Consider the following 56,627-nt stretch of genomic DNA (forward strand, 5'->3'; position numbering starts at 1 on the left):
CCGGGGGGGCGGGGGGGGGGCCGCCGCGCCCCCCCCCCCCGGGGGGGGGGGGGGGGGGGGGGGGGGGGCCGCCCCCGGGGGGGGGGGGGGGGCCCGGGGCCCCCCCCCCCCGGCCCCCCCCGCCCCCCTTCCCCCACGACCAGGGCGCGGGCCCGGCGCGCGGTCACCCCGGCCAGGACTCCCACGACCACGACCCGCCTGCGCGCCGGTGGTAGGCGAGCCGGTTGCTCGCCGCGTCCGTCGCCCCGCGCCAGAACACCATCCGCACCGGTGTGAGGGCGAACCCCGCCCACGTGCTCGGCGGCCCGAGGTCCGTGCCCGCCCGTTCGCGGACGAACGCCGACCAGGCCTCGCGGCGCCGAGCCGGTGTGTCCGCGGCGGACGCGTGGTCGTTGACCCACGCGAGGGCCTGCAGGTACGGCGTCCTGGCCGCGTAGGCCGAACGCGCCTCCTGGTCGGAGACGGGCGCCACGTCGCCGACCACGACGAGCTGGCGGGCGGCCTCCGGCCAGTGCAGGGTCACCGCGGCACGGGGCACCGCCGCGAGTTCGGCTGCCTTCCGGCTCCGCGAGTCGGTGTGGAAGTGCAGGCGTTCCCCGTCGAACAGGGAGAGCAGGACCGTCCGGGCGTCGGGGTAGCCGTCGAGCCCGACGGTCGAGAGGGTCATGGTCGGACCCGGAGCGTCGGCCGCGGCGGGGAGCCACGACGCCGCGAGGGCCAACGGGTCCGTCGGCACGGGCGCATCGTCCACGCCGTCGGACGCCGGGGCGGGCGTGCCCGGGTCGGACACGCCCGCCCCGCGCGGCACGGTCACGAGACCGCAGCGTCGGCGGGGCGGGCCACCGCCGGACGGCTCACCGCCGGGTCGAACCGTGCGATCTCGTGCAGCGACGTCACGGCCTCGGCGACGGAGTGCTCCCACAGGACGGCACCGTACGACGCCGTCGCCCGGCTGGCGTCGCCGACGACCCCGGGAGTCCCGAAGTCGTCGGACAACCACCCGAACGACACCGGTCCGCCGTTGAACGCGATCTTCTCGAAGCCGGCGATGTGCTCCGGCACCCAGCGTTCCGCGAGCGACATGTCGACCAGGTCGGGGCGCAGGTGCAGGATCATCGACGTCTCCGCCGCGCCGCCGTGGATCCCCAGCCCGAGCTCGTCCGCGTCCTCGCCGTCCGGGCCGGGGACGCGAGCGAGGGTCGGCATGAGGAAGGTCTTCAACCCGTAGCGCTTCCGGATCTCACGCAGGGCGACCTGCAGCAGGGCGACGTTGCCGCCGTGCCCGTTGGCGAACACCAGGGTGCCGGCACCGGTGAGGGCGACCGCGCGACCGATCTGCACGGCGGTGTCGAACATCGTGTCGCTGTCGAGCCACACCGTGCCGGGCGCCCAGCTGTGCTCGTCGGACTTCGTGAACGACAGTGTCGGGAGCTGCCAGACGTCCAGCCCCTCGGCGGCGGCCTGCTCGACCGCCGCCCCGCCGATGTGCTCGGCGAGCAGGTGGTCGGTCAGGAGCGGCAGGTGCGGGCCGTGGTGCTCGACGGCTCCGGTGGGCTGCACGACGATCGTGTCCGGCCCGAAGCCCGCAGCGACGGCCGGACCGGACAGTTCCGCGAGCCGACGCGAGCGGACCGTGCCGACCCCGGCGCTCACTTGCCGAACCCCGGGACGACGGGCTGCGCGGACGCGGTGGAGCCACCGCTGACCACGAGCGACGGGTCGATGACGTGCCCGGGGTTGAGCAGGCCCGCGGGATCGGTGCGCTGCTTCAGCGCCACGAGCTCCTCGACGCCGTGGTCGACGTAGTACTGGTGCGGGCTGTGCACCCGGACGCCGAGTTCGCGGAGCACCGGGTAGCCGGCGTAGACGTCCTCGGCCCCGGTGTACGGCGCGGTGAGCATCCCGATCGGTCCGACGTGCGCGGCCTCGATGTGGAGCATGCCGCCGGGGTAGACGGCCTCGACCTCGGCGATCCGGTCGATGAGCGCCTCACCGCCGACCTCGACGTGGAAGTACTCGGTGTCGCTCGTGTTCCGCTTCAGCCACCAGATCGGGTGGTTGTACGACAGCATCGACACCTTCGTGGTCTGCTGCAGGCCCTCGCGGACGTCCAGGACCTCACCGCCGGCGGCTTCGATGCGCGCCCTGGCCTCGTCGAGCACGACGTCGTCGATGATCGCTCGCAGGCTCGCACGGTCGTCGGGGACGGCCAGGTCGGACGGCAGCGTCGCGGCGATCTCGGCGCGGTCGGCGCTCACGAGCCGCGGCACCGGGTCGAGTCCGCGCAGCGTGCGGACGGCGACGAGCGCGTCCTCGAAGGTGGGGAACGCCGCGTAGACGGCACGCCACTCCTGCAGCGGCTCGAGCCGGACGGTGGCGCGGGCGATGACGCCCGCGGTGCCGTAGGTGTGCACGAACGGCTGCGCCTCGTCGCCCTCGACGTGCAGCAGTTCGTCGGCGCCGGGGAGCGCGACGTCGAGCGCCGTGACGAAGCCCTGCCAGTTCGACCCGTGCGCGATCGACCCGGTGCCGCCGGAACCGCCGGACAGGAAGCCGCCGATGGTCGACTGCGCGGTGGACGGGTACATCCAGAGCTGCTGGCCCGTGGCGGCGGCCGCCTGCTCCAGGGCGACCATGGACGCGCCGGCCTCGGCGGTGATCCAGCCGTCGCCGACCTCGACGACGGCGCGTGCCCGCGACGTGTCGAGGACCAGGCCGCCGTGCAGTGGGATGCCCTGGCCGTAGTTGCCGGTGCCCTTCCCGCGGGTGGTGACGGGGACGCCGTGTCGGACCGCGGCCTGCAGGGTCGCGGCGATGTCGTCGGCGCTGGCCGGCGACGCGACGAGGTCGGCGAGGCCGAGGGGCAGCTGCTCGCTGAGGATGGGGCTCATGGTGGCCTCGTCGACGGAGGCGCGGGCCCGCGTGCGCTCGTCGGTGCTCACGCCGCGCTCGCCGAGCAGTGCGACGAGCTCGGCGCGCAGCGCCTCGACGGAGGTGGGGGTGACGGTGGTCATGCTCACTCCTGGTGGGTGGGTGGTGCGGGGACGACGGACTGGGCCCACGCCGCCGGTTCCGGTGCGACGCGCCAGCGGCGGACCGGCCGTGCCGGTGGGGAGAGGCGCGGGGCGGCGTGGCACCGCGCCTCCCGTCCGCTTGTTGGCCCGCTCCCGTTCGACGGGAGCCGACCGGTGTCAGGAACCCAGACCGATGGACTCGTCGAGGAACTCGTTCGTGTACAGGTCGGAGGGCTTCAGGCCGCTCTTGACGTCACCGGTGTCGGCGAAGACGGGCGTCGCCTTCGCGATGAAGTCCTCCATGCGCTGCTCGTCCATCGACCCGATGTAGCCGTCGGTGTCCTTCGCGAGGCCGAGCTGCACCATCTGCGCCGCGGCGAACGCGCCGACCTTCGAGTCGTAGGTCCAGCCGTTGTTGTACTGCTGCACGAGCTTCGTGATGAGGTCGTTCGTGGCCCCCGGGGACTTGAGGTAGTCCACGTCGGCCTGCTGCATGACCGGCACGAGCTTCTGCAGGCACGGCTCGAGCTTCTCCAGGTCACCGGTGCGGACCGACATCGCCTCGGGGTAGGGGTTCCATCCCGTGCTCGAGACGAGCGCGTAGTCGACCTTCTTGCCCCAGGCCGCGACCTGGTTCTGGTAGATGTACGGCTCGGCGGTCGCGAAGCCCTGCTGCGCGTCCTTGCCGCCCGCGGACACGAACTTCGACGGGGTGCCGTCGTAGCTGCCGTCGAGGACCTTCTTCGGCAGGATGCCGGACTGCTCGAGGTAGGTCATGTACGCGGCACCGCTGAAGTAGCGGACGACGCCGCCGTCCTTCTCGAGGGCCGTGCCGAGACTCTTGATGCTGTCGACCTCCGGGTACGTCTTCGGGTCCCACATGATCGACATCGGGGACTGGTCGTTCTCGGCGAACACCGCCGTGGTGGGCAGCTTGCCGGAGAACTGCACCTGCTCGTCCGTGGACATGTACCCGAGGGTGATGTCCTTGTCCTGGTACATCTGCGACGCGACCTTGGTGTACCCGATCGCCGGGCCGCCGGCACGGATCTCGAGCTTGACGCCGGTGCTCTTGCCGTTGGCGTAGAGGTCGCCGGTGACGGTCTTGCCGGAGGAGTCGATCACCGGGTCCGGGCCGAGCATCTGGTAGAGGTGGCCGTGCTCGCCCTCGGGGTTCCAGTCGGTCTGGACGACGACGGTCGCGGGGCACGTGCCGGAGAGGTCGACCTTCGGCCCGGAGGCGGTCGACGAGGTCGCGGCGGTCGTCCCGGTGCTGCCGGACGACCCCGCCGCACAGCCGGTGAGGGCGATGGCGGTGGCGGCGAGGGCGGCGGTGGCGACGCCGAGGCGGGAGGTGGTGCGCATGGAGGCTCCGTTCGTGGTGCGGGTCTCGTGGTGCTGTGGTGGGAAGGGGTGGTGTGGTGGGAAGGGGTGGTGTGGTTCGTCGGGGCGCGTCAGCTGAAGTCGTGCCAGCGGCCGACGGCCAGCCGGCCGATCAGGCCGAACACGAGGAAGACGGCGACGCCGTAGAGCGAGGCGATCAGGATGGTCGCGTACAGCTCGGGGCCCATCAGGCGCGATGCGGTCACCTGGATGAGGACGCCGAGACCGGGGTTGCCGCGCTGGAAGAACTGGTCGCCGACGATCGCCCCGATGACGCTCAGCCCGGCGGAGGTGCGCAGGCCGACGAAGATCGACGGCAGCGCGGCGGGGAACTGCAGCTTGACGAGCTGGGCGAACCGGCCGGCGCGCTGCAGCTGGAACAGCTCACGCTGCGCGCGGTCGGCGGACTGCAGCCCGAACAGCGTGTTCGACACCATCGGGAACAGCGCGATCATCACGGTGACGATCACGCGGCTGACGAACTCGTAGCCGAACAGGGCGCCGATGAGCGGCACGAGGGCGAGGATCGGCACGCACTGCAGCACCACGGCGTACGGGTAGAGCGAGTTCTCGAGCCACTTCGCCTGCGCCATCGCCATCGCCCAAACGACGCCGATCACGATCGCGAAGCCGAGGCCGGTGAGCGAGACGACGGTGGTGCGTCCGAGGGCGGACCAGAGGTCGGAGCCGAACGTGGACGGCGATCCGTCCGGCAGGGTCGGCGCGACGATCGCCTTCGCCACGAGGTGCGGGTACGGCACGAGGAAGGCCAGGCCGCGGACGTGGTCGTAGTACGCGGCTGCCGCGTACCAGATGCCGACGAGCACGGCGAGGACGACGACGGGCTGCCACCAGGCGATGCCGCGGCGAGCCCGAGGAGCGGCACGACGGGCGGCGGCCCGGACCGCGCGGGTCTCGGCGGCCTCCTGCAGGGTGACCATCAGCGGTGTCCTTCCCGGAGCGCGTGCGAGACCTCGCCGACCAGTTCGGCGAACTCGGGTGTGAAGCGGATGTCGGGGTCGCGGGGCATCGGGAACGGCACGTCGAACCGGCCGACGATGGTGCCGGGGCGTCCGGACATCACGATCACCTCGGTGGAGAGGTACACGGCCTCGGACACGGAGTGCGTGATGAAGAGTCCGGCGAACTGCTGTTCGACGAACAGCCGGAGGAGCTCGTCGTTGAGGCGTTCGCGGGTGATCTCGTCGAGGGCGCCGAACGGCTCGTCGAACAGGAAGAGCTCCGGGTCGAGGGTGAGCGACCGGGCGAGCGAGACCCGCATCCGCATGCCGCCGGACAGCTGCTTCGGCAGGTTCGTCTCGAAGCCGTTCAGGCCGACGAGGTCGATGGCGTGGGCGGCCTTGGCGGCCCGCTCGGCCTTCGACACGTGTCCGAGCTCGGCGAGCAGTTCGACGTTGCCCTGCACGGTGCGCCAGGGCAGGAGCGTGGCGTCCTGGAAGACGTAGCCGATGCGGTCGGCCGCGACACCGGCCGACCCGTCCGACGCCGTCTCGAGGCCGGAGGCGATGCGGAGCAGCGTGGACTTGCCGCAGCCGGACGGGCCGACGACCGAGACGAACTGACCACGGTCCACGGTGAGGTCGACGCCCTGCAGGGCGATGGTGCCGTTCGGGAAGGTCATCTCGACGTTGCGGAAGTCGAGCAGCGTGTCCGTCGTGGCGACGGGTGGCGGGGCGGTGGTGGTCACGATCACCTCGGGTTCTCGGTGCGGGCGGGAAGTGGGGTCAGGCGGGGACGGCGGCCGCGGCCGGTGCGGCGACGATCCGTCGCACCTCGGTGCGGGCGACGAGTCGCCCGCGGGACAGGACGATGCGGTCGGCGGGGGCGTTCGCGACGGCGTCGGTGACGCTCGTCGCGGCCACGGCGAGCAGGTCGGCGCGCCGCCCGGGGACGGGACCGGCGGCCGGGAGGCCCATCACGCTCCGGGCGGTGTCGCTCACCATCGCGTACGCCTGGTCCGGCGTGACGTGGCCGGCGGAGACGAGCAGCGATGCGGTCTCGAAGGCATCGCTCCGGCCGACCGGGTTGAAGGGGTCGCGGACGTTGTCCGCGCCTGCGGCGACGCGCACGCCGGCGTCGAGGAGCGCGTGGATGGCGGTCAGTCCCCGCGGCGTGGCGACCGGGTGCTGCCAGCCCTGCAGGTACAGGTTCGTGATCGGGAGCGTGATCACCCCGAGGTCGGCTGCGGCCACGTCGGCGACGACCTCGGCGAGTCGCTCCGGCCCCAGGGTGCCGAGCCGGACGCAGTGCCCGGCGGAGTACTGCCGGTCCCGCCGCAGCGAGCGGGACGCCCGGGCGTAGTGGTCGAGGGTCACCGGACCGTCGAGGCTCTCGTCGGCGTGCAGGTCGACCCCGATGCCCCGTCGGCGGGCGATGGCGAGGAGTCGGTCGACGTCGGCGAGGGGGTCCTCGGCGAGGTGCGGTGCGCCGCCGACCAGGTCCACGCCGAGGTCGAGCACCGCCTCGACGTGCTCGTCGGGGGCGAGCGGGCCGGCGAGGGCGACGAGCTCGATGTCCATCAGGCCGGCGAGTTCGTCGCGGACCTGCACGAGGGCACGGGCGCCGCGCAGAGCCTGCTCCGTGGTGGCGGGCCGGTCGGCCGCGCTGTGCCGGCCGCTGAGCACGTCGACGTGGCTCCGGACGGCCGTGGTGCCGGCGGCGAGCAGCGTGAGGGCGGCGGTCCGGGCACGGTCGGCGATGTCCTCGACGGTCATGGTCGTCGCGTGCGCGGTCCACGAGGCGATCGCGGCGCCGAGGTCCCCGAGCGGCGGCCGGATGGCGTCGGCGCTGAGGGCCTTGTCGAGGTGGGCGTGCGGTTCTGCCGGTGCGGTCAGGAGCAGCCGGCCGCCGAGGTCGATCGTCTCCTCCGCCGGGGCCGCGAGGGTGCCGGCCGGTGCCACGGTCGAGACGGTCGCGCCGTCGATCGCGACGTCGACCGAGCGGCCGTCCGGCAGCAGCGCGGAGCGCAGGAGGGCGATCGGGCGGGGCACTGACGAGTCCATCCGGAGCCTCTCGATCGTGTGTGAGAATGTTGATCGCATCAACATCTCCGATGCTAGGGCTGCGGTGTTTCCCTCTCGTTTCGAGGCGGTTGCCGTGTGTGACGCCCGACCCGACGTCACCGGGAGCGGGAACGAGCGTTCCGTCCGACCGGTCGGGATGGCCCAACCGAGGACGAGAGGAGTCCGCGTGAGCACCGGCACCACCACCGAGACCGACCGCGTCGTCGACGATCAGACCCAGCGGATCGGTGCGCACATCCGTGCCCGCCGACGCGCCGCACGACTGACGCTCGTCCAGGTCGCCGAGCTGACCGGTCTGTCGCACCCGTTCCTCAGCCAGGTCGAGCGCGGGCACTCCCGCGCCAGCATGGTGTCCCTGGAGAAGATCGCCACGGCGCTCGGGACGACCCAGGTCGAACTGCTCGCCGCCGGTGCCCCCGAGCGCCCGGGGCACGACGTCCGCCTGCCCGAGGTGATCCGTGCCGGCGAGGGCGCCCGCGGACCGTTCTCGAGCGGCGAGGCCCGGCTGCTCGTGCACGCGGGCCCGCACGCGTTCGAGCCGCTGGAGTGGGTCGGCGACAACACGGACCTCGGCGAGTACTTCGAGCACCACGAGGACGAGTTCCTCACCGTGCTCGCCGGCCGCGTGCACCTCGACCTGCGCGGACGGGAACCACTCGACCTCGGACCCGGCGACTCGGCGTACTACCGCGGCGGCACCGGCCACCGGTGGTGCAGCGCGGACGGCACCCGCTTCCACATGATCGTGGTCAAGGAGACCCCGCGCGCCGGAGCGATCGCGTGAGCGCCGTGCCGGAGCGGCGGCGGGTGCGCGTCGCCGCCCGCCACGAGGTCGCCACGGACGTCGTCGCACTCGACCTGGCCCCGGTCGACGGTCCGGCGTTGCCGGACTGGGAACCCGGAGCGCACGTCGACCTCGAGGTCTCCCCCGGGACCGAGCGGCAGTACTCGCTCGTCACGACGACGGTCGACGGGCACTGGCGCATCGCCGTGCTCCGCGAGCCAGACGGCCGCGGCGGATCGGTCGCCGTGCACGAGGGCCTGGCGGTCGGCGACGAGGTCACGGTGGCCGGACCGCGGAACCACTTCGGCCACGACCCGGCACGCCCCGCGGTCTTCGTCGCCGGGGGCATCGGGATCACGCCGATCCGGTCGATGATCGCCGCCGCCGAACGCGCCGGAACCCCGTGGGAGCTCCACTACGCGGGGCGGTCCCGCGACCGCATGGCGTTCGTGCACGAGCTCGTCGCGGCGCACCCCGACCGGGTCGTCGTGGCCGCGGCCGACGAGGGCGTCCGGCTCGACGTCGACGCGCTCCTCGCCGCACCGCGCGACGCGGTCGTGTACTGCTGCGGGCCGCGCGGGCTCATGGACGCGGTCGAGGCCGCTGCCGCGCACTGGCCGGCGGGCAGCGTCCGCGTCGAGCGCTTCGAGGCCGCCGCGGACGTCGACGCCCCCGGCGAGGCCTTCGAGGTCGAGCTCACGGTCACCGGCGTCACCGTGACGGTCCCCGCCGACCGGACCCTGCTCGAGGTCGCGGAGGACGCCGGCGCATTCGTGCTCTCGTCCTGCCGGGAGGGCACGTGCGGCACCTGCGAGACCCCCGTGCTCGAGGGCGCGGTCGAGCACCGGGACACCGTGCTCAGCCCGGAGGAGCAGGCCGACGACCGCACCATGATGGTCTGCGTGTCCCGCGCCCGGCGCGGCTGCCCGCGACTGGTGCTGGAACTCTGACCGGACGGACTACGGACGCTCCGTGCCGTCGAGTGTGCCGCCGGTGAGCGCGGACAGGCGCTCCAGCCCCGCTTCGGCCACGAGCTGCCGAGCGAGCGGACGCGCCCGTTCGACCGCCTCACGCACGTCCACCCGGGTGACGTCGCCGTCCGCGACGCTCAGCTCCCCGTCCACCCAGACGTCGCGGACCTCGCGACTGCCGGCGACGAAGACCACCGCCTGGTAGGGGTCGTGGACGTTGGCGAGGGTCGGGGAGTCGCCGTCGAGGACGACCAGGTCCGCGCGCTTGCCCGGCTCCAGCGAGCCGATCTCGTCCTCCATGCGCAGGGCACGGGCACCGCCGATCGTGCCCATCTCGAAGGCCTCGCGGGCGCTCATCGCGGTGGCCTGCAGGTCCCGCACCCGGGCGAGCAGCGCGGCCGTCTTCATCGCCTGCAGGAAGTCCTGGGAGTCGTTCGACGCCGGGCCGTCGACCCCGATGCCCACCGGGACCCCCAGCGCACGGAGTTCCGCGATCGGGGCGATGCCGCTGGCGAGGATCCCGTTCGCGACCGGGTTGTGGGCCACGCCGACGCCGTTGGCCGCGTACCGTTCCCGGTCCTCGCGGTCCACCCAGACGCTGTGTGCGGCGATCACCGGGACCTGGAACATGCCCGTCGCCTCGGCGTGCCCGATGGCCGTCCGTCCGGTGCGCTGCCGGGCCGCGGTGACCTCCTCGCGCACCTCGTGGAAGTGCACGTGCACGCCGTGGCCGCCGGCGACCGCGTAGTCGACGTGCTCCTGCCAGGTGTCGTCCGTGTACCGCCCGATCGACGAGACACCGACCCGGAACGTGCTGTACCGGCTGGCGGCAGCGGCCTCGCGCAGGGCCTCGAACTCCTCCAGGATGGGCGTCGCGCCGAAGTCGCGGTCGACGTCGCCGGAACCGAACGACACGACCCCGCGCAGCCCGAGTTCCTCGAGCGCCTGCACCACACCGGGCGTCGCCGGTTCGTCCGGCACCGGGTCGGCGCAGAACATGTCGTTCGCCGTCGTCACCCCGCTGCGGAGCAGCTGGATGCCCTGCAGCACCGTGCCCGCGTGGGCCTTGTCCCGGGTCATCACCGGGTTGACGCGCCCGATCAACGCCGTGAGCCACTCCCACAACGTGTACTGCGAACCGATCCCGGTGATGAGCCCCTCGCTGAAGTGGCCGTGGGTGTTCACGAAGCCGGGCGTGACGACGTCGTACGCACCGCCGCGGACCGGTGCGTCCGGGTGGGCCGCGGCGAGGTCGGCGTACGTGCCGACGGCGGCGATCCGGTCGCCGTCGAGGAGTACGGCTCCGTCGCGGATCGCGGCGGGCGTGGCGGCGCCGTCGGGTGCTGCGGTCAGCACCCAGCCGGCGCGGATCAGGGTCTGCGTCATGGGGCGAACCTACGGTCCGCGTGTTCCCCGGGTGTTTCCGCCCGGTCACGGGCCGGAAACAGGGGACTGCTAGAAACACCACCATGCTGACCGTCACCGGTGCCCTCCGCGTCCTCGTCGACCCCCGGACCGAACGGGAGGGCGACGTCGTCGTCGACGACGACAGCCGCCGCGCCACCACCCTCGACGCATCCGGGTGCGTCGTCACGGCCGGCCTCGTCAACGCGCACCACCACCTCCTCCAGACCGCGTTCCGCACCCTGCCCGGGACCCGCGGCGTGCCGATGGCGGACTGGCTCCCGACCATGGCCGCGGCGTACGGACGGGTGGGGCACGATCCCGAGCTGTACGCACTGGCGGCGTCCGCCGGAGCCGCGGAGGGCCTCCTGTCCGGCGTCACGACGATCGCCGACCACCACCTGAACTGGCCCGCCGAGGCGACCACGGACGACACCGTCGCGCTCGCCGCGGCCACCGTGGGCGCGGTCCGCGGGCTCGGCGGGCGACTCGTCTTCGTCCGCGGCTCGGCGCGGGACGACCCGGACCGCGCGGCGGCATCGGCGGACGCGATCGCGTCGCGGCTGCTGCACGACGACGCCGTCGGCGGCGTGGACCCGGACGGTGGGTTCCAGGTCGCCGTCGGCCCGGCGGGCGTGCACTCCGACGGCGAGGCGACCTTCCGGGCGCTCGGCGAGGTGGCGGCGCGGCACGGACTCCGCCGGCGGACCCAGGCCAACGAACAGGTCGACACCGCGATCGCGCTCGATCGCTACGGCCGTCGTCCGCTCGACCTGCTCGAGGAGTGGGGGTGGCTCGCACCGGACGTCACGATCGCGCACCTCTGCGACGTCACCGACGACGAGATCGCCCGGCTCGCGGCAGCAGGCGTCACCGCCACGCACGCCCCCGGGTGCGACGTGCCGATGGGGTGGGGCATCGCTCCCGTCGCACGGCTCGCCGCGGCGGGGGTCCCGGTCGGCCTCGGCACGAGCGGCGGCGGCAGCAACGACGCCGGACACCTGCTCGCGGACGCCCGGCTGGCCATGCAGGTGTCGGCACTCGTCGGGCCACAGCTGCCGGCGCGGCAGGTGCTCGGCGCGGCGACCGAGGGTTCCGCGGCGGGGCTCGGACGCCCGGAGCTCGGGCACCTCGGCGACGGGAGCGCGGGCGACCTGTGCGTGTGGGACGTCTCCGGGGTGGCGGACGCGGGCGTCGCCGACCCCGTCGCGGGACTGCTCTGGGCCGCTCCCGGGCGGCGGCCCCGACACGTCGTCGTGGGTGGACGCGTGGTGGTCCGCGACGGGGAGCTCGTCGCGGCGGACGAGCGGGAGATCGCGGCGCGACTGGCCGAGCGGTTGGCCCGGACACCCGCCGTCGTCTGACCGGATCGCGCGCCGCCGGCTCAGCTCGTGGACACCGCCCGGCGGTGGATGGGACCGGCACCGTCGACGAGCGCGCCGCCGCCGGCACCGGTCCGGACCGCGATCACCTCGGCCATGATCGCGACCGCCATCTCGGCCGGCGTCGTCGCACCGATGTCGAGCCCGATCGGGGACCGCAGCCGGTCGGTGTCCGGTGTCCCGAGCGCGCGCAGCTCCGCCATCCGGCGTGCGTTCGTCGTGCGGGAGCCCATCGCCCCGACGTACCCGGCACCACGTCGAAGGGCCGAGTCGACCACGGCGGCGTCGAACCGGTCGTCGTGCGAGAGCACCACGACGGCGGTGGTCGCGTCCACCGGCAACGCCTCGACCACACGCGTCGGCCAGCCCACGATGCGTTCGTCGGCGGCCGGGAAGCGCTCGTCGGTCAGGAACACCGGCCGCGGGTCGACGACCGTCACGGCGTAGCCGAGCACCGCGGCCGCGTTCGTGAGGGCCACGGCGAACTCGACGGCGCCCACCACGATGCACCGCGGCCGGACGTCGGCGCGCTCCACGAAGAGCCGGCCGCCGCAGCCGTCGGGGACGTGCACGACCGCGCCGAGCGTCGACGGGTCGAGCGAGAGGCCGAGCGACGTCGGCACCCCGGACGCCGCGCGCCGGAGCGCGTCCACGACGTCGGCGTCGTCGGGACGGACGCGACGGACCAGGACCTCGACGCGACCACCGCAGCGGAGCGCCGGTGCCCACATCGCGTCGACGTCGTCCGGGTCGTCGTCGAACCCGAAGCGTTCGAGCACCGCCTCGCCGGTCTCGAGGACCTGTTCCGCCGTGTCGAACAGCGCCCCCTCGACGCACCCGCCGGAGATCGTGCCGACGACCTGACCGCCGGGCAGGACGGCCATCGACGAGCCGACGCCGGTCGGCGCGCTGCCCGTCATCGCGACGGCCGTCGCGACGGCCACGGGGTCCCCCGCGTCGAGGGCGGCCAGGAGGCGCGGTGCCAGTTCGAACATCACGCACCCCCGGCGTCGGTCGCGTCCTGGAGCATCGCCCAGACCCGGTCGCGCGTCATCGGCAACCGGTGGGGGCGCACGCCGACGGCGTCGCGCACCGCGTTCGCGACGGCGGGCGCGACCGGGTTGTACGGCGCCTCGCTCATCGACTTCGCGCCGAGGGGGCCGAGCGGGTCGTGCGTGTCGGCGAAGCGCACCTCGGTGCGGGGCACGTCGGAGATCTTCGGCACCCGGTACGCCCGGAACGCGTCGGTCGTCACCCGACCGGTCTCGTCCAGCACGACCTCCTCGTACAGCGCCGAGCCGATCGCCTGCGCGGCGCCGCCCTCCACCTGGCCGCGGAGCTGCTCCGGGTTCAGGACGGTGCCGGCGTCCACCGCCTGCACGCTGTGCAGCACGCGGACCTCGCCCGTCGGCCGGTGCACCGCCACCCGGGCGCCGTGCACGGTGAACGCAAGCGACCGTGGCGTGCCATCGTGGCTGCCGTGCGCGACGAGCGGGCCGTCGGCGAGCAACTCGGCGTGCCCGACGAGCTCCTCGCCGACGCGGACGCCGTCCGGCCCGACCGAGACCGCCGGCCCGAGCGGCCCCGAGGCGGTCCGGGGCGTCCGGGCGGCGACGATCCCGAGGGCGCGCCCGGTCATGTCCTCCCGGAGCGCCTGTGCCGCGGCGTACAGCGCCTTGCCGGCGACGACGACCCCCGCGGACCCGAACGCCCCCGTGTCGTGCCGCGCCGCGTCGGTGTCCGACTGGTGCACGTCGACCCGGTCCGTGGTGGTGCCGAGGGCGGTGGCGACGAGCTGCGTGTGCACCGTCGTGGTCCCGTTGCCGAACTCGGCCGTGCCGACGCCGATGCGGTACCGGCCCGCCGCGGTGGCCTCGACCGACACGTGCGCGTGGTGCCCGCGCGGCGGCATCGTGGCGATCGCCGCGAGGGCGACCCCGGTGCCGAACGCCCAGTCCCCGGAGTCGTCCAGCGGCGGCCCGTCCATGCGTGGGACCTCGGGTACCGGCGCGCGGAGGGCGTCCTCCACCAGGTCGATGCACTGGTCGAGTCCGTAGCTGCCCTCCCAGCGCAGGTCGTCCTGCTCGTCCGGGTCCGTGACCACGAGGGGGTCTCCGGGGACCACGACGTTCCGCCGCCGCAGGTCGAGCGGGTCGATGCCGAGCTCCCGGGCGAGCTCGTCCATGGCGGACTCGATCGCGAACACGACCTGGCCGAGCCCGTACCCGCGGAACGCCCCGGACGGCAGGTTGTTCGTGTACACGGACTCCGCGTCCACGCGCTTCGACGGGCACCGGTAGACGGCGACGGACTCGCTGACGGAGTGGAACATGACCCCGATCCCGTGGTTGCCGTACGCGCCGGTGTCCATGGTCTGGTCGACGTGCAGTGCCGTCAGGTGTCCCGCGGCGTCGGCACCGAGCCGGACCCGCACGCGCATCGGGTGCCGGGTCGGGGCGATCGTGAACTCGTCACGCCGGCTGAACTCGTACTGCACCGCGCGACCGGTCCGCAGCACCGCGAGGGTGACCAGGTCCTCGGTCAGCAACTCCTGCTTCCCGCCGAACCCACCGCCGACGCGCTTCGCGACCACGCGGACACGGCTCGGGTCGAGGCCGAACACGTGCGCGATCTCGTCCCGCACCAGGAACGGGACCTGGGTCGCGGTCCGGAGCACGAGCCGCCCGTCCCGGTCGACGGACCCGCGGGTCGCGTGGGTCTCGAGCGCGGCGTGCGAGACGCGGCCCGTCGTCCAGGTGCCCTCGACGGTGGCCGCGGCCGTCGCCAGGGCCCCGTCGACGTCGCCCGTCTCGCCGTGCAGGGCGGCGACCACGTTGCGGCCCGGCTCGGCGATCCGGTGCTCCTCCGTCGTCTTGTCGGCGTGCAGGAGCGGAGCGCCGACGGCACGGGCCGCGTCCGGGTCGTGCACGCTCGGCAGCACCTCGTAGCGCACCCGCACGAGGGCGCAGGCCTGCTCGGCGACCCGGACGCTGTCGGCGACGACGGCGGCCACGCGCTGCCCACGGAAACGGAGCACCCGGTCGAGCACCCGGGTGTCGTCCGGGTCGTCCAGGCGGGACTCGTGCCGACCCGTGGAGAACAGCACGCCGGGGTCGTCGTGGTGGGTGAGGACGGCGTGCACGCCCGGCAGGGCTTCGGCCTCCGTCGTGTCGATCGACACGATGCGGGCGTGCGGGTGCGGGCTGCCGAGGACCGCGAGGTGCAGCAGCCCCTCCGTCCGCCGCACGTCGAGCGTGTACTCCTCGCGTCCGGTCACGATCGCCATCGCGGCCGGGGCGGCGACCGACGTGCCGATCGCCTGACCGGCCGCCGCGCAGGCCGTGTTCGCGACCCCGTCCAGGGCGTCCTCGATCGCCCGGTACCCGGTGCACCGGCAGAGGTTGCCCTTCAACGCACGGTGCCGGTCGGCCAGGGCGTCCTCGTCGAGCGTGGACGCCGTGACGACGTACCCGGCGGTGCAGAAGCCGCACTGGAAGCCCGGGGCCTCGGCGAACGCGCGCTGCACGGGGTGCGGGTCCTCCGGCGTGCCGAGCCCGGCTGCCGTGGTGACGGCACGACCCGCCATCCGGTGCGCCGGCGTGATGCAGGAGTGGACCGGCACACCGTCGACGAGCACCGAGCACGCACCGCAGTCGCCCGCGTCGCAGCCCTTCTTCACGGACGTCACACCGTGCTCGCGGAGCAGGGTGCGGAGGACCTGACCGGGCTGCGGTTCGGCGTCCACCGTCGCGCCGTCGACCTCGAACCTCATGCCGCACCGCCCGTCGTCCCGAGCGCCTCGGCGACGAGCTCCGCCGCGAACCGCCGGGTCACCGCGCGCCGCCAGTCGGGGGAACCGTGCGGGTCGTCGTACCAGGCGTCGTGGGCCGCCAGCCGCGCATCGACCTCCGCGGCGGTCGGGACCCCTGGGTGACGGAGCACGAGCGGCCGCGGGGTCGCCCCGGTCACGACGAGGACGAATCCCGACGCCGACCACCGCGCCGTGACCAGCGCGCCGGTCCGGCCGTGCGGGCTGAGGGACACCCGGCGGAACCCGGTGTGTGCCACGAGGGCCGCTCGTGGCACGTCGAACGCCCGGATGACCTCACCCGGCGCGAGGTCGGTCGTCCGCGGCCCGGTGACCAGGTCCGCCACCGGGATCCGGCGCTCCCCGCCGTCCGGCGTCCAGACCTCCGCGATCGCGTCGAGCGTCACGAGCAGCGCGGTGATCGCCCCCGCCGGCAGGGCGACTGCGACGTTGCCGCCGACCGTCGCCTGGTTCCACACCTTGAACGACGCCAGCAACGCGTTGGCGCACCGGTCGACGAGGGGCCAGGCACGCCAGTCGTCCTCGGGCGCCACACGCAGCAGCGACGCGATCGTGCACGTCGCGGCGATCCGGAGCCCTCCGGCGCTGCGCTCGGTGTCGCGCCACCCCAGTGCCGTGAGGTCGACGAGCCCGGTCAGACCCCGCTGCTCCTCCGAGTACAGCCAGGTGCCGCCGGCGAGGGGGTGCTCACCGGGACCGAAGGAGAGGTCGTCGCGGTGCGACGGTGTCCGCACGGTGCGGACGGAGACGAGGTCCATTGCAGGGTCCGATCGGGATGGGGGAACGGGTGGCGGTGGCGCCGTCGGACCGTCGTCCGTGCGCGATCATCCCGCGGTTCCACGCCGAGGACCGCCGGGGTGCGGATGTGTGCGCCACGGGGCCCTCCTCGATCGGGTGCGTCGTGGCGGCAACGCTATGGAACGGGTGTTTCCGTGTGGTTACGGGCGTTCGACGGCTGCGTCACGACCGGGCCGTGGCCGCTGGCGGAGGTCGTGACGTGTTCGACCCACCGCCGAAACACGCGGATGTCATCGTCGCCTCCATGGAGATCACCGACGTCCAGCCAGTCCCCACCACCACGACCGTCCGCCTCGGTGCGAACCAGTACGGCAAGGCCGAGGTCCGGCTCGTCCGGGTGACGCGCGACACCGACCGGCACGAGATCGAGGACCTCACCGTCACGACGCAGTTGCGCGGCGCGGCGCTCGCCGACTCGTACACCGAGGGCGACAACGCGAAGGTCGTCGCGACGGACACGCAGAAGAACACGGTCTACGCCTTCGCGAAGGAGCACGGGGTGGGGACGCCGGAGGAGTTCCTGCTGCGACTCGGCCGGCACTTCAGCACCGCCTTCGACTGGTACGACGGCTCCACCCTGTCCGCCGAGCAGCACACGTGGGAGCGGATCGTCGTCGACGGTCGGGAGCACGACCACTCGTTCGTCCGGGCAGGCCGCGGCACCCGCACGGCCGTGGTGCAGGTCGACGGCGACGACGTGCACGTGCTCGCCGGGGTCACCGACCTGACGGTCCTGAAGTCGACGGGCAGCGAGTTCCACGGGTTCCCGCGTGACGGGTACACGACGCTCGCTGAGACCGACGATCGGATCCTCGCGACCTCGGTGACGGCCCGCTGGCGGTACACGCCCGAGGCGGTGGCGGCGGGCATCGACTACGACGCCGTGTACGCCGGTGTCCTCGACCGCATGCTCGCGACCTTCGCCGAGCTGCACTCCCTGGCGCTGCAGCAGACCCTGTTCGCGATGGGCCGCTCGGCGATCGAGGCGTTCCCGGAGATCGCCGAGGTGCGGTTCTCGATGCCGAACAAGCACCACTTCCTGGTCGACCTCGCACCGTTCGGCCTGGACAACCCCGGCGAGGTGTTCTTCGCCGCCGACCGGCCCTACGGCCTGATCTCCGGCACCGTCGTGCGCGACGGCGTCGCCGAGGCCCCTGCCGCGTGGACATCGGTGCCGGCGTTCGTGTGACCGACGTGGTGGGCGTGCTGCTCGCCGCCGGTGCGGGGACGCGGATGGGGCGGCCGAAGGCGCTGGTCGCCGAACCGGACGGCACCCCGTGGCTGCACCTCGGCGTCGACGCGCTCCTGCTCGGCGGCTGCGACCGGGTCGTCGTCGTCCTCGGCGCCGCCGCCGACCGGGCGCGGGCCCTCGTGCCCGCAGTGGACGGGGTCACCGTCGTCGTCGCGGACGACTGGGCAGCGGGGCCGGGCGCGTCGCTCGCCGTCGGGCTCGCGGCCGTCACCGGTCCGGCGACGGCGTGCGTCTCCCTCGTCGACCTGCCCGGCCTCCCCGCGACGGCCGTCCGGCGGGTGATCGGCGACGGCGACCACCCGACGGCCCTCCGCCGCGCGGTCCACCGCGGCGTACCGGGACACCCGGTGGTCGTCGGCTCGGAGCACCGAGCCGCGCTGGTCGCCGCGCTGTCCCGCGACCCCGCGCACGGCGCCGGCCCGTGGCTCGCGTCGTCGGGCGCGGAGCCCGTCGAGTGCGGCGACCTGTGGGACGGTCACGACCAGGACCACCCGGTCGTCCCGCACTGAACCCACAGCGCGTCAGCGCGGGATCACCGAGAACAGGAACTTCTTGCGGACCATGTACCAGGCCAGCAGGATCAACGCCGAGTGCACCACGAAGCCGATCCAGAAGTCGCCCCACGGCACACCCGGGATCGACGCGATCGCCAGCGCGAAGAACACCTGCCACACGAAGACGTAGAGGCTCGCCTGCCCGATCGGGATCCAGAGCCACCCGATCGCCGCCGAGATCGGCTTCCAGAACACCGTCAGGATCGCGTACGACACGATCGCGAAGAACGCGATGTCGACCAGTCGGCCCCACTGCAGGTCCACCCGCTGGTACGCCGTGTTGTACAGGTCCTCGTACATCGACGCCGGGAACGGGACCGGCGTGAACCCGGCGTGGTTCGCCGCCCAGACGTACACCAGGAACGCCGCGTAGCCGCCGACACCGATGCCGACCAGGACCTTGCCGAGCCGCCCGGTGAGCGCACCGATGATCTGCCGTCGGTAGTACCCGAGCACGAGTCCGTGGGTGAACACGACCTGCCAGGTGAGCAGCGGGAACACCGCCTCGAACTGCGAGTTCAGCGGGCGGAACTCCGGGTGGAGCGCCTGGAACACGTACAGCGCCCAGCTCACGACGAGCACCACCCACCAGAAGCCGCGGCGGATCAGCCAGAGCAGCGGCGGGATGAACAGGCTCAGCACCACGAACAGGCCCATGATGTTGAACGGCCAGGGGCCCATCTCGAGCAGCAGGAACTGCCGGATGGCGTACCACGGCGGCGGGTAGCCGAGCAGCTGCATGGCGTTCGGGTACAGGTCGTAGACCCGACCCTCGGCACCGACGCCGCCGGTGCCGGTGCCCCGGTCGGTGAACGTCGTGATCGCGTCGGTGTTCAGGAACGGGACGAAGCTCAGCGCGAAGACCACCGCGATCACCACGAGCGTGACCAGGTACTGCTTGCGGGCACGCTTCCACGCCCCGATCGCGGCCGCCCACTCGCCGAACTTCTTGATGGCGAACGGGTAGGTCATGCCGAGGACCATGCCGGACAGGAACACGAACATCTCGGCACCGGTGATCGCACCCACCGCGTGCAGGGTGAGGTACGAGTACGGTCCGCCGATCTCGATGTGGGTGATCACCACCGCCAGGATGATGAACCCGCGGAACAGGTCGAGCCGCAGGTCGCGCCCGGGCTTGCCGTCGTCGGGGTACCGCCACCCCGGCAGCAACCGTCCGAACAGGCCGCTCAGCAGGAACACCGCCGCCAGGCCCACGGCGAGCCAGACGATCCACGCCATCTGGTCGCCGCCGGTGTCGTACTGCTGGTCGGTCGCGGCGTTGCCCTGCTGCGTGGTGACGCGGTCGGTGACCGGCCCGAAGGCGAAGTGGTCACTGCGCTCGAGATCGGTGCGGAACGAACCGGCGATGCCGGGCACGGCCGTGTCGCGCCAGTCGGCGACACGGTTGCTGGCCTCGGGCTCGCGACGGTTCGTCTCGACGAAGGTCACGCCCCGGATCAACGGGCGGTCCTGGACCGACGCGATCACCTGCCGCCACCAGCCCTGCTTGACCAGCAGCTCCGCGTCACCCCGGCGGGCGTGGTCGTACAGCGCACCGGTGTCGAGCAGCATCGACCTGCCGCCGTCGACCGCGAACCGGTCGTAGAAGCTGTCGGCCTGCTGCTGGTCGTAGCCCCAGGTCTCGTCGAACCGGGACTCGACCTCACCGGGCTCCGGCACGTCGTTGCGGGTGAGGGGCACGTCGCGCCCGGCTGCTGCCGTCGACTTCCCCTTGCCGAAGGAGTACATCGACAGCCCGACCCAGTCGACCGACGCGTCGCCCGGCCAGTACGGCTCGTAGGGGTCGTCGGCCGCGGTCAGCGCGCCGTCACCGTCGGTGTCGAGCTTCGCGACGTCGGTCGCGGACAGGTCGTCCAGGCGCCCGGCGGACTCGCCGAACGGGTACCCGGCACCGTACGACGGCGACCAGACCATGAGCGCGTCGGAGTCGCCGCCGTGCACCGCGGTCGCGAGTGTCCGGAACGCCTGCACGAACTGCGTCGGCTGCTGCCCCCAGCGCACCCACGTGCCGTTCATCTGGGGCGCGAACCGCACGAGCACCTGGGTGTCGTACTGGTCGTGGACCTCCTGGAGCACGGTGTTCACGGCCCGGGCGTCGGCGGCGTCGAGAGACCGGAGCGACTGCCCGGGCTCGAGGCTGACGACGAGGACCGCGCCCTGCGTCGCCGCGGCACGCGTCGCGCGGAGGAGCTCCCGCCGGGCCGAGCGGTCGAGCGGGTAGTCGATCTCCACCCCGTACATGGACGGCGTCGCACCGAGTCGTCCCTCGTACCCCGCCGGGGAGTCGTCGCCCCAGTCGAGGTCCGGACCGAACCAGGCCGTCCCGCTCACCGGCGCCGTCGCCGCGGCCGTGTGCACCGTCACCGCGGACGCCGGCACTGCACCGCCGAGCAGGAGCGTCGCGATCGTGACGAGGACGGCGACCACCCGGGCCGCCAGCAGCCTCACCGTTCGCACACCAGGGTCCAGACGTTGTGCCCGTGCTCGTGTCGGTGCTCCAGGCGGTCGAGTGCGGCGATCGCGAGTGCCAGGCCGCGTCCGCTCTCCTGTTCGACGTCGGCCATCGTCACGGCGCTCAGGTCGATGTCCACGGGCAGGCCGTTGTCGGTGAGCTCCGCGGTGAGGGCGCGATCCGTCGAATCGAGCCGCACGGTGTACCGCCGACCGGTCTCCTGGTCGGCGCGCGTGGTGTGCTCGACGATGTTGGCGGCCACCTCGGCCAGGGCGGTCTCCAGCGCGAACCGGAGCCGGGCGTCGTCGATGCCGAGTCCGTCCCACCACGTCGCGAAGCGGTCCTGGACCTCGTCGAGCGACACGGGCGTCGCGGCGACGTCGAAGGTGGTCTCGGCGCTCACAGTGGTCCTCCGGCGGTGCTCGACTCGTGCTCTGACTGGGCTGCCGTGCCCGGGCCGCGGTAGCGGACGGCCCGGATCACGATGCTGAAGATGAACAGGTCGAAGACGACCCACGCGGTGTTGACCAGCGGCGCGATGCCCGATGCCTGCCCGGTCAGGTACCGGATGCCGATCATGACGAGTGCGGCGACCAGGGCACCCATCGCGAAGAGCTGCGGCTTGACGAGGTCCCACCGCGGCTTCTGCTCGGTCTCGTCGCGCACCTTCGGCGTCACCCGGAACCCGAGCGGCTTGCCGCGGAACACGTTCTCGAACGCACTCGTCACCGCCTCGATCCACACCGGGAACAGCGCGAGCGAGTACTGCTGCCCACGCCAGGTCGGTCTGCCCGCGGCGACCACCCAGAACAACAGCTGGTTGAGCACGAGGAACGGGATCAGCCGGGCGAAGAAGTCGACGCTGTACGCCTGCACCGGCACGACGCCGAACGACAGGCACAGCACCGGCGCCGCGATGTAGACGATCGCCGCGAACCCGGACAGGTAGCTCCACATCGTGGAGAAGTACATCAGGCGCTGCCCCCAGGACAGCCCCTTCTGCACCAGCGGGTTCTCGCGGAAGAACACCTGCATGGTGCCCTGCGCCCAGCGGAGCCGCTGCACGAGCATCGTCGGCAGGTCCTCGGGCGCCAGGCCCTTCGCCAGGATCTCGTCGTGGTAGGCCGACTTCCAGCCGAGCCCGTGCAGCCGCATGGCGGTGGCCATGTCCTCGGTCACCGAGATCGTGGCCAGCGGCATGATCGGCTGCGCCTCGTCGTCACGGTTGACGTCGAGCGCCCGGGCGAGGACGGCGATCGACTCGATGGCGGCCACGGGCGATGCGTCGCGGCGGCCGAGCACGTCGAGCGCAGCGTCGTCGAGACCGGCGAAGGTGTTCGCGTCGGTCGACATCGCCGCGAGTTCCTGCAGGTCGTTCCGCACCGACTCGAGGTCGGCGGCGGCGAACCGGAAGGCGATCGTGTCGATCCCGCGCTGGAACGCGTAGGTGACGTCGCCGAGCGGTTCGCCGGCCCGGACCTGGTCGCGGGCACGGTCGACGACGGCCTCGGCCTCGTCCAGGGCTCCGAGCACCCGCGGGTCCGTCTCGGTCTCGCGGGCGCGGGCCAGCAGCTTCCGTGCCGTCGTGATCGTGCGCTGCACCGACGCCTCGACCTCGACCACGTAGCGGGAGATGCCGAGCTGCATCAGGGCCTCGCGCCGCAGGATCGCGTTCGACCCGCAGAAGAACGCGGCGTTCCAGCCGTCCTTCGACTGCTGGATCGGTCCGTAGAACAGCGGCGCCTGGCTGCCGAGCAGGTCCTGTTCGGGGACGTTCTCGAACCACTGCGGCGTCTGCACGAGTGCCATCCGCGGGTCCTTGAAGTAGCCGAGCGTGCGGTCGAGGATCTCCGGCTCCGGCACCTGGTCGGCGTCGAGGATCAGCAGGAACTCGCCCTGGGTCGCGAGCAGGGCGTTGTTGAGGTTGCCGGCCTTGGCGTGCCGGGGCCGGTCGATCCAGTCGGCGCCACGGGTGACGACGCCGATGCCGAGCGACTCGGCGGCCGCGCGCATCTCGGGGCGGTTGCCGTCGTCGAGGATCCAGGTCGCGTGCGGGTGCGTGATCGCCTTCGCCGCCCGGGCCGTGCGCACGACCATCTCGACGGGCTCGTTGTACGTGGTGATGAAGACGTCGACGGTGACGTCGGAGGACGGCTTCGTCGGGGGTTCCCCGCGCTCGCGCAGCCGCCACGCTCCGAAGGCGAACAGGAGCGAGTCGATGACGCTGTAGGTCTCGGCGAGGATGAGCGGCACGGCGATCCACCAGGAGTGCCAGTTCACCGAGGCGGCCCAGCGCCAGACGACGTAGTTCGCCCCGGCGATCGAGGCCAGGAGCGCGACGGTGCGCACCGTGACGAGCCGTCGGCGGGCCGTGCCGGTGCTCAGCCGGCGGCGGTCCTGCCGGCTGACGTCGAGCGCCGTCACCGAGTCGCTCCGGCTGCGGGGTCGCCGACCGTGCTGCGTCGCAAGGGTGCCTCCTGATCCGCGGACCCCGGCCGCAGCGCGCCCGGGTGTGGTCTCGTCCGGACGCAGACCCAGGGTCGTCGTGCCGGCCGTCCGCTCTGGTCGTCGGGCACGACCTCGGCGTAGGGACCTGTCTACCGCAGCGACCGGCCCTCTGTCAGGCCCGGACTGCGAGTCGTGGACAACGGCCGGGGTCCAGCCACCGTGCAGGTCAGAACGCGGCGGCGAACCCCAGGTCGTCGGCGAGGCGGGCGATCACCTGGTCGAAGTACGCGGCGCCGTCGGAGACGGAGCCCACGAAGTGGCCGAAGAGCTCGAACGAGATCGTGCCGAACACCGTCGACCACGCCATCAGGGTGCGGACGAGGACCTCGTCGGGCAGCGTGACGCCGAACGATCGCAGGGTGGCCGGGGCGTCCGCGACTGCGGGGCCGGCCGGCCCGGGAGCTGCCGTGGGCGCGATGGGTGATCCGGGCCTCCCGTCCGCTCCCGGAGACGACGTGACGGGACCGTCGGACGCGACCGCATCGGCGACCACCCGTACCAGCGCGAGCGTCGTCCGCGCGGCGGGCGCGACCGTCTCGCGGGGCGCGGCGTAGCCCGGCACGGGCGACCCGAACAGCAGCGCGAAGTCCCCCGGGTGTGCGACGGACCACGCCCGGATCGCACGGCACGCGGCGACCCAGCGGGCACCCGGCAACGGCCCGGCCGCGGCGTCGGCAGCCTCGACCGCTGCGCCGAGTTCGTCGTAGTCGACGATGAGCAGCGCCGTCAGCAGGTCGTCGCGGCTCGGGAAGTAGCGGTACACGGCCGACGAGACCATGCCGACGTCGCGGGCGACGGCTCGCAGGCTGAGCGCCGCCGGGCCCTCGTCGGTGAGGCGGGTGCGCGCGGCGGCGAGGATGTCCGCCCGGACCGTCTGCCGGGCGAGCTCGCGTGCTGTCGGTGCCATCCGGTCACCCTGCCACACGAGAGCACTGCACACAAACGAGAGCAGTGCTCTTGCTCTTTCGTGCTCCAGCACGCATCCTGGTAGCGAGAGCACCGCTCTCGCTGACCGAACGGAAGCAGGGACCATGTCGCACCACCACCTCGTCATCGGCGCCGGCCCGGTGGGCCGCCACGTCGCCGCGCTGCTCGCCGAACGCGGCGAGCGCGTCACGGTCGGCACCCGCTCGGGTCGCGACACCGGCCTGTCGGGAGTCGGGCACGTCGCACTCGACGCCTCCGACGCCGAGGCGCTCACCCGGGCGGCCGACGGCGCCGCCGTGCTCTACAACTGCGCGAACCCCGGCGACTACACGCAGTGGGAACGCACCTGGCCGCCCCTCGCCGCGTCGATGCTCAGCGCTGCCGAACGCACCGGCGCCGTGTACGCGATCACCGGCAACCTGTACCCGTACGGTCCGGTCGACGGGCCGATGCGACCCGACACCCCGGACGCCGCCACCGACCACAAGGGGATCCTCCGCGCCCGGCTGTGGGCGGACGCCCTGGCGGCGCACCGCGCAGGACGTGTCCGCACCGTCGAGGTCAGGGCCTCGGACTACGTCGGGCCGGGCATCGGGGCCAACGGGCACGTCACGCGGGTGCTGCCGGCCGCATTGCAGGGGAAGGCCGTGACGATGATCGGCAGGACCGACCTGCCGCACACCTTCACCGACGTGCTCGACGTCGCCAGGACCCTGGTGGCGGCAGCTTCGGACGAGCGCGCGCACGGCCGAAGGTGGATGGTGCCGAGCAACGCTCCTCGTACCCAGCGGCAGGCGCTCACCGACGTACTGGCCGCCGCCGGCAAACCGCCCGTGCCCGTCCGACGGGTGCCCGCCGCGGCGGTCCGTGCCCTCGGGCTCGTGTCGCCGATGATGCGGGAGCTCGCCGACATGACCTACCAGTGGACGGCGCCGTACGTGGTCGACGATGCCGAGAGCCGCACGTGGTTCGGCATCGCGCCGACCCCGTGGGACGAGGTGTGCCGCCGGACCGTCTCCGGGGTGTCGTGAGGGTGGCGGGTTGTGGGGGCGGTGGCGGCGGTGGGCGGTCTCGCTGGTGCCGGGTGCCGGGTGCCGCCGAGGTTCCACAACACGCCGCCGGTGTGCCGCCGAGGTTCCACGGACCGGCCGAGGGAGCGCCGACACTCCAAGATTTCGGAACCTCGGGCACGCGCCCGCACCCGGCACCCCGCCCCCCCCCCCGCACCCCGCACCCCGCACCCGGACACAGGACGGGGTGGGACGCGCCGTTGCGTCCCACCCCGTCCTGCCTCGGTCTGCCGGTCAGATCACCAGCAGCCGCGAGTACTGCGCCGACGACAGCTGCTGGGCAGCCCCGCCGGAGGCCGGCACGCGCCAGAGCCCGGCCGAAGCTCCGCTGTCGACGTTGACGAAGACGTCGCCGTCGTCGGAGGCGGCGCCCGTGTTCGGCCCGCGCGACCCCGCCGTGATGCCGGAGACCGCCACGGTGGACTCCCCACCGGTGCCGACCACGAGCTTGTCCGGGATCGTGCGGTCGACCTTGCAGCCGGTCGGGCTGGTCGGGTACTCGGCGGGGGCGCTGCACCACTCGGCGGACTGCAGCAGCGAGAACCCGTCGGCGTTGGTGGCCGCGTACTCGAACGCCAGCCGGGGCTCGATCCGCGTCAGGGCCGTAGCGCCCGGCTTCAGCTGGTACCAGGCCCACGAACCGGCGGCACCGGGAGAACGGATGTCGACGTACACGTTGCCGTGCGAGTCGGCGAGGACCGCTGCGGGGTACCCGACGCCTGAGCTGCCGGGGAGGGTGATCGCCCGTGCGCTCATGCCGGTGCCCACGACGATCGGGGAGAACTGCGAACCGCCGACGGCGACGACCTTGCCGTCGGGGGTGACGGTCCAGAACCGCTGGCCGCTGCCCGTGGCAGTCAGGTCGAGCACGGTCGTCGCGGTGGAACTGCCGACGGGGAGCTTCTGCACCGCACCCGTCGCCGAGTCGATCCAGTACAGGTTGCCGGCGACGTCGGAGCGCAGGTCGGGGGTGAGGTGCAGCCCGGTCGCCAGCGTCCGCGTGGCACTGCCGTCGGCGGGGTGGAACAGGATCGAGGTCAGGTCCGCCGAGGGGGTGAACACGTCACCGACGTCGTCCGCGGCGAAGCCCGTCCCCTTCGCGGCGACGACCTTCCCGGTGCCGGAACCGTCCTCGGCGAACCGGACGACGTTGCCGGACCCGTCGAGGGCGAACAGCGACTGCGTCGTGTCGACCACGGACGGCGTGGTGTAGCGGACGAGGGTCGTGCGGCCGGTCTTCTTCGCGCCGATCGCGCGCACCGAGAAGCGGTAGGTCGTCTTCGGCGTCAGGTCGCCGAAGCGGTCGGACCGCGCCTTCGCCGGCAGCCGGTCGACACCCTGGTCGGGCTGGTGCTGCGCGGGGGAGATCGTGACCTTCCAGCCGGTGACCTTCGCGCCGGACTTCGGGGGACCCCAGGTCACGGTCGCGCTGTCGCCGGCTCCGGTGACCCGGACGGCGGTCGGCGCGCCCGGCGCCGAGGACGAGGGGGCAGCCGTCGCCGGCGCCACTCCCCCGATGACGAGCGCCGCCGCTGCGGCGACGGTGATGAGTGCTCGGTACACGTTCGTTCCCCTGCCTTCCCCGCGGCTCCCTGCGTCACGGCTGCAGGTATCACAGCACCGCCAGGGCACCAGGGGAACCGATCCGGGCGTGATGTGCGGTTCCCCGCACCGCAAGATGCCGAAAGGCTGGACCGGCGTCTCGCGGGCCCGGGACCCGCACCGAGGACGGACGGGAGGCACGGTGCCAGCCGGCACAGTGCCTCCCGTCACAAAGGGGGTCGCGTCCAGGACGCGGCTCGCGTCAGTAGCGCGGCTTGCGCTCCGGACGGTCGTCGCGGTCGCCACGCGGGGCGCGGTCGCGGTCCTCGTAACGACGGGCACCACCGCCACCACCACGGCGGTCGGGCTTGATCTCGATGAGCTTGCCGCTGATCCGGGTGTCGGTCAGACGGTCGAGCACGCCACCGTCCATGTCGGCGGGCAGCTCGACGATGGAGAAGTCCGGCTGGATGCGGATCGCGCCGAAGTCGTCGCGGCGCAGGCCGCCCTCGTTCGCGAGCGCACCGACGATCTGACGCGGCTCGACGCGGTGCCGACGACCGACCTCGATGCGGTAGGCGGTCATGGGCTGCGAACGACGGGGGCCGCGGTCGCGGTCGCCGCCACGGTCGCTGCGCGGGGCACGGTCGTCGCGTCCGCCACGGTCGTCGCGCTCGCCACGGCGGGCGTCGCGGTCCATCTGCGTGCGCAGGGCGTCGTCGGCTGCGGTCAGGAGCAGCGGCGAGTCGCCCTGCGCCACGACGGCGAGGGCGGCGGCGACGTCGTCCGAGGGGACGTCGTGGTGCTCGACGTAGTGGGCGATGACGTCGCGGAAGGCGGCGATGCGGCCCTGGTCCTCGAGCGCCGCGGTGATCGCGTCGTCGAAGCGGGTCAGGCGCGTCTCGTTGACGTCGTCGATGGTCGGCAGCTGCATCTGCGTGAGCGGCTGCTTCGTGTGGCGCTCGATCGCGGAGAGCAGGCGACGCTCGCGGGGGGTGACGAAGCTGATCGAGTCACCCGAGCGGCCGGCGCGACCGGTGCGGCCGATGCGGTGCACGTAGGACTCGATGTCGACCGGGATGTCGTAGTTCACGACGTGGGTGATGCGGTCGACGTCGAGGCCACGGGCGGCGACGTCGGTGGCGACCAGGATGTCGAGCTTGCCGGACTTCAGCTGGTTGACGGTCCGCTCGCGCTGGGCCTGGGCGACGTCACCGCTGATGGCGGCGGCGGCGTACCCACGGGCGCGGAGCTTCTCGGCCAGGGTCTCGGTCTCGCTCTTGGTGCGGACGAAGATGATCATGCCCTCGAAGTCCTCGACCTCGAGGATGCGGGTGAGCGCGTCGACCTTCTGCGGGTAGGAGACCATCAGGTAGCGCTGCGTGATGTTCGCGGCGGTCTTCGTCTTGGTCTTGACGGTGATCTCGGCCGGGTCCGTCAGGTACTGCTGCGAGATGCGGCGGATCTGCGCGGGCATCGTCGCCGAGAAGAGCGCGACCTGCTTGTCGTCGGGGGTGTCGGCGAGGATCGTCTCGACGTCCTCGGCGAAGCCCATCTTGAGCATCTCGTCGGCCTCGTCGAGCACGAGGTACTTCAGCTCGGACAGGTCGAGCGTGCCCTTCGCCAGGTGGTCCATGATGCGACCGGGGGTGCCGACGATGACGTCGACGCCACGGCGCAGGGCGGAGAGCTGCACGCCGTACGCCTGGCCGCCGTAGACGGGCAGGACGTGGACGTTCTTCATGTGGGACGCGAACTGCTCGAACGCCTCGCACACCTGCAGGGCGAGCTCACGCGTCGGCGACAGCACGAGCGCCTGGGGCTTCTTGCTGCCCGAGTCCATGCGGGACAGGATCGGCAGCGCGAAGGCCGCGGTCTTGCCGGTACCGGTCTGCGCCAGGCCGACGACGTCGCGCCCGGCGAGAAGCGTGGGGATGGTGGCTTCCTGGATGGCGGAAGGGGTCTCGTACCCGATGTCCTTGACGGCCTTGAGCACAGCGTCGCTCAGGCCGAGATCGGCGAAGGTCACCACGGGCCCCTCGTCGGTGGTCTCGGTGGTGGTGGCGGTGTCCGTGCTCATACACCAACGGTATCTCGAATGCACGCACCGCAGTGACCGGAGAGCAGGCGGACGGGAGGCGCGGGGCGGGCCCGACCCGTGCCTCCCGGTCCCGTCACGGTCACGTCACGGGCGTGTGGTGCCGATCCCGAGGACCGCGTCGGCCCGGTCGTTCAGCCGCGTGAGCATCTCGGCGAGCGAGCGCAGCTCGTCCGAGGCGAACTCCTCGGTCAGGTCGTCGAAGACCTCGGCGCCGGCCGCGTCGAGCTGGTCGAGCAGTCGCTTGCCCGCGGGTGCGAGGGACACGAGTGTGGCGCGGCCGTCGGCGGGGTCCGGCGATCCGACCAGGTGCTCGGCGTCGATCAGCGACGCGACCCGGCGACTGATCACCGGGCGGGACAGGCCCGTCGCGTCCGCGATGGCGGTGGCCCGGACGGGTCCGTGACCGGCGACGGCCCGCAGGATCACGCGCGCCGTCGGGTCGAGTCCCCCGCTGGACTCGATGAGCGAGGAGCGCAGGGTCTGTCGGACCCACAGCCGGTCGAGCTGGGATCGCAGGAGTCGCTCGGCAGCGCGCCGGTCGTCGGACATGCGCTCAGCGTAGCGGCCACATTTAGTTGCTTGTCGGAAGCAACAGATGTATCGTTGCGCGGTCTGCAAAGTTACACAGCACGAAAAAGGAGTTCGATGACCGCCACCGCACCCGTCCAGGTGCAGCACGGTCGGCACAGCGCCGAGGCCCCAGCAGCCTCCGGCGGTACCGGCCAGCAGCCCCTGATGACCCACCGACAGATCCTCCTCGTGATCTACGGCCTGATGGCGGGCATGTTCCTGTCGTCCCTCGGCCAGACGGTGTTCGGCACGGCGATCCGCACCATCGGCGACGACCTGCACGGCCTCGACCAGCAGGCCTGGGTCACGACGGCCTACCTCATCACCTCGACGATCGCGACGCCGATCTACGGCAAGCTCTCCGACATCTTCGGCCGCCGACCGCTCTACATCTTCGGCATCGTCGTGTTCATCCTCGGCGCCGTCCTGTCGTCGATGTCCACCTCGATGCTCATGCTCGCGGCCTTCCGTGCCGTGCAGGGCATCGGAGCCGGTGCGCTGATGTCGCTGCCGCTGGCGATCATGGGCGACATCCTCGCCCCGCGCGAACGTGCCAAGTACCAGGGCTACTTCCTCGCCGTGTTCGGCATCTCGTCGGTCATCGGCCCGCTCATCGGCGGCCTGCTCGCCGGCTCCTCCGAGATCCTGTGGATCACCGGGTGGCGCTGGGTCCTGCTGATCAACGTGCCGATCGGCGTCGCGGCGCTCCTCATGGTCATCGTCTTCCTGCACCTGCCGAAGGTGCACAGTGCCGACGACGCGAAGCCCAAGGTCGACTGGTGGGGCGCGACCGCCGTCATCGTCACCCTCGTGCCGCTGCTGCTCGTCGCCGAACAGGGCCGCATCTGGGGATGGGGCTCCCCCGCCGCCATCGCCTGCTACGTCGTCGGTGTCGTCGGCCTGATCGGGCTGCTGCTCATCGAGTCGAAGATGGGCGACGCGGCGATCATCCCGCTCAAGCTGTTCCGCTCGGGCACCTTCTCGATGGCGACCGTCATCGGGTTCCTGGTCGGCTTCGCGATGTTCGGCGCGATGCTCACGATCCCGCTGTACCTGCAGATCGTCGTCGGGCTCACCCCGACCGAGTCCGGCTTCGCCACCCTGCCGCTCGTCGGTGGTCTGATGATCGCCTCGATCACCTCGGGTCAGATCGTCGCCCGCGTCGGCCGCTACCGGATCTTCCCGGTCATCGGCACCGCGCTCGTGTCCGCCGGCTACGTCGTCCTGACCTTCATGTCGATCGACAAGCCGCTCTGGTTCCTGATGATCGGCATGTTCCTCATCGGTCTCGGCCTCGGCTCGGTCATGCAGTCGCTCACCCTGGCGTCGCAGGGCTCGGTGGAGGCCCGTGACATGGGCGTCGCCACGTCGTCCGCCACGTTCTTCCGCCAGATCGGCGGCACGCTCGGCACCGCCGTGCTGCTGTCCATCCTGTTCTCGGTGATGCCGGCGAACATCCTGACCGCGACCGCGAACGAGAAGGACCTCGGTCCGGCACTCGACGCCGCGCTCAACCCGACCGTCGCCAGCGCGAAGGCGAACCAGGGCGCCATGGACAAGATCTGGACGCCCGTCGTCACCCCGCTGACGAAGACCGTGCAGTCGCAGCTCGACGCTGCCTCCGCGAAGGCGACGCAGGCCGCCGACGCCGCGGTCACCGAGCAGGTCACGGCAGCCGTGCAGCAGCAGGTCGCCGCCGGTGCGGTCCCCGCCGCCTCGGCCCAGTCCGTCATCGACCAGCAGGTCGCCGCGGCGACGCCGGCGGCCGAGCAGTCCGCGCTCGAGCAGGTCGCCGACCAGGCACACGCCAGCGTGCAGGACGGCGCCGTGTCCGTCGACTGGTCGAACGCCTCGCAGCGCTCCTACTGGGTCGACGAGCTCACCCCGGAGCTCGCGAAGAAGATCGACGACGGCAACACCACGAGCGACAGCGCCACCAGCACGAACGACACCTCGTTCCTGACCGGTGCCGACAGCCGCCTGACCCGGCCGTTCATGGCGGGCTTCAACGCCTCGTCCGTGACGATCTACTGGGTCGGCCTCGGTGTGATCCTGCTCGCGTTCGTGCTCACCTGGTTCTTCCGGGTGCCGCCGCTGCGCCAGCGTTCCGCGCTGCAGGAGCGCGCCGACCTGTCCGCCGAGGCCCAGCTCGAGGCCGAGGCCGGTGCTGCCGCGGCCGACGCTGGCTCGTTCACCGGGCCGATGACCGGCTCCGTGCCGACCGGCTCGGTGCCCACCGGCTCGGGCTCGACCGGATCCACACCGACGCACCGTCGGTGACCGACCGGGGCGTCCGTCCGTGCCCCCTTTCCGGGCGGGCGCCCCTCCCACCACCCAGACCACACCAGGAGTCCCCGTGATCACCACCCCGGCAGCGGCAACGGCAACGGAGCCGTGCACGCTGCGTGAACGGAAGAAGCAGCAGACCCGCCAGGCGTTGCACGACGCAGCGCTGACCCTGGTGTCGGCGCACGGACTCGACGGCGTCACGGTCGAGCAGATCTGCGCCGACGCCGACGTCTCCCCGCGCACGTTCTTCAACTACTTCTCGTCGAAGGCGCACGCCGCACTCGGCCTCGACTCGGTCGAGGTCCCGGAGCACTCCGCGGTGTGGTTCGCCGAGGCTCAGGGCGGCCTGGTCGACGACCTGTGCTCCCTGGTCGCGGCGACCGTTCCGCTCTCCCAGGACCGTCGGCGGATGAAGGAGCTGCTCGTGCTCCGACCCGAGATGTCGTCGATGGTGATGCAGTGGATGGCCGAGTCACGCCAGTCGCTGCTCAGCGTCGTCGGCACCCGCACCGACGAGCAGACCGCACGCACGGCCGTGACGCTCGTGATGTCGGCGCTCAGCGAGGCTGCCCACCGCGACTCCGTGCGGAGCAACGACGAGCTCGCCGTGCGACTCCGGGCCGTGGTGCGCGAGATGGCGGCGCTGGCCGCCTGACGGTCCCGCGCGGGCCGTTCCGCGCCGGGCCGTTCCGCGTACTCGGTCGTTTCGGGCGTACCTGGTCAGAACTTCTGTCCAGGTACGCCCGATTCCGCTTCCCACCGCACGCGTTCTGGGAAGGAACGCCGCGCCGCGGGACCGCCGGCTCAGGAGTGGGCGAGCGGATCGAGCTGCTCGGGGGTGACGTCGGCAGCCGCGGTGGAGCGACTGAGCGCCTCGGATTCCTCGTCACGCGCGAGCAGCTCGCGACCCGCCGCGGTGCCGTGCTGGAACGCATCCGGGCCGACCAACAACCGGAGCGGCGGCTGGTCCATCTCGACGACCCGCAGCACGAGCTCCGCGACGAGGTCCGGGTCGCTGGCACCGATGGCTGTCCCCCCGTGCAGGCGGGCCGACGCGCCGACGGTCGACTGGTACTCGGGCCGGACCGGGGCCACCTGCATCGACGAACCGGCCCAGTCCGTCCGCATCCCGCCGGGCTCGAGGACGGTCACGCGGACGCCGAGGGGTTCGACCTCCTTCGCGAGCACGGACGAGAAGCCACCCACCGCCCACTTCGCCGTCTGGTAGGCGCCGAGGCCCGGCGTGGCCATGCGACCACCGACCGAGGAGACCTGCACGATGTGCCCGGAGCCCTGAGTGCGCATCACCGGCAGGGCGGCCTGCGTCAGGGCCACGACGCCGAACAGGTTCGTCTCGACCTGCGCACGGAAGTCTGCCGGCTCGACGTCCTCGATGCTCGCGAGGTTGGCGTACCCGGCGTTGTTCACGAGGACGTCGAGTCGCCCGAAGCGATCGACGGCGGTACGGACGGCCGCACGTGCTGCGGCCGGATCCGTGACGTCCAAGGGGACGCTGACGAGGGTCCCGCCCTCTGGGACGACCAGGTCGTCGAGTGCACGTGGGTCACGGACGCCGGCGACGACGTCGTGGCCGGCGTCGAGCGCGGCGCGGACGATGGATCGACCGAGGCCGCGGGAGGCGCCGGTGACGAGGAAGACGGACACGATGGTTCCTAACTGACTGGTTGGTTGACAGAAGTCATGGAACGCCATCCGCTCGCATTTGTCAACCACCCGGTTGATACGATGGCGAGCGTGCCGATGCCACGAGATGCCGACGCCACTCGCGCGAGACTCCTGCTCGCCGCGCGCGACGAGTTCGCTGCGGTCGGGATCGCGGGGGCCCGCGTCGATCGGATAGCGGCCGCCGCCGCGAGCAACAAGGCGCAGATCTACCACTACTTCGCCAGCAAGGACGGCCTGTTCGACGCGGTCTTCGACGCCATGGTCGCCGAGACGCTGGACGAGGTGACGATCGATCCGGCGGACCTCCCCGAGTACGCCGGACGGTTGCACGACTCCTACGTCCGGCGGCCCTGGGTCCAACGGCTCGCGACGTGGTACCGACTCGAGCGCGGCGACACGCAGCACCCGATCGACGCGGTCGTTCGGAGCAACACGGCGAAGCTCCAGGCGATCGAGGGTGCACAGCGCGACGGCCTGCTCTCGACCGCGTTCGACGCGGCCGAACTGCTCGGCCTCGTGATCCACACGGCTGCGCTCTGGAGCGGCGCGACCCCCGAGTACGCCCGGCTCACGGCCAGCGCCTCGGCTGCCCGCCGCCGCGCGGTCGTCGTGCAGGCGGTGGCCGCGATCACCGCGGGCTGAGCCGCCGAGCGGGGCGGTGCCAGACGAGCGCGGCGTTCGCGGCGTCGCGGGCGAAGCGGAGCACCCGCAGCACCACGATGTCGTGGTCGCCGGCACGGTGGACGGCCTCGACCGAGCACTCCAACCACGAGTGCGCACCGTCGAGCAGCACGGCCCCCGACCCGGTGTCGACGTGCGGAACACCGACCAGTCGCTGCGCCCGGTCGCGGGAGGCCAGCTGCCGGGTCTGCTCGGCGTGCCCCTCGGCGAGGACCGAGATGCCGAGCACCGGCGCCGCCGCCAGGTCGGGCCAGGTCGTCGACGAGTGCTGCACGGCGATCGTCGCGAGCGGCGGGTCGTAGGAGACCCCGACGGTGAACGAGGTGGCCACCATGACGACCGGCGCGCCCGCCACCCGGGCGGCGATGGCCGCCACGACCGAGGGGATCTCGGCGATCGCCTCGCGGATGTCGAGCGGGTCGCCGACGAACTCGTGCTGCATGGGGGTTCCTTCGTTCAGGAGCGGGCGAGCAGGGAGCGGGCACGTCGTTCGTCGGCACGCATCGCGGCGACGAGGGCGTCGGGCCCGGGGAACGTGCGCTGCCGACGGAGCCGCCGGCCGACAGTGAGCTCGACGGGGGTGCCGTACAGGTCGCCGTCGAAGTCGAGCACGTGGATCTCGACGGTGCGCTGCCGGTCGGCGAAGGTGCTGTTGCTGCCGATCGACACGAGGGCCTCGCGCGTGCCGGGCCACGTCGGTGCGGTCAGCCACCCGACGTAGACGCCGTCCGACGGCACCGTACGGCCGTCGTCGGGCAGCAGGTTGGCGGTCGGGAACCCGAGCCCGTGGCCGACGCCGGCGCCGTGCACGACCGCGCCGGTGAGGACCGCCGGCGCCCGTCTCGGCAGGGAGACCGCCGCCACGAGCGCCCCGAGTGCCGCCAGCGCCAGGGCGCCGAGGGCGACCGCGTCGGTCGACACCGCGAGCAGCACGGCGGTGACGGTGCTGCCCAGGACGGCACCGAGCTGCTTCACGGTGTTGAACGTGCTCGACGCCGCACCGATGGTCGCCGGGCCGGCCCCGAGCACCGCCGCGAGCGAGAACGGGGACCAGACGAACGCGTTCGCGACCCCGAAGCCGGTGAACGCCGCCGCGACCGCCCAGAGCGGAGCCGACGTCCCGATGAGCACGGCGGTGAGCGTCACCGAGACGACGAGCAGGACGGCACCGATGGTCGCCGTCGCTCGCGGGCCGGCGGTGTTCGTCGTGCGGCCGACGAACGGTGCGGCGGCCAGGCAGGCGATCCCCATCGGCACGAGCACCAGGGCGGCTGCGCCGGCACCGAGTCCGCGTCCGTCCTGCAGGTCGAGCATGAGCGGGATCGGCGCAGACCCGACGCAGAACGACGCGGCCATCGCTCCCCACGAGCCGGTGACGAAACCGCGGTCGCGGAACAGCCCGAGCGGGACGAGTGCCCGGTCGCCCGCTCGGCGCTGCACGGTGAGCACCGCGGCGACGACGAGCGCGCCGAGGACCACCAGACCGACCCGCGGCAGGGGTGCGGCGAGCACTCCGTCACCGGTCCCCTGCACGCCGACGACCACCGCGAACACCCCGGCGGTCACCCCGACGACGGCGAGCACCGGCAGCGGCACCGCGATGCGTCGGGACACGGGTACGAAGCGGAGCACGGCGACGGCGGTGACGATGCCGACGGGGACGTTCACCAGGAAGACCGACGGCCACCCCCACGCCTCGACGAGCACGCCCCCGACGATCGGGCCGGCGACGGTCGCGGCACCACCGCCGGCGCTCCAGACGGCGAGCGCGACGGCGAGCCGCGGCGGGTCGAACAACGAACGGATGACGGTGAGGCACTGGGGCGTCAGCAGCGCGGCGCCGACGCCCTGCACGGCGCGCCAGACGACGAGCGCACCGATCCCCGGCGCGAACGCGCAGCCGACCGACGCGACGGTGAACACCGCGAGCCCGAGCAGGTAGACGCGGCGGTGGCCGAAGCGGTCGCCGAGCCGTCCGGCGACGAGGAGCGGCACCGCGAACGCGAACAGGTAGGCGCTGTTCACCCAGACCGACAGCGACGCGTCGGTGCCGAGGTCGCTGCCGATGTCCGGCAGCGCGACGGACACGATCGTGCTGTCGAGCAGCAGCATGAAGAAGCCGAGGCAGAGCCCGCCGAGCGCGAGCCACCGACGGGCCGGGGTCACCTCACACCGCCAGGTTCTCGCGGAGCGTCGTCCCCGGGTACCGCGGCGCCAGGGCACCGCGGGCACGCAGTTCCGGCACGAGGAGCTCGCTCAGGTCGGCGAACCCGGTGGGCATGCCGAGCGGGCTGGACAGCATGTAGCCGCCGCGTCCGCCGGTGGCCGCGAAGTTCTCCTGCAGGGCGTCGGCGACCCCCGCTGCGTCGCCGACCAGCATGTGGTCGAGGCCCGTCGCGGCACGCCAGCCGTGTTCGAAGAAGTCGTCGCGGTCCATCGTGTGGTCCTCGCCGAACTCGGCGACCAGGCTGCCGACCAGGCCGGCCGGGCTCGCCTGCGCGGCGACGATCTCGTCGCGCAGCTCGCCGAGCCGGAACGTCTCCGGCAGCGTGGAGAAGTCGTAGCCGGCGTTGTGCGAGATGAAGGTGCCGACGGCCTCGCGGTTCCAGAACGACAGCAGCGAGTCGCGGCGGGCGGCGGCCTCGGCGTCGGTGGCCCCGACGATGACCTGGGTCGCCCAGAGGATCCCGACGCCGGACGGGTCCCGGCCGGCGTCGGTGAGCGCTGCGTCGAGCGCGTTCCGGTGCCGGAGCTGTCCGGCGACGCTCGACCCGAACCCGAACACCAGGTCGGCGAAGGACGCACTGGCGGCGATGCCGCGCGGCGAGTTGCCGGCCTGCACCACCACGGGGTGCCGCTGCGGGCTCGGGACGCTCGCGAGCGGGCCACGGACCTTGAAGAAGCGACCGTCGTGGTCGATGGGGTGCACCCCGGCCGGGTCGGCGAACCGTCCGGTCGAGCGGTCGCGGACGATGGCGTCGGGGGCGACGGAGTCCCAGAGCGCACGGCAGACGCCGATGAACTCCTCCATCCGTTCGTACCGCAGGTCGTGGTCGATGAGGTGGTCTGACCCGTAGTTCGCTGCGTCCGCACCACGCGACGAGGCGACGACGTTGAACGCCATCCGTCCGCCGGTGACGTGGTCGAGCGAGTTGAGCAGCCGGGCGACGGAGAAGGGGTGCGTGAACGTCGACGAGTAGGTGAGCCCGAACCCGATGTGCTCGGTGACGGTGGACATCGCGGCGATCACGGGTGACATGTCCTGCCGGGGCCACTGGATGCCCCACTCGACGGCCGGGTCGATGCTGCCGCGCCACGTGCTCGGCACACCGGACCCGTCGCCGAAGAACAGCATGTCGACGCCGGCACGTTCGGCCGTGCGGGCCACCTCCATGTACATGCGGACGTCGGGGAAGTCCTGGCCGACCCAGCTGCCGGCCGCGGCCCACCGCCCCTCGGTGTGGGTGAAGGACAGGTCGTAGGCCAGGTGCATGCCGCTCATCGGGCACCCACCGGCGAAGCGGACGCGGACGCGGGCACAGACACAGACACAGACGCGGAGGCGGACTCGCGCCACAGCGCCACCGTCTCGTCGGCGTCGGTCACGACGCCCACGTTCAGGTCGATCAGGGTGAGCGCGGCGTCGTGCACGTCGGTGTCGTACGCGGCGGTGGCGTCCTGCGGGACCACCACGGGCCAGCCGAGCTGCATCGCGTCCTGCGCGGTGGCGAGGACGCAGCACTCGGTCGTGAGTCCCACGACGGTGACCCAGCCGATCCCGGCGGAGGTGAGCCGGGCCTCCAGGTCGGTGCCCAGGAACCCGCTGTACCCGCGCTTCACGACGCGGGTCTCACCGGACGCTGGCGCCATGCGGTACCACTCGGCGCCCTCCGTGCCGATCCGGCAGGGCTCGTCGTCCGGCATGGGTCCGTCCGGGTCGCCCCCGCGCAGCCACGTGCTGGAACGCCACGGCCGGGCCGGGTCGCTGCCGAGTTCGACCCAGACCACGGGGACGCCCGTCGCGCGGGCCTCGTCGACGAGCGAGCCGATGCGGGTGACGGCGGCGTCCACGGCGACGGACGCGCGGTCGTCGAGTCCGTACGGCGCGATCCGCGCCGGCTCACCGAAGTCGCGCTGCACGTCGACGACGACGAGCGCGGGGCGCGGACCACCGGCCGGCGAGCCGGCGGCCGGCGAACCGCCAACCGGCGAACCGGCAGCCAACGATCCCCCGTCCAGCAGCCTGACGAGCCGTGGGTCGCGACCCACGTCGACTCCCCCGGTCACCGGACGACCGCCGCGTCGTGCTGGCGGAGCGCGGGCAGGACGGTCGCACCGAACAGCACCATGTCCTGGTCGTACTCGGGGAAGATCAGCATCAGGCCGTCGAGCTCGCCCCGGTCGACGATGTACTCGATGTGCTCGGTGACGGTCTCGGCCGACCCGGCGACGTACGCGGTCTGGAACGCGTCCTCGCCAGCGGCACCGTCCGCCCACGCCCGTGCCTGCTCGGCGGGGACGCCCCACGACGCCCGCATCGAGGCCAGCGCCTGTCGGTCGACGCCGGCACCCCACTCGCGCACCTTCCGCTGGGCGGCGGCGTCGGTCTCGCCCTGGACCACCGTGAGCATCGAGTACGTGCGGCATTCGCGGCCCTCGGCGGCGGCGCGGTCGTGCACGTCGCGGGACAGCTCGCGCATCTCGTCCAGGCTGTCCGCCGCCAGGAAGGCCCCGTCCGCGTGCTTCGCCTGGAACGCCCGGGCCGCCTCGGACTTGCCGGCACTGATGATGGTCGGCCGCGATACCGGGTGGGGGCGGGACTCGCACGCGTCGAGGTCGAAGTACGGCGTGTGCATCGTCACGCTGTCCTCGGTCCACAGGCGCGTGACCGCCTCGGTCCAGAGCTCCGTCATCCGGTACCGGTCGGCGTGGCTGAGGGCCGCGTCCCAGATCCCGAACTGCTCGAACTCCGCCGCGTAGGCGCCGTTGACGATGTTCATGCCGGCCCGGCCGCCGGAGATGTCCTGCAGCGTCGTGTACATCTTGGCGGCGACCGCCGGGTTGTGGACGTTGGCGTGCATCGTCGCCCAGATCTTGACCCGCTCGGTGGCCTCGGCGATCCCGGCCATCATCGTCATCGACTCCAGGGACCGGCCCCAGTGGTCCGTGGAGCCGCCGAAGCCGCGCCACTTCGCCATCGACATCACGAAGTCCAGGCCGATCGTCTCGGCGTGCAGCGCCGCGCGCTTGTTCCAGGCGTAGGTCGCCTCGGGGTGGGGTGCGGTGGTGGAGAGCATCCACCCGCCGTTGCCGATCGGGAGGAAGATCCCGTACTCCTTCGCGGGCATCTCACGCCGCCTTTCTGGTCGTTGCGGAACACTCGGTGACGATGGGGCTCACGGTGCGGGCCACACGGTCTCGCCGTCCTTCGTGATGGCGTCGATGTACTCGTTCGTGAACCAGCTCTTCGCGTCGTCGGCGGTCACGGAGCGCTTGACGATGTCGAACTGGTGCAGCATGTCGACGAGCTTCGTCACGTTCTCCGGGTCGATGCCGCCGAGCGGCTGGTCCGGCGTCGGGTTGTCCGCGATGACCTTCGTCTCGGTCGTCCAGATCTTGGTGTTCTGGGCCGTGTCGTAGGTGGCGCCGGACAGCTTCGCGGCGTACCCGACGCACTGCTTCGTCTTCGCCTCGCTCGCGGAGCAGAAGTCGTAGGCGTGCAGGGCTGCGCGCAGGACGTCCTCGACCGCGGTCGGGTGCGCCTTCGCGAACGCCGGGTTCACGGCCATGGCGCCGATCGACGAGGGGATGTCGTAGTCGACGGGCTGCCAGACGGTGACGTCGTCACCGGCGGCCTTGAGCAGGTTCGGCTCGTTCGACACGAAGCCGGTCAGCGCCTCGAGGCCGTTCTGCTTGCGGGGCAGGACGGACGGGTCGTAGCCCTCCTTCACCAGTGTGAGGGAGTCCCACTCCACACCGGCCTTCTCCATCATCGCCCGGACCGACGCGGGGACGTAGCCCTTGTGGCCGACGACCTGGCCGTCGAGCTGCGGCAGCTTGGTGATGTCCTCGTTCGTCATCAGGACGTCGAGCCCGGCGTTCGAGTACGACGAGATCCCGGTGATGTCGATGCCGTTCGCGCGGGCCTGGATGAGGTCCTGCTCGGCGACGGCGGAGACGGTGGCCTGGCCGCTCGCGAGGAGCTTCGTGTTCTGTGCGGTGTCACCGGACCCGGGCTTCAGCGTGACGTCGAGGCAGAGGTCCTTGAAGTAGCCGAGCTCGTCCGCCGCGATGTACTCGAGGATCGACGCCGACGACTGGTACTGGTAGCCGGACAGGTAGGTGATCGTGCCGGCGTCCTTGTTCTCCTTGCACCGCTCGGCCGAGATGGCGCTGCCCTCGGACGAGGTGGTGCCGGCGCTGGAGCCGGTGCTGCAGCCGGTGAGCGCGAGGGCGACGACGGCGGTGGCGAGGGCCGCGAGTGCGGCCGTGGTGCGGCGCGTGGTGCGGCGCGTGCTGTGCTGCGTGGTGCTGTGCTGCATGGTCACTCCTGTGGGAAGGGATGGGTGGTGCAGGGCAGGTGCGGGTGGGGCGGTGGGGCGGCTGACGTCGGCCGGGAGGCGCGGCTGACGTCGCGCGGGCAGGCTCGCGCCGGCGGGTGGTGCGGCAGGGCCGCGGGGCGGCCGCGTGGTGCGGCAGGCGGACCGCGTGTCAGTCGTTCGCGGTGCGGTGCCAGTGCAGGACGCGACGCTCGACGAGGGTGATGAGTCCGAGCAGGACGACACCCATCACCGCGAGGATCGCGATGGCGGCGTAGACGACGGCGAGCTGGTTCATCGACGACGCCGTGCTGATCACGGTGCCGAGTCCCCCGGTCGATCCCGAGGCGGAGAGCTCCGCGACGACCGCGCCGATGATCGACAACGGGAACACGATCCGGAGGGCTGCGAACACGAACGGCAGGGCGTTCGGGATCCGCAGGTGCACGAGCATCTCGAACCGGGACGCGTCGATCGTCCGGTACACCTGCAGCACGGGTTGCGGCACGGACCGCAGCCCCGCGGCGGTGTTGATCAGGATCGGGAAGAAGCAGATGAGCGCCGTGATGACGAGCTTCGGCAGCGGCCCGAACCCGAACGCCACGACCAGGGCCGGGGCGATCGCGACGAGCGGCGTGACGTTCAGCACGATCGCGATCGGCATGACCGCGCGTCGGACGATCGGCAGCTCACTCGTCAGCACCGCGAGCACGAACGCGGCGAGGAACCCGATGGCCAGGCCGACGAGCGACTCCGCCAGGGTGATGCCGGCGTTCTGCAGGTAGTACGGCAGCTGCGTGGCGAGGGTCTCCCCCACCGCGGGCAGCGGCGGCAGCAGGTACGGCATGGCCGTCGCCCCGATCTGCCAGAGCACCGCCAGGACGGCGAGCATCACGACGAGGGGCAACCAGACGGTCGGTCGGAGCCAACCGGGCACGGATCGGCGGGCGGTGCGCCGCTCGGCGTCGGCCGTGGTGACGGTCGCGGCGGGCGTGGAGGTGGTGGTCGCGCTCATGGTCCCGTCTCCCTCAGGCCGCATCGGCCGTGCGCCAGGCACTGTGCAGGCGGGTCCGGACGAGGTCTTCGTACTCGTGGAACCGCTGCTCCTCGAACAGGCGTTGGTTGCGCGGGCGGGGCAGGTCGATGTCGATGACGTCGACGATCCGGCCGGGGCGCGGCGCCATCACGACGACGGTGTCCGACATCCGGACGGCCTCGGACACCGAGTGCGTCACGAAGAGGACCGTCGTGCGCAGCTCGTCCCACAGGTCGAGCAGCTGGTCCTGCAGGCTCTCGCGGGTGAACTCGTCGAGTGCCGAGAACGGCTCGTCCATCAGCAGCACGTCGGGGCGCAGCCCGAATGCCCGGACGATCGCGGCGCGCTGCTGCATGCCGCCGGACAGCTGGGCGGGGAGCTTGTCCATCGCTTCGCCGAGACCCGCCATGCGCAGGAGCTCACGCATGTCCGGACCGGCACCGGTGCCGCGCTCCTCGAGGTCGTCGATGGCGGCACGCCGTCGGCCGGCGCCGGGGTTCACGCGGGCGGCGAGGGAGACGTTCTGCAACACCGTGAGCCAGGGCAGCAGCGCCGGCGTCTGGGGGACGAGCCCGATGAGCTTCGCCGCGCACGCCTGCGCCGGGGTGACCCCGTGCACCCGGACGTCACCGCGGTCGGCGGGCTCGAGCCCGGCCACGAGCCGGAGCAGCGTCGACTTCCCGCAGCCGCTCGGGCCGATGAGCGACACGAACTTGCCGGGCTCGATCGTCAGCCGGGCGTCGTCGAGCGCGACCATGGCGCTCGGGCCGCTGCCGTAGACCTTGCGCACCGCGTCCACGCGGACCGCTGATGTGGTCATCCGTTCCTCCATACCGTCGGCGAGCACGCAGGCTCGATCTCGTATGGCGGAGAGCGTGCGTCGCGAGCTCGGGTGGTCTGCGACGCGGAAATCCGCTGCTGGTGACGAGGTTAGGGCGCCCGTGTTACGGCTTCGGACTACATGTGTTGCGAACGTGTGAACGCGTGCGACGGCTCAGCGCGGTGACGGTGCGGCGGTCTCGCCGTCCCAGACGAGCACCTCGACGCCGAGGTCCTCGGCGGCGACCGCGACCCACCCGGCGAGCGCCCTCGCTGCGGGCTCGGCGACGACGAGCACGGCACGCTCGACCCCGGGGACCGACCGCCGCAGCCACAGCAGCTTGAACAGGTCCGCCATCACCTTGTTGCGCCAGGCGGGCTTGTAGGCGCCCTGGTTCGCGACGAGCTGCACGACCACGCGGTCGGCGTCGTCGATGCCCTCGACCTCGACCCGGGCGCGGTCGAGGACGACCGTGCGCGGGCGGAGGACGAGTCCGAGGGCGGCCCCGGTGTCTTCGAGCATCCGGCGTTCGACGGAGTCGGGGGCGAACCGGCCCCACTCGGAGCGCGCGACGGGGACCTCGGTCATGTCGGCAGTGTAGGCGGGCCAGCCGCTCCGGATCGACCGGCGCGTCAGACCGACCGCGCGGCCACCTCGAGGGCCTCGGCCGCTTCCCCGGCGCGCACGATGTCGCTGTCGCTGACCGACCGCGCGTTGTACTCGGCTTTGGTCTTCACCGCCAACAGCACCTCGAGGTGCTTCGCGACCGACTGTCCAGCAGCCGCACGCAGCACGGGTACCGCTTCGTCGTGTGCTCCCGATCGCGAGTACTCGCCGGTCCGAGCGACGCAGATCGCGTCAGCCGCGGCGATGCCGCTGAGGACGCACTGCGTGACGAAGGCGTTCGCGAACTGCGATCCGGCAGTGAAGACCCCTGCGTCACCGCCGAGCGCGCGGAGGGCCTCTGCAGCTTCGAGGAACTCCGTCGCCTTGGCGAGCCGGCCCCTCCGGAACGACTCGTCGCCCGGTGCGGTGGTGCCGATTCGCGGGGTCATCCAGTCAGGGTACGGAGCTTCCGGGACAGCCATCGACCATCGCCTGCGATGGGAATACCGTCTCGGGCAACCGATGCGAGGAGCGAGTCGGTGCCGTCGATCTCGTCCTCGTCGAAGAGGACCGGCCGCACGGCGTTCCCGGTCCACCGACCGGCCGCACGGCACAACGCGTGGATCTGGTCCTCTGCCTCCGCACGTCGGCCGTGCTCGACGATGAAGCAGACATCGAGGTCGCTGTCCGGCCGCATCTCACCACGGGCGCCGGATCCGAAGAGCGCGGCGTATCGGAGGGGGATCGATCGACAGCCCGATCGGAGTCGTTCGAGGAGCGCGCGCCGGAGATCGGCCAGAGCGGTGATCGCATCGGCGGCGAGGTGTTCCCGGTTCAGGCTGAACGACTTCGTCCGTCCGGTCCGGTGCCCGTCGACGACACCCTGCTCGACCAGCCGATCCGCACTGTTCCGGACCCCGGCGTACGACCGGTCCGGCACCAGGCTGCAGATGTCCGAGATCGTCATCGGTCCTGGCGCTCGTGCCAACACGGCGAGCACATCGCCGTCCACGGAGGTGGTCACCGTCGCGAAGGGGCTTTGCAACTGCATCGGAACCTCCGATCGAATACGAGTAGAAATCTACCACTTCTAGTAGATTTCTACTCGTATCTGAGCATTTTCCTCAAACGACCGACCACCCACCGTCGCTCGGCAGCACGGCGCCGTTCACGTTGGCGGAGTCGTCGCTGAGGAGCCAGGTGATGGCCGCGGCGAGCTGTTCAGGCTGGGCGACCGGCGGGATCGCGACCTGCATGATGGGGCCCACTCGGCTGGCGGCGTACTCGCTGCGCATCGGTGCCTCGATGTTCGTCGCGACCGCACCCGGCGCGACCGCGTTGGCACGGATGCCCTGCGGCCCGTGGAAGAACGCGACGCTCTTGGTGAACCCGGCGATCGCGTGCTTCGACGCCGTGTAGGCGGCGCCCGCGGCCGAGGCGCGGAGTGCGGCCTCGGAGGCGACGTTCACGACGGCGCCGCGACCGGCGGTGATCATGTGCGGCAGGACGGCGCGGGTGAGGCGCATCGGCCCGGTGACGTTGACGCTGAAGACGCGGTCCCAAGTGGCGTCGTCGACCTCGCTCGGCGGCAGGAAAGCGTCCATGATGCCGGCGACGTTCGCCAGTCCGTCGATCCGCTCACCCGCGGCGGCGATGAGCGCGTCGATCGTCTCGGTCGCGGCGACGTCCCCGACGACGGTCTCGACGTCGAAACCGTCGAGTTCGGAGCGGAGGGCGTCGAGCCGCTCGGCGACGACGTCGGTCGCGATCACGCGCCCGCCCTCGTTCGCGATGCGCGTCGCCGTGGCGCGTCCGATGCCGGAACCCGCCCCGGTGACGATGATGGTCCTGCCGGTGAACCGTCCGGCGGTGGTGTCGGTCATGTCGTCTCCTCACTGAGAGGCGCTCGCTGCGCCACGATGTTCATAGCACTCAGTGCCGAAAGGACTCCATGAGCTCGACGAGCGACCAGGCGACGAGCGACCGCCCGACGGGACGCCCCCGCACGATCGACCCCGACGCGGTGTCCCTCGTGGCGCTGCGCCTGTTCGATGAGCAGGGCTTCGACGCCGTGTCGATGGACGACGTCGCCACGGCCGCCGGGGTGAGCCGTCGATCGTTGTTCCGGCTGTTCCCGAACAAGGCGGCACTCGTCTGGGGCGGGCTCGACGAGTTCGCGTCGCGGTTCGGTGACGCACTGCGGGAGCGGCCGTCCACGGAGTCGTCGTCCGTCGCACTGCGCGCCGCGTACCGGATCGGCGCGACCTTCCCCGACGACGCCGTGGAGGTCACCCGCCACCGCCTCCGCGTCATCCGCGCGAACCCCTCACTCGAACACGTCGGTGCAGCCACGGTCACGACCCTGACCGACGAGATCGTCCGGTTCGTGGCCGAGCGGGACGGCGCGACGCCCGACGACCTCGCGGTGTCGGTGCGCGCGCACGCCCTGGCGGCCGCGGCGAGCGCGGCCCTCACCTGGTGGGCGCTGCACGGCGACGGCCGTCCGGAGGACGTCGTGGACCGCGCGCTCGCCCTGCTCGCCTGAGACGCGCTCTGGACGCGACCACCGGACGGACTGGAGGCCCGTGGCGGGCGTGCCACGGGCCTCCCGTCCGACACCCGGCCGGGTTCAGCCCATCGCGCGCTTCCCACGGACGTCGCGCGACAGCGCGTCGATGCGCGCCACCTCGTCGTCAGTGAGCCGCACCTCGGCGGCTGCGACGTTCTCGGCGACGCGTCCGGGGTTGCGCGATCCGGGGATCGGGACCAGGTCGGCGCGCTTCGCCAGGACCCAGGCCAACGCGAGCTGCGAGAGCGAGATGCCCTTCGCGTCGGCGATCTCGGTGAGTGCGGTGACGACGGCGACGTTCGCGTCGAAGTGCTCCGGCGCCCACCACTCGAGCTGCTGGCGGATGTCGTCGGCCGCGTACGCGCTCGCCGGCTGCACGGCACCGCTCAGGAAGCCGCGCGCCAGCGGCGAGTAGGCGACGACGCCGATGCCGAGCTCGTCGACGAGGGGGAAGAGCGCCTCGGACTCCCGCGAGAAGACGGAGTACTCGGTCTGGAACGCCGAGATCGGGTGGACCGCATGCGCCCGGCGGATCTGGTCGGCATCGGTGTTCGACAGGCCGAGGTACCGGACCTTGCCGGCCTGCACGAACTCCTGCATCACGCCGACGACGTCCTCGATCGGGACGGCCGGGTCGTGGACGTGCTGGTAGAGCAGGTCGATCGAGTCGGTGCCGAGGTTCTGCAGGCTCGCGTCCACCACCTGGCGGATGTGCTCCGGTCGGGAGTCCGGTGCGTACGCCTCGGGGGTGAACCCGAACTTCGTGGCGATCGTCACCTCGTCGCGGATCGGGGCGAGCGCCGCGCCGAGGAGCCGCTCGCCGGTCCCCCAGCCGTACAGCTCGGCCGTGTCGAAGTGCGTGACGCCGAGTTCGTGTGCGTGCCGGATCGCGGCGACGGACTCGGTGTCGTCGCCGGGTCCGTAGGCGAACGTGGTGCCCATGGCGCCGTAGCCGATGGCGCTGACGGTGAGGCCCTGTCGGCCGAGGGTGCGTTGCTGCATGGTGCCGTCCCTTCGTGACGTGTGGTGGTCATGCGAGTGGCACTGTACGCCACGATTGTCAGAGTCTGACAACTTGGACCGAAGATGACGTCGCGGTACGATCGGCCCGTGAGCGACGTGCGAACCGGCCTGCGGGACATCACCCGCGACGCCGTCCGCGCGCGCATCGCCGCCGTGGCACTCGAGCGGTTCGACACCGACGGGTTCGAGAACGTCACCGTGGAACAGGTCGCCGCCGAGGTGGGGATCTCGGCGCGGAGCTTCCACCGGTACTTCCCCGCGAAGGAGGACGCCGTCATCGGCGACCCCGCGCGACACCGGGACGCGCTCGCCGAGGCGTTCCGGTCTCGGTCGACGACCCAGCCGGTGTGGCCCGCGCTGCGCGAGGCGTTCGCCGAGATGCTCGAGCGCGGCAGCACCGACGACCCCGAGACCGGACGACGATCCGTCCGCGTGATGACGAGCACGGCGTCACTGCGCGCACGGAACCTCGAGAAGCACCAGGCCTGGGCGGACGTCCTGACGCCCCTCGTCGTCGAGCAGCTCCACGGGCCCGACGCCGAGCTGCACGCACGAGTCCTCGTGCAGGCGGCCCTCGGTTGCTTCGACGTGGCGATCACCACCTGGGCCACGGGCGACGACCCCGACTCGGCCGCGATCCTGCGACGCGCGTTCGACGGCATCGCCCCGAGCGCCTGACGAGCGGACGCGCGACCTCGTCCGGCGGTATCGTCCGGGCATGAACGTCACCGGACCGTCGCCGTACTTCCAGTTCGCCGGCACCGCCAGGCAGGCCCTCGAGCACTGGCGAGGGGTCTTCGGCGGCGAGGTCCGGATCGCGACCTACGCCGACTTCTCACGGACCGACGGCCCCGCCGACGCGGTCGCCCACGGGCAGCTCGTCGGCGGACTCCAGCTGTTCGCCGCGGACGCGAGCGGGACCGACGAGCCGTTCGCGGCGACCGGATTGCTGTTCTCGCTGCTCGGCGCCGAAGAACCCGACGTGCTGCGGCACTGGTTCGACGCACTCGCCGAGGGGGGCACGGTCCTCGACCCGCTGCAGCAGCGACCGTGGGGTGACTGGGACGGCACCGTGCGGGACGCGTTCGGCGTCACGTGGCTCATCGGGTTCGAGGCGGCAGCCCTGGCGTGACGGGCGCCCGCGCTGGGATGACGGGCACCCTCGCTGGGATGATGGGCGCATGACCGAGCACCCCACCGTCCTGTTCGTGTGCGTCCACAACGCCGGACGCTCCCAGATGGCCGCGGGGTGGCTGCAGCACCTCGCCGGTGACCGCGTCCGGGTGTTCTCCGCCGGCAGCGAGCCCGCCGATCAGGTGAACGCCGTCGCCGTGCAGGCCATGGCCGAACAGGGCATCGACATCGCCGCCGCCCGACCGGCGGTGCTCGAGACCGGGACCGTGCGTGAGTCGGACGTCGTCATCACCATGGGCTGCGGTGACGCCTGCCCGGTGTTCCCCGGCAAGCGCTACGAGGACTGGGACCTCGACGACCCGGCAGGGCTCGCCATCGAGCAGGTCCGGCCGATCCGCGACGACATCCGGTCGCGCGTCGAGCAGTTGATCGCGTCGCTGTAGACGACTACTGCTGGTCGGACGGCAGCAGCGGCGCCCAGTAGGCGTCCGGGCCGTCGGCCTGCACGGCGTCGCGCTCGAAGCGGAAGCCGTACTCCCGCACGAAGTCGAGTGCGGCGGCCTGCTCGTCCTCGGCGTCGTCGTGCGCGGCGTCGAACAGGTACACCCCGTGCCCCATCTTCACGCCGGAGTCGCTGATCACCGTGAGGTCCCAACGCCCTTCCTCGGCGCGTTCGATCCGCACGACGGCGGCCTGGGCAGCGGTGAAGTCAGCCATGCCGTCAGCCTACGGACGGTGGCCCGGTGGCGTTCAGGGTCGGTCGCGCCCAGTACGCTGAGCACCGTCACAGGCCCGGACGAGCGGAGAACGAAGTCATGTCAGTCGGATTGCTCGCCGTGGTGGACGACATCCTCTCCGCGGCCCTGAAGGCGAGCGCGAAGACCGCCGGTGTCGTCATCGACGACGCCGCGGTCACCCCGCAGTACGTGCAGGGGCTCGCGCCGGCCCGGGAGCTCCCGGTCGTCGGGCGCATCGCGCTCGGCAGCCTGTTCAACAAGTTCATCATCATCATCCCGCTGGCGCTGCTGCTCACCGCGTTCGCTCCCTGGGTGCTGCCGTACCTCCTGCTCATCGGCGGGACGTACCTCTGCTTCGAGGGCGCGGAGAAGGTCACCGAGTGGTTCGGTGTCCACCACGGCGCAGGCTCCACCGACTCGGTCACCGAACCGAAGCTCGTGTTCGGCGCCATCCGGACCGACCTCATCCTGAGCACCGAGATCATGCTCATCGCCCTGGCCGGTCTCGACCCCGACCTCGGGCTCTGGCCGACACTCGGTGCCCTCATCGTGATCGGGCTCGTCATGACCGCGGTCGTCTACGGCGCCGTGGCCCTGCTGGTGAAGATCGACGACGTCGGCCTGCAGATGATGAAGAACTCGGTCCGCCGCACCCGTCGCACCGGAGCGCGGATCGTCCGGGCCATGCCGACGGTCTTCCGGGTCATCAGCGTGATCGGCACCGTCGCCATGCTCTGGGTCGGCGGGCACCTGGTCATCGCGAACCTCGCCGAGACGTTCTGGCACGGTCCGTACGACCTGCTGCACACGATCGAGCACGCGACCGAGGCCGCCGGCCCGGTCGTGACGTGGACCGTGGACACCGCGATCTCGGCGGTCGCCGGCGTCGTCCTCGGCATGGTCGTCGTGGCGATCGTCCTCGGCATCGGTCGCCTCCGCGGGAAGCACTGACTGACACTTCTGTTCCAGCGTCGGAACACGAGTGTCCCGACGGACCACGCGTCGAACGACTCGTGGTCCGTCGCAGAACCGACTCGTGGTCCGTCGCAGAACCGGTGCCGCGCGGCAGGATTATCCTGACGCGCATGGCAACGGTGCGACAGGTCCAGGTGACGTTCGACTGCGCCGAACCGGAGCGGGTCGCCCGGTTCTGGTGCGAGGTCCTCGGCTACGAGGTCCCTGCTCCCCCGCCCGGGTTCGACGACTGGCAGGCGTTCAACGCCTCGCTCCCGCCCGCGCACCAGGACTCCGCCTTCGCGTGCGTCGACCCGACCGGTGCCGGCCCGCGCCTGTTCTTCCAGCGGGTGCCCGAGGGCAAGACGGTCAAGAACCGCGTGCACCTGGACGTACGGGTCGGCACAGGCCTGGTCGGCGAGGAGCGCCTCGCCGCGCTCGACGCCGAGAGCGCACGCCTCGTCGCACTCGGTGCGACCCAGTTCCGCCGCATGCTCGCGGACCAGGTGAACGAGTCCTGCATCGTGATGCAGGACGTCGAGGGCAACGAGTTCTGCCTCGACTGATCCGCGAGCTGCGGCGGCGGGCTCAGGCGACCGGCCCGTAGAGCGGCGTCTCCGCCTGGTCGAGCTCCAGCTCGGCGGTCTGCTGGATGAGTGCCAGCAGGTCGGCGTCGAGTCCGGGAGCGAACTCCTCGAGGCGCTCCGGAGCGATGAACGACGGCGCTCCCACCGGGGCCTGCTCGGTCGCGGACAGTTCCGTGCCGTCCTTCGACGGCGATGCCCCGCGGAAGATCTTGCCCGCCTCGGACGCCCCGTCGAGGTCGAAGCTGTACTGCTTGCTCTGCAGCCCGAGGTCGACGAGTTCCTTGACCTCCGGGAACCGCTCGGCGTTCGTCTTCGGGATCGGCAGCAGGGTCTTCCAGTCGACGCCGAGGGTCTCGAGGGCCTTCGCGTAGGCGTTCTCGTGCGCCTGGTCGCGGACGATCAGGTACGCGATGGTGCTGCGCGCGGTGGGGTTGTCCGTCATCTCGTAGATCCGGCACTTCTGCAGGCGACCCGTGGACTCGAGCATCAGGTTGTACAGCAGGTCGAGCGGCAGGTTGCCGGAGTTGTAGACGTAGCTGCCGCTCCACGGGTTGCCGGCCGCATCGACCGGCAGGGCGCCCTGGGCACCGACCAGGTAGTGGTGGATGTTGCTCGTGTCGAGTGCGATGTTGAGCGGCGTCGAACCCTTCGCACCGGGCTTGTCGAGCGGGTCGGTGAGCTTGCCGGTGTACTCGGGCGAGCCGTCGAGCAGGCGGGAGATCGTGGTGCCGATGAGCTCGACGTGGCTGATCTCCTCGGTGCCGACCCCCTGGATGAGGTCGCGGTACGGCTTCGCCGCCGGACCGCGGAAGTTCATCGCCTGGAACAGGTACTGCATCATCGTGCGCATCTCGCCGAACTGCCCGCCGAGCCCTTCCTGCAGGGCGTTCGCGGCTGCCGGGTCGGGCTCGCCGTCGGCGATCTCGTTGATCCAGGTCTGTGCGTGGAAGTACATGGAGCCTCCTTGCTGGTCGCGACGGATCCGCCGCGTGCCTCACGGTCGTCCGGCGTCCCTGGCAGGCGACACGGGTCGTCCACTGAGCGCGGTATCGTCGTCGGCGCCGCACCGCAGCGCCCGGAAGGACCCCCGAACCGATGACCGTCAGTCACGACGTCGACACCGCCGCCCTCGACGACCTGCTGGGGGTGGACCAGGTCCTCCGCGACCCGGCGTCGCTCGAGCGGTACCGCCACGACGACGCCGAGTGGGCGGACTCCACGGCGCCGCTCGCCGTCGTCCTCGCCCGCAGGACCGACGACGTCATCGCCACCGTCAAGTGGGCGGCGGCGGCCGGGGTCCGGGTCGTGCCGCGCGGCGCCGGGACCGGTCTGTCCGGCGGGGCGAACGCGATGGCCGGATCGGTCGTCCTGTCGCTCGAGCGGATGGACGCGGTCCTCGAGGTCAACACCGACGAGCGGTACGCGGTCGCCCAGCCCGGTGTCATCAACGACACCCTGCGTGCAGCGGTCGCGGAGCACGGGCTCTGGTACCCGCCGGACCCGGCGAGCTCGGCCATCTCGACGATCGGCGGCAACGTCGCGACGAACGCCGGCGGGATCTGCTGCGTCAAGTACGGCGTCACCCGCGACTACGTGCTCGGGATGACCGTCGTGCTGGCCGACGGTTCCGTGGTCGAGCTCGGCCGCCGCACGGCGAAGGGCGTCGCCGGCTACGACCTGGCCGGCCTGATGGTCGGCTCCGAGGGCACGCTCGGCATCGTCGTGTCGGTGACCGTCAAGCTGCTCCCCCTGGCCGGCCGCGATGAGCGCGCCGTGATCGGGTACTTCCCCTCGCTCAGCGCCGCCGGGGACGCCGTCGCGGCGATCTCACGCGCCGGCATCATCCCCGCAGCGCTCGAGATCGTCGACCGGACCTGCCTGCGGGCCGTCGACGACTGGATGCACCTGGGGCTGCCGTCCGACGTCGACACCCTGCTGCTGGCACGGGTCGACGAGCGGGGTGCGGCGGGCGACGACCTCGCCGACCAGGTCGCCGCGGTCTTCGCACGGGCCGGCGGCACCGACGTCGAGCGGGCCACGGACCCCGACGACATCGCCCGGCTGTTCCAGGCGCGGCGGCTCGCGTACCCGGCGCTCGAGCGGCTCGGCCCGGTGCTGACCGAGGACATCTGCGTGCCGCGCAGCGCGGTGCCCGAGATGCTCCGGCGGATCCAGGCGACCGCTACGGCGCACGACGTCACGATCGCGAACATCGCGCACGCCGGCGACGGCAACCTGCACCCGCTGATCATCGCGCCCGTGGGCGACGACGCGGCGAAGGCCCGCGCGAAGCACGCGTTCGACCAGATCGTCGCGGACTGCCTGGCGCTCGGCGGCACCGTCACGGGCGAGCACGGCGTCGGACTGCTCAAGTTGCCGGGCCTGCGACAGGAGCTCGGCGAGCGGGTCCTGGCGATGCACCGTTCCGTGAAGGACTCCCTGGACCCGGCGGGCACCCTGAATCCCGGCAAGGCGTTCTGAACGCACGGAGACGACGGACGGGAGGCCCGGTGCCAGCTGGCACCGGGCCTCCCGTCCGTCAGCCGGTCGCGTTCAGCGCCCGGCGTGCGTCACGCAGTCGCGGTCAGCGACGGCGGAAGTAGCCGTTCGCGCCACCGACGTACATCAGGATCGTCGCGACGAGCACGGCGACGCCCCCGATCCACCCGAAGGCGTTGCCACCCGACGCTGCGCCCACGCCCACACCGATGAGCTGCAGGATCGCGAGCACGGTGAGCACGATGCGGGCCCAGTTGCGACCGTCGCGCATCTTGAAGACGATGATGAGCTCGATCACGGCGAGGACGAAGGCGAAGATCGCTCCACCGACGAGCGGGGCGGTGCCGACACTGTCGGCGACGTCGGCAGAGCTGCCGGACGTGAGGCTGATGATGCCCTGCACGATGTTCGCCAGGACCACCACCAGCCAGATGATGAACGACACGGTGACGCTGGTCGGACGGCTGTTCGTGTTTGCCATGTGAGGAACCCTTCGTGAACGGCCGCGTCCAGCGGCCACACAGCGAACGTACATGAGCACTGGAGGTCTGTCCGGAAGCGGGCGAAGGTCACGGACCGGTAACGAGGACAGATCGGTCCAAACCGTTTCGCCGAGGCCGCCGAATCACCTGCACAGACCGGGAACCACCCGGAGCGCTCACCAGCCGCACATTGCTGGTTCTCCACCCTGCACCAGGGTGTGTTCGGCGCGCACACAGCAGCCGCGCCGAGCGCGACACCTCAGCAAAGGAAACGATCACCATGCGCAAGAGCCTGAAGACCTCCATCACCCTCGCCACGACCGGCGCCCTCGTCCTCGGCGGTGCCGCGTTCGGCATCTCCTCCGCCCAGGCCGCCACCCCCTCGATCCACACCGTGTCGTCGTCCGAGTCGAAGATCCCCGCACCGGTCGCGTCGGTCCCCGAGGTCCTCGGCGGTTCCACCGCCGTGAAGCTCGACTCCGGCTTCACCGACGCCCTCACCGCCCTGAAGCTCACCCCCGGCGTCTCGGGAGATGCGACCCTCGCCGACGGGTCGGTGTCGTTCCCGATCACCGCCGGGTCGGTCACGTACTGGTCGCCGGACGGCAACTACCGCCCCTACGTGCAGGGCATGCTCAACCACGACGACTCCGGCCTCACGTTGAAGGCCGGCGACACCACCGTCACGCTCGAGAACTTCGTCGTGAACCCGGGCTCCTCCAAGCTCTACGGTGACGTCCTGGTCAACGGCAAGGTCGCCGCGTCCAACGCGTACCTGTTCGAGCTCTGGGGTGGTTCGCTCAAGCCCCTCCAGCTCGAGGGCGACAACGCCATCCTGACCGGCACCACCGTCCACGTCTCCGAAGACGCCGCCGGCCTGCTGAACAAGACCTTCGGCACCGACGCCGTCAAGCGCGGCCTCCTCGTCGGCACCGCCACCATCACCGCACAGATCAAGTAACACCCCGCACCACCACGCGAAGGGCCGCCCCGGACAACCGGGACGGCCCTTCCGTCGTGCACCGGGCGGTCGCACCCAGCAGCACCCGCCTACCATCGAGCAGATGCCCACCCCCCGATCGACCGTGACCGACGACCAACCGGGGCCCGACGACTTCATCCGTGTCCGCGGCGCCCGTGAGCACAACCTGCAGGACGTCGACGTGGACATCCCGCGCAACCGGATCGTCGCCTTCACCGGCGTCTCCGGCTCGGGCAAGTCCTCACTCGCGTTCGGCACGGTGTTCGCCGAGGCGCAGCGCCGGTTCCTCGAGTCCGTCACCCCCTACGCCAGGCGGCTCATCGCGCAGGGGGCGACCCCGCACGTCGACTCCATCACCGGGCTGCCGCCAGCCGTGGCCCTGCAGCAGCGCCGCGGTGCCCCGAGCAGCCGTTCCACCGTCGGCACCCTGACGACCCTGTCGAACTCGATGCGCATGCTGTTCTCGCGAGCCGGCACCTACCCGTCCGGTGCCGACCGGCTCGAGTCGGACTCGTTCTCGCCGAACACCGTCGCCGGCGCCTGCCCCCGGTGTCACGGACTCGGCATCGCCCACGAGGTCACCGAGGCCTCGGCCGTGCACGACCCGTCGCTGAGCATCCGCGACGGCGCGATCACCGCGTGGCCCGGGGCGTGGCAGGGCAAGAACCTGCGCGACGTCACCGCGGCGCTCGGCTACGACATCGACGTGCCGTGGCGGGAGCTCTCCCGTCAGGACCGTGACTGGTTGCTGTTCACCGAGGAGCAGCCGGTCGTCCAGGTCCACCCGAAGCGCGACCGGGTCGCGAAGCCGTACAAGGGGCGGTTCTGGAGTGCACGCCAGTTCGTGCTGCACACGCTCGCCGACTCGCAGAGCGAGACCCAGCGGACCAAGGTGCTGCAGTTCGTCGAGTCCGGTCCGTGCGGTCTCTGCGGCGGCACGGGCCTGACGCGGGCGGCCCTCGCGGTCACGGTCGGCGGCCACTCGATCGCGGACCTGAACGGTCTGCCCCTCTCCGCGCTGGCCGACGTCCTGCGCCCGATCGCGACCCTCACGGACGCCGGTGCCGCGACCTCGCGTGCGTCGTCGGGTGAGCACACCGAGGTCGCCGTCGCGATCTCCCGTGACCTGCTGAACCGGGTCGAGGTGCTCGTCGGTCTCGGTCTCGGCTACCTCGCACTCGACCGGGCCACCCCGACGCTCTCCCCCGGTGAGACGCAGCGGCTCCGCATCGCGACGCAGCTGCGGTCGGGGCTCTTCGGCGTCGTCTACGTGCTCGACGAGCCGAGCGCCGGCCTCCACCCGGCCGACGCCGAGTCCCTGGTCGAGGTCCTCGACGACCTGCGCGCCGGCGGCAACAGCGTCTTCGTCGTCGAGCACGACATGAGCATCGTGCGGCGCGCGGACTGGATCGTCGACGTCGGCCCGGGAGCCGGGTCCGGCGGGGGCAGCGTCCTGTACAGCGGGCCGGTCGACGGCCTCGCCGACGTCGAGGCGTCGGTCACCCGACGCTTCCTGCACCCGGGCGACCGTGACGACGAGGACCGCACCGTCCGGACGCCGATCGGGACCCTGGAGCTGCGCGACCTCACGCTGCACAACCTGCAGGGGCTCGACGTCGACCTGCCGCTCGGGGTGCTGACCGCGGTCACGGGCGTCAGCGGCTCCGGCAAGTCGTCGCTCGTCGGCGGCGTCCTGCCCGGCGTGGCGACGTCGCACCCGCTCGTCGACCGTGTCGTGCAGGTCGACCAGAAGCCGATCGGCCGCACACCGCGCTCGAACCTCGCCACCTACACCGGGCTCTTCGACGCCGTGCGTGCCGCGTTCGCCGCGACCGACGACGCGAAGGCCCGAGGCTGGACCGCCAGCCGCTTCTCGTTCAACGTCGCCGGCGGTCGGTGCGAGGTGTGCCAGGGCGAGGGTTCGGTGTCCGTCGAGCTCCTGTTCCTGCCGGGCAGCTGGGCGCCGTGCCCGGAGTGCCACGGCGCGCGATACAACGACGAGACGCTCGAGGTGCGGTGGGACGGGGCGACGATCGCGGACGTCCTCGGCATGACCGTCGACCAGGCAGCACCCTTCCTGGCGTCGCTGCCCGCAGCAGCCCGTGGCCTCGACGCCCTGCGCCAGGTGGGGCTCGGCTACCTGCGCCTCGGACAGCCCGCCCCGGAGCTGTCCGGTGGTGAGGCCCAGCGCATCAAGCTCGCGACCGAACTGCAGCGCGCCCGCACCGGGCACACGCTCTACCTGCTCGACGAACCGACGACGGGCCTGCACCCCGCCGACGTCGAACTGCTGACCGCACAGCTCGCACGACTCACCGACGCCGGCAACACCGTCGTCGTGGTCGAGCACGCCATGGACGTCGTCGCGAGTGCTGACCACGTCATCGACATGGG

General features: G+C 72.0%; 53 protein-coding genes (1 of these 53 running past the window's edge). 18 read left to right on the forward strand and 35 right to left on the reverse strand.

Annotated elements, in window-relative coordinates:
- Positions 1–163: 163 nt before the first annotated feature.
- The 7 genes from ACVKXF_RS17305 to ACVKXF_RS17335 form a co-directional block, all read right to left on the reverse strand.
- Complete coding sequence (locus tag ACVKXF_RS17305) at positions 164–814, reverse strand: pyridoxine/pyridoxamine 5'-phosphate oxidase (RefSeq protein WP_456796463.1); 651 nt, start codon at positions 812–814, stop codon at positions 164–166.
- Positions 811–1,653: a creatininase family protein gene (locus ACVKXF_RS17310; RefSeq protein ID WP_123313201.1), complete on the reverse strand. Its 843-nt coding sequence runs from the start codon at positions 1,651–1,653 to the stop codon at positions 811–813. Before ACVKXF_RS17310 ends, ACVKXF_RS17305 begins: the two co-directional genes overlap by 4 nt.
- On the reverse strand, positions 1,650–3,014 hold the full coding sequence (locus ACVKXF_RS17315; protein WP_456796464.1) for an FAD-binding oxidoreductase: 1,365 nt from the start codon (positions 3,012–3,014) through the stop codon (positions 1,650–1,652). Before ACVKXF_RS17315 ends, ACVKXF_RS17310 begins: the two co-directional genes overlap by 4 nt.
- 177 nt (positions 3,015–3,191) lie before the next feature.
- Positions 3,192–4,379: an ABC transporter substrate-binding protein gene (locus ACVKXF_RS17320; protein ID WP_456796465.1), complete on the reverse strand. Its 1,188-nt coding sequence runs from the start codon at positions 4,377–4,379 to the stop codon at positions 3,192–3,194.
- A gap of 89 nt (positions 4,380–4,468) precedes the next feature.
- Complete coding sequence (locus tag ACVKXF_RS17325; RefSeq protein WP_111084891.1) at positions 4,469–5,338, reverse strand: ABC transporter permease; 870 nt, start codon at positions 5,336–5,338, stop codon at positions 4,469–4,471.
- Positions 5,338–6,105 carry an ABC transporter ATP-binding protein gene (locus tag ACVKXF_RS17330; RefSeq protein WP_456796466.1) on the reverse strand — a complete coding sequence of 256 codons (768 nt, stop codon included), beginning with the start codon at positions 6,103–6,105 and terminating at the stop codon, positions 5,338–5,340. Before ACVKXF_RS17330 ends, ACVKXF_RS17325 begins: the two co-directional genes overlap by 1 nt.
- A 37-nt stretch (positions 6,106–6,142) precedes the next feature.
- Positions 6,143–7,420, reverse strand: coding sequence for an amidohydrolase family protein (locus tag ACVKXF_RS17335; RefSeq protein WP_456796467.1), 1,278 nt, complete (start codon positions 7,418–7,420; stop codon positions 6,143–6,145).
- Between the two features lie 187 nt (positions 7,421–7,607).
- On the opposite strand from ACVKXF_RS17335, the gene ACVKXF_RS17340 reads away from it, so the two are divergent.
- Together ACVKXF_RS17340 and ACVKXF_RS17345 are read left to right on the forward strand one after the other, a co-directional pair.
- On the forward strand, positions 7,608–8,225 hold the full coding sequence (locus ACVKXF_RS17340) for a helix-turn-helix domain-containing protein (protein WP_456796468.1): 618 nt from the start codon (positions 7,608–7,610) through the stop codon (positions 8,223–8,225).
- Positions 8,222–9,175, forward strand: coding sequence for a PDR/VanB family oxidoreductase (locus ACVKXF_RS17345; protein WP_456796469.1), 954 nt, complete (start codon positions 8,222–8,224; stop codon positions 9,173–9,175). Before ACVKXF_RS17340 ends, ACVKXF_RS17345 begins: the two co-directional genes overlap by 4 nt.
- Before the next feature lie 9 nt (positions 9,176–9,184).
- Here ACVKXF_RS17345 and ACVKXF_RS17350 read toward each other — a convergent pair whose 3' ends face one another.
- On the reverse strand, positions 9,185–10,582 hold the full coding sequence (locus ACVKXF_RS17350) for an amidohydrolase family protein (protein ID WP_123313195.1): 1,398 nt from the start codon (positions 10,580–10,582) through the stop codon (positions 9,185–9,187).
- A gap of 83 nt (positions 10,583–10,665) precedes the next feature.
- Between ACVKXF_RS17350 and ACVKXF_RS17355 the strand changes: the two genes are divergently transcribed.
- On the forward strand, positions 10,666–11,964 hold the full coding sequence (locus ACVKXF_RS17355; RefSeq protein ID WP_456796470.1) for an amidohydrolase family protein: 1,299 nt from the start codon (positions 10,666–10,668) through the stop codon (positions 11,962–11,964).
- Positions 11,965–11,984: 20 nt separating this feature from the next.
- Here the strand turns inward: ACVKXF_RS17355 and ACVKXF_RS17360 are convergent, their stop codons facing one another.
- From ACVKXF_RS17360 to ACVKXF_RS17370, 3 genes are read right to left on the reverse strand one after another with little or no spacing between them, the layout of a single operon-like run.
- Positions 11,985–12,977, reverse strand: coding sequence for an XdhC family protein (locus ACVKXF_RS17360; RefSeq protein WP_456796471.1), 993 nt, complete (start codon positions 12,975–12,977; stop codon positions 11,985–11,987).
- Entirely contained in the window at positions 12,977–15,754 is a 2,778-nt protein-coding gene (locus tag ACVKXF_RS17365; protein ID WP_456796472.1) for a molybdopterin-dependent oxidoreductase, read from the reverse strand. The genes ACVKXF_RS17360 and ACVKXF_RS17365 overlap by 1 nt, the downstream gene beginning before the upstream one ends.
- Positions 15,751–16,569: an FAD binding domain-containing protein gene (locus ACVKXF_RS17370; protein WP_456796473.1), complete on the reverse strand. Its 819-nt coding sequence runs from the start codon at positions 16,567–16,569 to the stop codon at positions 15,751–15,753. The genes ACVKXF_RS17365 and ACVKXF_RS17370 overlap by 4 nt, the downstream gene beginning before the upstream one ends.
- Positions 16,570–16,853: 284 nt before the next feature.
- Here ACVKXF_RS17370 and pucL point away from each other — a divergent pair, with 284 nt between their 5' ends.
- Positions 16,854–17,798, forward strand: coding sequence for a factor-independent urate hydroxylase (pucL, locus tag ACVKXF_RS17375; protein ID WP_111084926.1), 945 nt, complete (start codon positions 16,854–16,856; stop codon positions 17,796–17,798).
- Positions 17,795–18,370: a nucleotidyltransferase family protein gene (locus tag ACVKXF_RS17380; RefSeq protein WP_456796474.1), complete on the forward strand. Its 576-nt coding sequence runs from the start codon at positions 17,795–17,797 to the stop codon at positions 18,368–18,370. Before pucL ends, ACVKXF_RS17380 begins: the two co-directional genes overlap by 4 nt.
- Before the next feature lie 12 nt (positions 18,371–18,382).
- Here ACVKXF_RS17380 and opgC read toward each other — a convergent pair whose 3' ends face one another.
- From opgC to ACVKXF_RS17400, 4 genes are all read right to left on the reverse strand, one after another.
- A complete protein-coding gene (opgC, locus tag ACVKXF_RS17385; protein WP_456796475.1) occupies positions 18,383–20,887 on the reverse strand; it encodes an OpgC domain-containing protein in 2,505 nt (834 codons plus the stop codon).
- Positions 20,884–21,294 carry an ATP-binding protein gene (locus tag ACVKXF_RS17390; RefSeq protein ID WP_456796476.1) on the reverse strand — a complete coding sequence of 137 codons (411 nt, stop codon included), beginning with the start codon at positions 21,292–21,294 and terminating at the stop codon, positions 20,884–20,886. Before ACVKXF_RS17390 ends, opgC begins: the two co-directional genes overlap by 4 nt.
- Positions 21,291–23,240, reverse strand: a complete 1,950-nt coding sequence (locus tag ACVKXF_RS17395) for a glycosyltransferase (protein ID WP_456796501.1) — start codon at positions 23,238–23,240, stop codon at positions 21,291–21,293. Before ACVKXF_RS17395 ends, ACVKXF_RS17390 begins: the two co-directional genes overlap by 4 nt.
- 325 nt (positions 23,241–23,565) lie before the next feature.
- Positions 23,566–24,306: a TetR/AcrR family transcriptional regulator gene (locus ACVKXF_RS17400; protein WP_456796477.1), complete on the reverse strand. Its 741-nt coding sequence runs from the start codon at positions 24,304–24,306 to the stop codon at positions 23,566–23,568.
- Between the two features lie 124 nt (positions 24,307–24,430).
- Here ACVKXF_RS17400 and ACVKXF_RS17405 point away from each other — a divergent pair, with 124 nt between their 5' ends.
- On the forward strand, positions 24,431–25,357 hold the full coding sequence (locus tag ACVKXF_RS17405; RefSeq protein ID WP_456796478.1) for an NAD-dependent epimerase/dehydratase family protein: 927 nt from the start codon (positions 24,431–24,433) through the stop codon (positions 25,355–25,357).
- Between the two features lie 273 nt (positions 25,358–25,630).
- Here the strand turns inward: ACVKXF_RS17405 and ACVKXF_RS17410 are convergent, their stop codons facing one another.
- The 3 genes from ACVKXF_RS17410 to ACVKXF_RS17420 form a co-directional block, all read right to left on the reverse strand.
- Positions 25,631–26,959 (reverse strand): fibronectin type III domain-containing protein, encoded by a 1,329-nt coding sequence (locus ACVKXF_RS17410; protein WP_456796479.1) that lies wholly within the window; start codon positions 26,957–26,959, stop codon positions 25,631–25,633.
- 241 nt (positions 26,960–27,200) lie between these two features.
- Positions 27,201–29,018: a DEAD/DEAH box helicase gene (locus tag ACVKXF_RS17415; RefSeq protein ID WP_123313185.1), complete on the reverse strand. Its 1,818-nt coding sequence runs from the start codon at positions 29,016–29,018 to the stop codon at positions 27,201–27,203.
- Between the two features lie 105 nt (positions 29,019–29,123).
- Entirely contained in the window at positions 29,124–29,588 is a 465-nt protein-coding gene (locus tag ACVKXF_RS17420) for a MarR family winged helix-turn-helix transcriptional regulator (RefSeq protein WP_456796480.1), read from the reverse strand.
- Between the two features lie 96 nt (positions 29,589–29,684).
- Here ACVKXF_RS17420 and ACVKXF_RS17425 point away from each other — a divergent pair, with 96 nt between their 5' ends.
- Positions 29,685–31,889: an MDR family MFS transporter gene (locus ACVKXF_RS17425; RefSeq protein ID WP_456796481.1), complete on the forward strand. Its 2,205-nt coding sequence runs from the start codon at positions 29,685–29,687 to the stop codon at positions 31,887–31,889.
- A gap of 76 nt (positions 31,890–31,965) precedes the next feature.
- On the forward strand, positions 31,966–32,553 hold the full coding sequence (locus ACVKXF_RS17430; RefSeq protein WP_123313182.1) for a TetR/AcrR family transcriptional regulator: 588 nt from the start codon (positions 31,966–31,968) through the stop codon (positions 32,551–32,553).
- Between the two features lie 149 nt (positions 32,554–32,702).
- Here ACVKXF_RS17430 and ACVKXF_RS17435 read toward each other — a convergent pair whose 3' ends face one another.
- The gene (locus ACVKXF_RS17435; protein ID WP_456796482.1) at positions 32,703–33,563 is read right to left on the reverse strand and encodes an SDR family NAD(P)-dependent oxidoreductase; all 861 of its coding nucleotides are present in this window, start codon (positions 33,561–33,563) and stop codon (positions 32,703–32,705) included.
- A gap of 96 nt (positions 33,564–33,659) precedes the next feature.
- Here ACVKXF_RS17435 and ACVKXF_RS17440 point away from each other — a divergent pair, with 96 nt between their 5' ends.
- Positions 33,660–34,226: a TetR family transcriptional regulator gene (locus ACVKXF_RS17440; RefSeq protein ID WP_456796502.1), complete on the forward strand. Its 567-nt coding sequence runs from the start codon at positions 33,660–33,662 to the stop codon at positions 34,224–34,226.
- On the opposite strand, the gene ACVKXF_RS17445 is transcribed toward ACVKXF_RS17440, so the two are convergent.
- The 12 genes from ACVKXF_RS17445 to ACVKXF_RS17500 form a co-directional block, all read right to left on the reverse strand.
- A complete protein-coding gene (locus ACVKXF_RS17445; RefSeq protein ID WP_123313181.1) occupies positions 34,213–34,707 on the reverse strand; it encodes a flavin reductase family protein in 495 nt (164 codons plus the stop codon). The genes ACVKXF_RS17440 and ACVKXF_RS17445 overlap by 14 nt on opposite strands.
- Positions 34,708–34,721: 14 nt before the next feature.
- Complete coding sequence (locus ACVKXF_RS17450) at positions 34,722–36,431, reverse strand: MFS transporter (protein WP_456796483.1); 1,710 nt, start codon at positions 36,429–36,431, stop codon at positions 34,722–34,724.
- Between the two features lies 1 nt (position 36,432).
- Complete coding sequence (locus ACVKXF_RS17455) at positions 36,433–37,767, reverse strand: NtaA/DmoA family FMN-dependent monooxygenase (RefSeq protein WP_456796484.1); 1,335 nt, start codon at positions 37,765–37,767, stop codon at positions 36,433–36,435.
- Positions 37,764–38,489, reverse strand: a complete 726-nt coding sequence (locus ACVKXF_RS17460) for a cysteine hydrolase family protein (RefSeq protein ID WP_456796485.1) — start codon at positions 38,487–38,489, stop codon at positions 37,764–37,766. Before ACVKXF_RS17460 ends, ACVKXF_RS17455 begins: the two co-directional genes overlap by 4 nt.
- Before the next feature lie 59 nt (positions 38,490–38,548).
- The gene (locus ACVKXF_RS17465) at positions 38,549–39,613 is read right to left on the reverse strand and encodes an LLM class flavin-dependent oxidoreductase (protein WP_456796486.1); all 1,065 of its coding nucleotides are present in this window, start codon (positions 39,611–39,613) and stop codon (positions 38,549–38,551) included.
- Between the two features lie 48 nt (positions 39,614–39,661).
- Complete coding sequence (locus ACVKXF_RS17470; protein WP_456796487.1) at positions 39,662–40,807, reverse strand: ABC transporter substrate-binding protein; 1,146 nt, start codon at positions 40,805–40,807, stop codon at positions 39,662–39,664.
- A gap of 169 nt (positions 40,808–40,976) precedes the next feature.
- Positions 40,977–41,819, reverse strand: coding sequence for an ABC transporter permease (locus ACVKXF_RS17475; protein WP_123313178.1), 843 nt, complete (start codon positions 41,817–41,819; stop codon positions 40,977–40,979).
- Positions 41,820–41,832: 13 nt separating this feature from the next.
- On the reverse strand, positions 41,833–42,660 hold the full coding sequence (locus ACVKXF_RS17480) for an ABC transporter ATP-binding protein (RefSeq protein ID WP_123313594.1): 828 nt from the start codon (positions 42,658–42,660) through the stop codon (positions 41,833–41,835).
- Between the two features lie 174 nt (positions 42,661–42,834).
- Positions 42,835–43,248, reverse strand: coding sequence for a hypothetical protein (locus ACVKXF_RS17485; protein WP_456796488.1), 414 nt, complete (start codon positions 43,246–43,248; stop codon positions 42,835–42,837).
- 44 nt (positions 43,249–43,292) lie between these two features.
- Complete coding sequence (locus tag ACVKXF_RS17490) at positions 43,293–43,715, reverse strand: hypothetical protein (protein WP_123313176.1); 423 nt, start codon at positions 43,713–43,715, stop codon at positions 43,293–43,295.
- On the reverse strand, positions 43,712–44,317 hold the full coding sequence (locus ACVKXF_RS17495) for a nucleotidyltransferase domain-containing protein (RefSeq protein WP_456796489.1): 606 nt from the start codon (positions 44,315–44,317) through the stop codon (positions 43,712–43,714). Before ACVKXF_RS17495 ends, ACVKXF_RS17490 begins: the two co-directional genes overlap by 4 nt.
- A gap of 73 nt (positions 44,318–44,390) precedes the next feature.
- On the reverse strand, positions 44,391–45,149 hold the full coding sequence (locus ACVKXF_RS17500) for an SDR family NAD(P)-dependent oxidoreductase (RefSeq protein ID WP_456796490.1): 759 nt from the start codon (positions 45,147–45,149) through the stop codon (positions 44,391–44,393).
- Positions 45,150–45,217: 68 nt separating this feature from the next.
- Between ACVKXF_RS17500 and ACVKXF_RS17505 the strand changes: the two genes are divergently transcribed.
- Positions 45,218–45,811 carry a TetR family transcriptional regulator gene (locus ACVKXF_RS17505; RefSeq protein WP_456796491.1) on the forward strand — a complete coding sequence of 198 codons (594 nt, stop codon included), beginning with the start codon at positions 45,218–45,220 and terminating at the stop codon, positions 45,809–45,811.
- Between the two features lie 84 nt (positions 45,812–45,895).
- On the opposite strand, the gene ACVKXF_RS17510 is transcribed toward ACVKXF_RS17505, so the two are convergent.
- Positions 45,896–46,837 carry an aldo/keto reductase gene (locus ACVKXF_RS17510; protein ID WP_456796492.1) on the reverse strand — a complete coding sequence of 314 codons (942 nt, stop codon included), beginning with the start codon at positions 46,835–46,837 and terminating at the stop codon, positions 45,896–45,898.
- 108 nt (positions 46,838–46,945) lie between these two features.
- On the opposite strand from ACVKXF_RS17510, the gene ACVKXF_RS17515 reads away from it, so the two are divergent.
- From ACVKXF_RS17515 to ACVKXF_RS17525, 3 genes are read left to right on the forward strand one after another with little or no spacing between them, the layout of a single operon-like run.
- Complete coding sequence (locus ACVKXF_RS17515) at positions 46,946–47,536, forward strand: TetR/AcrR family transcriptional regulator (protein ID WP_456796493.1); 591 nt, start codon at positions 46,946–46,948, stop codon at positions 47,534–47,536.
- 40 nt (positions 47,537–47,576) lie between these two features.
- The gene (locus tag ACVKXF_RS17520; protein WP_456796494.1) at positions 47,577–47,990 is read left to right on the forward strand and encodes a VOC family protein; all 414 of its coding nucleotides are present in this window, start codon (positions 47,577–47,579) and stop codon (positions 47,988–47,990) included.
- A 49-nt stretch (positions 47,991–48,039) separates the two neighbouring features.
- Positions 48,040–48,435: an arsenate reductase ArsC gene (locus tag ACVKXF_RS17525; RefSeq protein WP_456796495.1), complete on the forward strand. Its 396-nt coding sequence runs from the start codon at positions 48,040–48,042 to the stop codon at positions 48,433–48,435.
- Between the two features lie 4 nt (positions 48,436–48,439).
- Here the strand turns inward: ACVKXF_RS17525 and ACVKXF_RS17530 are convergent, their stop codons facing one another.
- Positions 48,440–48,709, reverse strand: coding sequence for a hypothetical protein (locus ACVKXF_RS17530; RefSeq protein WP_111086890.1), 270 nt, complete (start codon positions 48,707–48,709; stop codon positions 48,440–48,442).
- A gap of 98 nt (positions 48,710–48,807) precedes the next feature.
- Here ACVKXF_RS17530 and ACVKXF_RS17535 point away from each other — a divergent pair, with 98 nt between their 5' ends.
- Both ACVKXF_RS17535 and ACVKXF_RS17540 read left to right on the forward strand, forming a co-directional pair.
- Complete coding sequence (locus ACVKXF_RS17535; protein ID WP_456796496.1) at positions 48,808–49,680, forward strand: DUF808 domain-containing protein; 873 nt, start codon at positions 48,808–48,810, stop codon at positions 49,678–49,680.
- 134 nt (positions 49,681–49,814) lie between these two features.
- Positions 49,815–50,249, forward strand: coding sequence for a VOC family protein (locus tag ACVKXF_RS17540; RefSeq protein WP_123313166.1), 435 nt, complete (start codon positions 49,815–49,817; stop codon positions 50,247–50,249).
- A 22-nt stretch (positions 50,250–50,271) separates the two neighbouring features.
- Here ACVKXF_RS17540 and ACVKXF_RS17545 read toward each other — a convergent pair whose 3' ends face one another.
- Positions 50,272–51,225: a manganese catalase family protein gene (locus ACVKXF_RS17545; protein ID WP_456796497.1), complete on the reverse strand. Its 954-nt coding sequence runs from the start codon at positions 51,223–51,225 to the stop codon at positions 50,272–50,274.
- A 140-nt stretch (positions 51,226–51,365) separates the two neighbouring features.
- On the opposite strand from ACVKXF_RS17545, the gene ACVKXF_RS17550 reads away from it, so the two are divergent.
- Complete coding sequence (locus ACVKXF_RS17550; protein WP_456796498.1) at positions 51,366–52,751, forward strand: FAD-binding oxidoreductase; 1,386 nt, start codon at positions 51,366–51,368, stop codon at positions 52,749–52,751.
- A gap of 103 nt (positions 52,752–52,854) precedes the next feature.
- On the opposite strand, the gene ACVKXF_RS17555 is transcribed toward ACVKXF_RS17550, so the two are convergent.
- Positions 52,855–53,250, reverse strand: coding sequence for a hypothetical protein (locus ACVKXF_RS17555; RefSeq protein WP_111086898.1), 396 nt, complete (start codon positions 53,248–53,250; stop codon positions 52,855–52,857).
- A gap of 281 nt (positions 53,251–53,531) precedes the next feature.
- On the opposite strand from ACVKXF_RS17555, the gene ACVKXF_RS17560 reads away from it, so the two are divergent.
- Positions 53,532–54,212 carry a hypothetical protein gene (locus tag ACVKXF_RS17560; protein WP_123310723.1) on the forward strand — a complete coding sequence of 227 codons (681 nt, stop codon included), beginning with the start codon at positions 53,532–53,534 and terminating at the stop codon, positions 54,210–54,212.
- Between the two features lie 103 nt (positions 54,213–54,315).
- A protein-coding gene (locus ACVKXF_RS17565) for an ABC transporter (protein WP_456796499.1) crosses the window boundary here: on the forward strand, positions 54,316–56,627 show its 5' portion. The gene runs 115 nt beyond the window's last position; 2,312 of the gene's 2,427 nt are visible here — the first part of the coding sequence; its start codon is at positions 54,316–54,318; the stop codon falls past the right edge of the window.

This window comes from Curtobacterium sp. PvP017 (genome assembly GCF_054060195.1).

Excerpts from the sequence above, each read along its gene's own strand:
- ACVKXF_RS17525 (WP_456796495.1), top strand. The coding sequence starts at position 48,040 with ATGACCGAGCACCCCACCGTCCTGTTCGTGTGCGTCCACAACGCCGGA.
- ACVKXF_RS17365 (WP_456796472.1), bottom strand. The coding sequence starts at position 15,754 with ATGAGGTTCGAGGTCGACGGCGCGACGGTGGACGCCGAACCGCAGCCC.
- ACVKXF_RS17510 (WP_456796492.1), bottom strand. The coding sequence starts at position 46,837 with ATGCAGCAACGCACCCTCGGCCGACAGGGCCTCACCGTCAGCGCCATC.
- ACVKXF_RS17490 (WP_123313176.1), bottom strand. The coding sequence starts at position 43,715 with ATGACCCCGCGAATCGGCACCACCGCACCGGGCGACGAGTCGTTCCGG.
- ACVKXF_RS17325 (WP_111084891.1), bottom strand. The coding sequence starts at position 5,338 with ATGGTCACCCTGCAGGAGGCCGCCGAGACCCGCGCGGTCCGGGCCGCC.
- ACVKXF_RS17475 (WP_123313178.1), bottom strand. The coding sequence starts at position 41,819 with ATGAGCGCGACCACCACCTCCACGCCCGCCGCGACCGTCACCACGGCC.
- pucL (WP_111084926.1), top strand. The coding sequence starts at position 16,854 with ATGGAGATCACCGACGTCCAGCCAGTCCCCACCACCACGACCGTCCGC.
- ACVKXF_RS17420 (WP_456796480.1), bottom strand. The coding sequence starts at position 29,588 with ATGTCCGACGACCGGCGCGCTGCCGAGCGACTCCTGCGATCCCAGCTC.
- ACVKXF_RS17470 (WP_456796487.1), bottom strand. The coding sequence starts at position 40,807 with ATGCAGCACAGCACCACGCAGCACAGCACGCGCCGCACCACGCGCCGC.
- ACVKXF_RS17555 (WP_111086898.1), bottom strand. The coding sequence starts at position 53,250 with ATGGCAAACACGAACAGCCGTCCGACCAGCGTCACCGTGTCGTTCATC.
- ACVKXF_RS17540 (WP_123313166.1), top strand. The coding sequence starts at position 49,815 with ATGGCAACGGTGCGACAGGTCCAGGTGACGTTCGACTGCGCCGAACCG.
- ACVKXF_RS17370 (WP_456796473.1), bottom strand. The coding sequence starts at position 16,569 with ATGGACCTCGTCTCCGTCCGCACCGTGCGGACACCGTCGCACCGCGAC.
- ACVKXF_RS17455 (WP_456796484.1), bottom strand. The coding sequence starts at position 37,767 with ATGAGCGGCATGCACCTGGCCTACGACCTGTCCTTCACCCACACCGAG.
- ACVKXF_RS17520 (WP_456796494.1), top strand. The coding sequence starts at position 47,577 with ATGAACGTCACCGGACCGTCGCCGTACTTCCAGTTCGCCGGCACCGCC.
- ACVKXF_RS17350 (WP_123313195.1), bottom strand. The coding sequence starts at position 10,582 with ATGACGCAGACCCTGATCCGCGCCGGCTGGGTGCTGACCGCAGCACCC.
- ACVKXF_RS17445 (WP_123313181.1), bottom strand. The coding sequence starts at position 34,707 with ATGCAGCACGAGTTCGTCGGCGACCCGCTCGACATCCGCGAGGCGATC.
- ACVKXF_RS17315 (WP_456796464.1), bottom strand. The coding sequence starts at position 3,014 with ATGACCACCGTCACCCCCACCTCCGTCGAGGCGCTGCGCGCCGAGCTC.
- ACVKXF_RS17465 (WP_456796486.1), bottom strand. The coding sequence starts at position 39,613 with ATGCCCGCGAAGGAGTACGGGATCTTCCTCCCGATCGGCAACGGCGGG.
- ACVKXF_RS17485 (WP_456796488.1), bottom strand. The coding sequence starts at position 43,248 with ATGACCGAGGTCCCCGTCGCGCGCTCCGAGTGGGGCCGGTTCGCCCCC.
- ACVKXF_RS17550 (WP_456796498.1), top strand. The coding sequence starts at position 51,366 with ATGACCGTCAGTCACGACGTCGACACCGCCGCCCTCGACGACCTGCTG.
- ACVKXF_RS17545 (WP_456796497.1), bottom strand. The coding sequence starts at position 51,225 with ATGTACTTCCACGCACAGACCTGGATCAACGAGATCGCCGACGGCGAG.
- ACVKXF_RS17360 (WP_456796471.1), bottom strand. The coding sequence starts at position 12,977 with ATGTTCGAACTGGCACCGCGCCTCCTGGCCGCCCTCGACGCGGGGGAC.
- ACVKXF_RS17425 (WP_456796481.1), top strand. The coding sequence starts at position 29,685 with ATGACCGCCACCGCACCCGTCCAGGTGCAGCACGGTCGGCACAGCGCC.
- ACVKXF_RS17405 (WP_456796478.1), top strand. The coding sequence starts at position 24,431 with ATGTCGCACCACCACCTCGTCATCGGCGCCGGCCCGGTGGGCCGCCAC.
- ACVKXF_RS17530 (WP_111086890.1), bottom strand. The coding sequence starts at position 48,709 with ATGGCTGACTTCACCGCTGCCCAGGCCGCCGTCGTGCGGATCGAACGC.
- ACVKXF_RS17440 (WP_456796502.1), top strand. The coding sequence starts at position 33,660 with ATGCCACGAGATGCCGACGCCACTCGCGCGAGACTCCTGCTCGCCGCG.
- ACVKXF_RS17355 (WP_456796470.1), top strand. The coding sequence starts at position 10,666 with ATGCTGACCGTCACCGGTGCCCTCCGCGTCCTCGTCGACCCCCGGACC.
- ACVKXF_RS17480 (WP_123313594.1), bottom strand. The coding sequence starts at position 42,660 with ATGACCACATCAGCGGTCCGCGTGGACGCGGTGCGCAAGGTCTACGGC.
- ACVKXF_RS17535 (WP_456796496.1), top strand. The coding sequence starts at position 48,808 with ATGTCAGTCGGATTGCTCGCCGTGGTGGACGACATCCTCTCCGCGGCC.
- ACVKXF_RS17335 (WP_456796467.1), bottom strand. The coding sequence starts at position 7,420 with ATGGACTCGTCAGTGCCCCGCCCGATCGCCCTCCTGCGCTCCGCGCTG.
- ACVKXF_RS17400 (WP_456796477.1), bottom strand. The coding sequence starts at position 24,306 with ATGGCACCGACAGCACGCGAGCTCGCCCGGCAGACGGTCCGGGCGGAC.
- ACVKXF_RS17320 (WP_456796465.1), bottom strand. The coding sequence starts at position 4,379 with ATGCGCACCACCTCCCGCCTCGGCGTCGCCACCGCCGCCCTCGCCGCC.
- ACVKXF_RS17505 (WP_456796491.1), top strand. The coding sequence starts at position 45,218 with ATGAGCTCGACGAGCGACCAGGCGACGAGCGACCGCCCGACGGGACGC.
- ACVKXF_RS17560 (WP_123310723.1), top strand. The coding sequence starts at position 53,532 with ATGCGCAAGAGCCTGAAGACCTCCATCACCCTCGCCACGACCGGCGCC.
- ACVKXF_RS17495 (WP_456796489.1), bottom strand. The coding sequence starts at position 44,317 with ATGCAGTTGCAAAGCCCCTTCGCGACGGTGACCACCTCCGTGGACGGC.
- ACVKXF_RS17415 (WP_123313185.1), bottom strand. The coding sequence starts at position 29,018 with ATGAGCACGGACACCGCCACCACCACCGAGACCACCGACGAGGGGCCC.
- ACVKXF_RS17500 (WP_456796490.1), bottom strand. The coding sequence starts at position 45,149 with ATGACCGACACCACCGCCGGACGGTTCACCGGCAGGACCATCATCGTC.